14 protein-coding genes and 1 pseudogene (1 of these 15 running past the window's edge) are annotated in these 57,671 nt (G+C 39.1%); 5 read left to right on the forward strand and 10 right to left on the reverse strand.

Annotated elements, in window-relative coordinates; all coding sequences use genetic code 11:
- Positions 1-277: 277 nt before the first annotated feature.
- Positions 278-1,015: a hypothetical protein gene (locus IM479_RS02130; protein ID WP_287686843.1), complete on the forward strand. Its 738-nt coding sequence runs from the start codon at positions 278-280 to the stop codon at positions 1,013-1,015.
- A 3-nt stretch (positions 1,016-1,018) separates the two neighbouring features.
- On the opposite strand, the gene IM479_RS02135 is transcribed toward IM479_RS02130, so the two are convergent.
- The 3 genes from IM479_RS02135 to IM479_RS02145 all read right to left on the reverse strand — a co-directional run bounded on the left by IM479_RS02135 (position 1,019) and on the right by IM479_RS02145 (position 3,757).
- Complete coding sequence (locus IM479_RS02135; protein WP_287686845.1) at positions 1,019-1,954, reverse strand: M4 family metallopeptidase; 936 nt, start codon at positions 1,952-1,954, stop codon at positions 1,019-1,021.
- A gap of 269 nt (positions 1,955-2,223) precedes the next feature.
- Entirely contained in the window at positions 2,224-2,361 is a 138-nt protein-coding gene (locus tag IM479_RS02140) for a hypothetical protein (RefSeq protein WP_287686866.1), read from the reverse strand.
- Between the two features lie 706 nt (positions 2,362-3,067).
- A complete protein-coding gene (locus IM479_RS02145; protein WP_287686847.1) occupies positions 3,068-3,757 on the reverse strand; it encodes a hypothetical protein in 690 nt (229 codons plus the stop codon).
- Between the two features lie 431 nt (positions 3,758-4,188).
- On the opposite strand from IM479_RS02145, the gene IM479_RS02150 reads away from it, so the two are divergent.
- Complete coding sequence (locus IM479_RS02150) at positions 4,189-7,407, forward strand: HypX (modular protein) (protein WP_287686849.1); 3,219 nt, start codon at positions 4,189-4,191, stop codon at positions 7,405-7,407.
- Positions 7,408-7,427: 20 nt separating this feature from the next.
- Positions 7,428-7,568: pseudogene (locus IM479_RS02155) on the forward strand (DNA polymerase III subunit beta); the annotation flags it as partial.
- Positions 7,569-7,759: 191 nt separating this feature from the next.
- Here IM479_RS02155 and IM479_RS02160 read toward each other — a convergent pair.
- The 7 genes from IM479_RS02160 to IM479_RS02190 all read right to left on the reverse strand — a co-directional run bounded on the left by IM479_RS02160 (position 7,760) and on the right by IM479_RS02190 (position 42,796).
- The gene (locus IM479_RS02160; protein ID WP_286824310.1) at positions 7,760-8,695 is read right to left on the reverse strand and encodes a class I SAM-dependent methyltransferase; all 936 of its coding nucleotides are present in this window, start codon (positions 8,693-8,695) and stop codon (positions 7,760-7,762) included.
- Positions 8,696-8,771: 76 nt separating this feature from the next.
- Complete coding sequence (locus IM479_RS02165) at positions 8,772-9,785, reverse strand: hydroxyacid dehydrogenase (RefSeq protein ID WP_287686851.1); 1,014 nt, start codon at positions 9,783-9,785, stop codon at positions 8,772-8,774.
- A gap of 38 nt (positions 9,786-9,823) precedes the next feature.
- A complete protein-coding gene (locus tag IM479_RS02170) occupies positions 9,824-11,581 on the reverse strand; it encodes an ABC transporter ATP-binding protein/permease (RefSeq protein WP_287686853.1) in 1,758 nt (585 codons plus the stop codon).
- Positions 11,582-11,663: 82 nt separating this feature from the next.
- Entirely contained in the window at positions 11,664-19,559 is a 7,896-nt protein-coding gene (locus tag IM479_RS02175) for a type I polyketide synthase (RefSeq protein ID WP_287686855.1), read from the reverse strand.
- Positions 19,560-19,690: 131 nt separating this feature from the next.
- Positions 19,691-20,446, reverse strand: a complete 756-nt coding sequence (locus IM479_RS02180; RefSeq protein WP_286824305.1) for an aspartate/glutamate racemase family protein — start codon at positions 20,444-20,446, stop codon at positions 19,691-19,693.
- 31 nt (positions 20,447-20,477) lie between these two features.
- Positions 20,478-30,935 (reverse strand): non-ribosomal peptide synthetase/type I polyketide synthase, encoded by a 10,458-nt coding sequence (locus IM479_RS02185; protein ID WP_287686857.1) that lies wholly within the window; start codon positions 30,933-30,935, stop codon positions 20,478-20,480.
- A 164-nt stretch (positions 30,936-31,099) separates the two neighbouring features.
- Complete coding sequence (locus tag IM479_RS02190) at positions 31,100-42,796, reverse strand: type I polyketide synthase (RefSeq protein WP_287686859.1); 11,697 nt, start codon at positions 42,794-42,796, stop codon at positions 31,100-31,102.
- A 739-nt stretch (positions 42,797-43,535) separates the two neighbouring features.
- On the opposite strand from IM479_RS02190, the gene IM479_RS02195 reads away from it, so the two are divergent.
- The gene (locus tag IM479_RS02195; RefSeq protein WP_287686861.1) at positions 43,536-51,905 is read left to right on the forward strand and encodes a non-ribosomal peptide synthetase; all 8,370 of its coding nucleotides are present in this window, start codon (positions 43,536-43,538) and stop codon (positions 51,903-51,905) included.
- A 15-nt stretch (positions 51,906-51,920) separates the two neighbouring features.
- On the forward strand, positions 51,921-57,671 hold the 5' portion of the coding sequence (locus tag IM479_RS02200) for a non-ribosomal peptide synthetase (protein ID WP_287686863.1). Its footprint extends 630 nt past the window's final position; the window shows 5,751 of its 6,381 coding nt (coding positions 1-5,751); its start codon is at positions 51,921-51,923; its stop codon lies beyond the right edge, outside the window.

Raw genomic sequence — 57,671 nt, forward strand, 5'->3', positions numbered from 1 at the left:
AATTCTTGGGCTGCCCATTTCTCCATTTTTTTGCTTACCTCCACCTTAATTCCTTCTTTCAAAACTATACCTATCAATCGTTTCCCCTTTTTTTAAGTTTCTTCTCTTTTTGTTAAGAAAGATCTGACTAATGGATAGCTTGATAAGGGGGGTGTCTGACAGTTTTTAACACCTAACTACTTATTGTATCCTATTTTTTCGCCAAAGGATTGGGTTTATTTTCTCTATTTTGGCGATATACTGTTGATAATTGAACAACTTCACGGATTGAATTGATATGTTATTATCTACTCCTGAAACAATTCAGAATATTCTTTGGCAAGGACAACTAGAATTGGATAGCGAAGAAATTGAGGAAGAAAATTTTAGATTTATCTCACCTCCCTCACGGCCTAGCGATGCACCAACTGTTAGCATCGGACAACCAGAAGTTTGGCCATTAGCTGAACTTTATTCTGGTGCAATTCCCTCTTGGTTAGAGGTAAAACAGAATGAGGCACAGTTTTTTTTAGTCCGTTTTGCCTGTTCTCTTCGTAATAGTGGAGAAGATAGATTTCAAATTACTCAAGCTAAATTTTCTGTTGATTTACTGCCAGATAATCAACAAAACCGGGCTATTGCTTTTGATCTATATCCGTTGGAAATCAATCAGGAAATCAAGCGGAACTGTAAAGTTAGTCTGTCCCCCAATATTAAGTTTAAGGAAGCTCAGGCAAGTTTAGGAGGAACAGATTTTGCCCTAGAATACCCCGAATTACAACCAACAATTATAGCGACAGGGGTTGGGGAATATAAGGCTGATTGGGAATATCGAAAAGCACAGGGAAAAGGAGTTCAAGGAAGTAAATTTATGCACATGATTGTCAAAGTCCCTAATAATATGCAATTGGTGAGGACTAAGTTAAATTTGACTGCCCGTTTGGAACAAAATGGTAATCCCTTAGTTAGATGGCTTTTTAAAACTGACATTAAAAAAGTGCCAAGCGATTGCTTAATAGTCAATTTAGTTGGCTAATATTCACTCAATAATTCCTACATCAATAAATGCTTGATCAATAGCATCTAATTGGCGAGGAGAAGCGTTAAGTGATACTTCGGCTTGTGCTTTAAATACTCTACGACTCTCAGAGAAACTATCGAGCGTGGAAATATATTCTAGAACAGCACCGAATAGCTTAAGAGCAAATTCGCCATTAAAAAGAGGCTGTCCATTGATGACAGTGTTATGAATTGTCATCAATCGATAAAAAGCATGACTATGAATCAAGGAAAGTTCGTGATAATTCTTGGCCGTAGTTCGATCATTTATTTGTATTTGTTGATAGACATTCCCTGCATCTGTAAACCTTAAAGAAAGTAATGTATCTAATCGTCTCAGGGATCCAGTTCCTTCTTGAAAGTTTTCTCCCACATCCCACAGCCAATTATGAGGATTATTCCAATAAGAACGATTATCCCTATAATAGTTACGCACTAAAACCGCAAATATATCACAAAAAGATTCTTCAAGGGCATTTTTTTCTGAAAACTCATCATCTATTGGTCTATCATTTGAAATGCTCTGAATTAAACCATGACAAAATTCATGAGCTACTACTGTGATATCGGTTCCATAGGAACGGTTTATACCATTAATTTCTCTTTGTCCAAATAAAGCCCGTCTAGTTGTACGTCCCCATCCAGCAGGGGGATAGTTACCATATTTGTCTTTAACATTAACATTAATGATAGCTTCATATCTATCTAGTGGTTTGTTGAAGTTATCATCGATAAACTGGGCAACGGTTTCAACATTAGAACGAGCTTGTTGGCAAAAATCGCGACAAAGATCATCGACTAATCCGTAATCAGTGAGAATGATATTACGGGAATAATCTTTATATCTCAAATTATAAGTTCGTGAAAGCCCATAGTTACCATTAGATGGTGCGTCATTGCATTCTGTGCAGACCATAAGTTTTTGCCCCCGATAAATTCATAAATTCCAGTCAGTGGTTAAGTAATTAATCTTGTTAGAAAGTCGCCAATCGTCTACAGGGTTGCACTACGAAGGCTAACAAACGATGTGTCAAGATGGCAAAATTTCCAGAATTTAAGCGAACCAAAGCCACAGAAAATTGATAAAATACCCATGTAAGTAGCTGATTATAATTAAATTGAAGATGGATTTTGGTGTCGATCCCCCCTTAATCCCCCCTTGATAAGGGGGGTGTCTGAAAGTTTTTAACACCTAAATTTGACCGATTTGGACATTAGTGACGAGTTTGCAAACAAAAATTTCTTGTGTTCGTCTAAATCAACAATGATCGAGGAGCCGTATAAAGGGATACCTTGGTGTCGGAGGCGATATTTGAATTTGATTGCTTGAGTAAATTTTGATTGATACTTATCTACAAGTTCAAATTCGGCTCTTCTGGTTTCTGTGTGGAAACGAGGTCTATACTGATAGTTTTTTCCACAAAATAGTCCTAAAAGTGTTGCCTAGTAAGCATTTCACGATTCCATAAGCAAAAATTATCACACAAAGTCGAGAAGAGCCCAAATTCAACCAGCAAACCCGTGGACAATCGGACTTGCTGAGTGTCCCCCGGCTCGAGTTTGGGCTCAGGGCTAATGAAATAGCTCCACTCCTCTTCCGCGCCACCGGGTGAACCTGAGCGAGACAACTCAATTGATATATGTTCTAATTCAGTTGTTGTTTTCTTTTCTAACTGTTTTGGCATTGTGTTACAAAAACGATATAAAATAACCTTGTTCATTTATTCTGACGAAAATTGTCAAATATGTACATAATGTACAGAATATTTTTCCAGTATGCACATCACATACAGTGACAGCGTTAAAAATTTTTCATATACATATCATGTATTGAGGATACTAAACCGAATGAGTACAAAATAGCCAAACAATGGGGACAAAATCGCACCTACTTATTTCCTGTTAAAAAGTGAGTTATATTTAAATAATGCAAAAAAAGCTTACCAAAACCAGCCGAATAGTTAGGGATATTTTGGCAAATATCTCCAAACGATAGACAGTTTGGCAGTAGGTTATGGACAGAACCCTTTTAGCAGAAGGTTCTCAAATTTGAGAGTTCGAGTATTATCTGACCTGTGTGGGCATCTATCACATAATCAGTTAATTCCAGTGATGTTCCAACAGATTTTTCGCCACTGGTTGGAGCCATAACTTTAATATTCGTAACATAAACAAGTCTCCATTCACCTAGCTTGTGACTGGAGCCATTAGAAAAGTGTTTGAAATAATAGTAAAGCTCGGGATTAATATCACAATCCTTTAGGGCTTCTGGGGAAATAGACTCACCCTTCTTAAGACAATATTTGCTTATCGAATCTTTTAGATCTTTTTCAGTAACTTTCGGATTTTTGTCAGGAAATCCTTTGTTTACAGCTTCATCTTGAGCAACTTCAGACGAGTTTGCAAACAAAAATTTATTGTCTTTGTCTAAATCAACAATGATCGAGGAGCCGTATAAAGGGATACCTTGGTGTCGGAGGCGATATTTGAATTTGAATGCTTGAGTAAATTTCGATTGATACTTATCTACAAGTTCAAATTCAACCAGCAAACCTGTGGACAATCGGACTCGCTGAGTGTCCCTCGGCTCGAGTTTGGGCTGAGAGCCAGTGAAGCGGCTAAACTCCTCTTCCGCGCCACCGGGTGAACCTGAGCCAGACAACTTAATGGCTATATCTTCTAATTCAGTTGTTTTTTTCTTTTCTAACTGTTTTGGCATTTTACAATCACTGCAAAGGTGTTACAAAGTGTTACAAAAACGAGATAAAATAACCTTGTCCATTTATTCTGACGAAAATTGTCGAATATGTCCATAATGTACAGAATATTTGTCCAGTATGCACATACAGTGACAGCGTTAAAAATTTTTCATGTATTATGGCACAAAACGCACATATAAAAACCGTCCACACCAGTTCAGTGATTGATAAGCTATCGGTCTCTTCCTTCATCATCAACCTCTTTCCTACAATCATCTACAGGGTTTAACTACGAAGGCTAACAAACCAATTACCGATAATTTTAACAAGGTTTACAAAAATTAATGCAGATTTTTTATGCACATCCCCCAGATTAGCCTGTATTATATGAACATAACTATTGATCAAAACGGGCGTCTAGGGCTGAATCATCAGAGTAACATCTAAACCTATGAGCGATCTGGACACAGAAAATCAAAGACAAAGCGATGAAGACCGAAAAAGAGATGCTGCGGTGTATTTGCATCTCCTCAACAATCTGACCGATTTGGACATTAGTGAGGATAATCCCAAACCGAATGAGTACAAAATAGCCAAACAATGGGGACAAAATCGGATTTTTGTCCGGCGAGTGTTGCGTTCAGTAATGGGAGAGCGTTACCAAGAAAAGGAGCGCGAGGAGCGAGTACCCAGTTTAAGCTTGGGGAAATTAGTTACTATTCTTACCTCACTGGAGGCTTATTGGCAAGGAGAGTCAGCCAAAAACAAGGATAGTTTAGCCCAGAAAATGATCAATAAGTTTACCCAACAAGAAAAAGAACGAGTTCTCAAAAAATATGCACAGTTATCTCTGGATGAAAGGAAGAAATTGGGATTACTTGTTCATCCCGAAGCTGGTTTACTTGAGCAGTTAAAAGAGATCATTACCGATGAAATACAGCAGGATTCCCTAGACGTTGTTAGCTTTTATAAACAGGCCATTAATCTATACAGTTCCCAAAAACAACAACACAGTTACCTAAAGTCCCTTGATGCAAATGATCATCTAGATATTGATGAATATTTCAAGCTAGTTAATCAGATTACAGAGTATATTCAACCACGATTAAAAAAATATTATCAGCATTTATCAACAAACTCAGAGCAGGAAATTATCAAGGATTTGGTTGATAAGATTTTAAGAGAAGTGAGCCGGACAGAATTTCAAGCTGGACTCAGACAAGTTAAAACTGTTATTGAGCAATGTCCAGCCTTTGTTAAGGACAATTTTACTAGCGATTCCATATCCAATCTGTTTTTAGAAAGCCTAGTAGATTCAATTATCAAAAATAACTTGTTAGGAGATCAATTTCCTGTTTATATCGACTATTTAGAAATTGAGAAAGTTAAACCTCTGCCCTTAAAATTATACCGAGGGGAAACAGGTTTAATTAATTCTCATTTTCTGGCTGATAATGAAGACGAAAATAGGTATTATGCTCAAGGATTAGAAAAACAGATAGCTTATAGGGTGCGAGTGTATTTTTATGTTTATCCCCCAGAGAACTGGCAACCAACCTTAGAAATCAGCCCATTTTTCAAGCAAGAAGAATCAAACAATCGATTAGAATTTTGTGAAGAAGTGGTAGGTGTGGGCAGTCCTATCGCCCATATTACCACCGCAATTAATCGATTTTTGTTTGAGGGGATAGATATTTTGAAAAAGCAAGGCTATCTGCCTGTCACCCAAAAAATAGTCAGTGAAGATAAAGTGATTGGCAATACAAGAAATAGTGCTGTTTGGTCTTATTCTCTGGTTAAGTTATGTAAACAAAAAGATGTAAAAAACTCTCTAAAAGATGAAATTGATTATAATCAAATTGTCGCCGATCAAGAATTAGCAACAGGAGAATTTTACGGATTCGATCTTCTAGAATCTGCCGCTAAGTCTGCCCTTCACGCTCGACTGAGAGCTATTGAAAAAACGGGAATTGATTCTCAGCAATATCTACAACAACTTTGTGAGAGGATTGAGGAAAAATATATACTAGAAAAAGCAGAAAAATGGATAAAATTTTACCCTTTCTCTCTCAGGGCTATGCAAGATTATTTAGAAAAAAAGCTGTTTAAGGATAAATATCGCAATTGGGATGAGAGAAATTTCAAGGAAGTTAATAATAATCAAGCTTGGAGTATGGTGGCCTATGAAGCACATTTGGCAATTACTCAAGTATATCTTCAAGAAGGTCTCTATCGTATTGCCAAAAAATATCTTGAGGTTATTAAACCCCATATCGAAGATGGACGACTAGACGATAAACTATTAGTTAGTCTCTACCATATCTGTCTATTTGATTATCATTTTTATACAGACCTTGAAGATGAGGAACGTGACCATCAAGAAAGGGGTTCTGCAATTCGTAAAGCTGAAGAATGTTTGAACATTGCTGAAGAATATTTGCAGGAATATTTGAAAGAATACGCAATAATTGGTGAATACTCTCAAACTAATGTTCATCCTTTTTTCTATTATCTATCTCGTATCTATTCGCACCGCGCTAAAATTTATCTCTTTTTTCCTTACATTGCTCAATTACCCAGTCCCAAAACTCATTTATTAATTGAACCTCTTCGTCTCTTAGAAAAAGCTCGTATTTATGCGGCTAGAGACGGTGATGCTAATTACTATGCTTACTGGACAGTGTATCAAATTTGGTCTTATTTAATCACTGCTTATGTCGGAGACACCAAGCTATTAAAGGGACAATTTACCCGCCAAAATTGTCTAGAATGGGCCGAACGTTTAATTAAAAATGCTCTTGATTGTTATGGAGAGCGAGGCAGAAAATCTTATCAACAGATAAAAAATTATAGTGGTAAACAGACAGAGTTTAGTATATCAAATATAGTTTATGAACAATACAATGATATTTATGTGCAAACTATTCCCCCAATTATTGAAATCGGAAAGGGCAGCAGCCACTTAGACGAGTTTTATCAAAAAATATTTCAATCTAGTCAATCTCAACAAAAAATTATACAGCTACCCATGTCAGCATTAACTTACCTTGACTCAAATTCAGATAATAAAATTTATTTATTTGGTATTCACGCTAGTCTTCTTTTATTTGGGTTGGGACTGGTGGAACTTTGTAAAGATAATCAGGAAGAAGGATTAGAAGAACGTATTCTTATGGCTATGAAAAGGTTTACTTTAGGAGCGGCAATTGCATCTGAGGGAACAGTGGATGAAAAAAGAGGAGAAAAAACCTATCTTCAGCGAATATTTACCGAGCAAAAGCAAAATAATAATCAAAAAATGCCCGAAGATTTTCAAATTAGAGGCTTATATCCTCACCGGTTAACTCAGTTTACCGCTAAAGGGAAAATTTTTGCAGCAACCTGTCGAGTAATTCTCCTTTTGTATAACTACGAAAAATATAACAGCTATTGGCCAGAGGTCGCCTATCTTTTGAATGATTTACACGATGCTCAAACTATTATAAGATCGAATAATCCTGATTATTCTTTGGGGCAAAATCGCTATAGTGGCCATCTAGTACAACAATTTAAAGGGGTTAAAAGTTACTTGGAAAGTCAGAAAAATTCTGGCAAATCAGGTTCTTTAGAGGAAATTAGAAACAGAATTGTTACTGATATATTCAAAATACTTCGCGGCGACAAAGTGTAACTATATCTGCTAATTCCTAAATTTTAGACCGCAAACAATTAATCCGTTGTTGGGAATTAGTGGCGGTTTTAGCTGACCAAAAGAATAATTTAGTCAAGTTTAGTCTCGATAGCGAAAATGACCGTTTATCCCTAGCGGTGGAATCTCCTGATTTATCTAGTTTGTGCCGTCCATCTGGGGGGGTGACTAGCGATTTCTAGCTTAACCGGCGTTCGGGATAACGCTATAGAAGGGACTGTTAGAAAACCTTGGCCAATTCTAGATTCTCAACTCCTTGGTTAATAGGCGATCGCTAATAATAAGTCCTCCCTACCGATGGACTGGGTTTTACATCAATCTGCTTAACCCGAACTCAGTTTAATTTAGGCTTTTCTGCCGAAAACAAAAGATAATCATCAAACGCCATAAACCAACCCCGATTTCTTGACCAAGCTTCAAGTCCCGGGTTATCTTTCTGGAGATCGATAACTAAATCATGCTTACTAATCCCTTGGCTAATCTGGGCAAAATAATGAACCATTGCCGGCCAAACATATTCACTAATAGATAAAGCTTGGATATTAACAAATCCATGCTTTTTGAGTTTTTCTACATAAGTATGTCGGTCGTATTGATTAGCAAAGGGAATACACATTTTCTTACTATTAACCCGCAGCCAGAAGTTAATTTCTCGCCCCACTCTAGGCAAACAATCCGCTATAGCCAACCTTCCACCGGGCTGCAAAACTCGAAAAGCTTCCGCAAAAAAATCCTCACGAGTGTCAAAATGAAAAGCACATTCTAAAGCGGTCAACTTATCAAAAGAATTCTCAGGAAAGGGTATTTGAGTAGCCGAGCCGACTTGAAGTTTTATCCTGTCCGATAACCCTGCTTTAGCTACTCTTTCTTGAGCAATTTCTACTTGTAACTCGGTTGTATTTAGACCGATAATTGAGCCAACATTGTTTTCTCTTACCCAGAGTAAATCCTGTTCAGCAAAACCGAAACCCACATCCAAAAGGTGATCTCCGGCTTTAAGTTCGGCCACTTCGGCTAATTTACGCGCTAAAGCGGCACAAGCTCCGTTATAAGTTGTTTCTTCTTTCCAATAACCAAAATTAAGCCATTGGGGAAAATTAGGATCCTGAAGATGAGGATCGCGTTTCGCTATATTAGTATAAAGTTCAGAAACTTGAAACTGATCTTGCAAAAACGCCATTTCTCGAGCTGGATTAAGGACAAATTGTTTGATGATTGCCCAGCGATTACGCCATTCATCTTTGAGGGGAATTTTGCCGATGTTTTCCAAATTATTATCCTCCTAAGGATTTTTCAGAAATATTGCCATTTTTAATTAACCGAATCCCTGAGATTCTCTAGATGCTTTAAAAAAGATTCCACACCTCTGGATTAATCATATAAGGAGGCTTCTCTCCCTGAAGCACTTGTAATATTTGATTCGCCGCCGAAACAGCAGCCGCTAGACTCGCTTCAGGGGTTACTCCGGCTAAATGAGGTGAGAGAATGACATTCTCAAAATTATATAAAGGATTATCTAAAGCCGGCGGTTCTGGTTCAAAGACATCTAGGGCGCATCCAGCTATCAATTTTTGATTAAGGGCGATCCCTAAATCCTTTTCACAAACGACTTTTCCCCGGGAGGTATTAATTAAAAAAGCTGTTGGTTTCATCTTTTTAAAAACTGAGATATTAAACATTTCCCGTGTTTCACTTGTTAGTTCAGGATGCAAAGAAACAAAGTCCGATTCAGCCAGAAGAAGATCTAAATCTTTGACCCAAGTTGCTCCTACTGTCTCCGCTTTGCTGGCTGGAACATAGGGATCATAAGCTAATACTCTCATCCCCAGTGCTAGGTTACATTTGTGAGCCACCAGAGTACCAATTCTTCCTAAACCCACAATACCAAGGGTCTTGTTTTCGAGTTGAATCGGTTGGCTCTGATTGCGAATTAAATAGTTACCCTTTTTCACACAATGATCTAAAAAAGGGAGCTTTTTGGCAAGGGCTAAAATCATAGATAAGGTGTGTTCTGCTACAGCTGTAGTTGACATTCCGGGATTATTAACAACGATAACACCCTGTTCTGTTGCTGCCATAATATCAATAGAATCTGTGCCAAATCCAGAGGTACTAATTACTTTTAAGTGTTTTGCTAATCGGATTGATGAAGCCTCTAACTTATTAGGATAACGCACAAATACGCCAGATACTTCTTGAATGGCCTCATTAATTTTATCCGGTGTAGGGTTGGACAAAATCTCTATATTAGTAGATTCTTCAAGAAGTTTTTCCCCCGCTTCATCATACATTTTTCCGATTAAAAGAACCCTGGGTTTTTGAATATCCATAGTCAGAGTTTTTGGTGAAGTAGTAGTCATCGTAATTTTTCCTAAATTGAGTTTTAGCAATGAAACAGTTACAGAGATTTTGAGGATCGATAATCATCTATGGAAACAAGTCGCCAACTAGAATCCTCTAAAAGTTCTAACACCCATTGATGATACTTAAATAAACTTTCTCTATGTCCTACGCTAATAAAAGTTGTCTGTGCTTTTTGTAACTGCTCATATAAGGTTTGTTCGTTGTTCAAATCTAAAGCACTTGTGGCTTCATCTAAGATTACATAGCGGGGATGGGTTACTAACAATCGGGCAAAAGCAAGGCGTTGTTGTTCTCCTAAAGATAATATATTTTCCCAAGGGACTTCCGCATCAAAGCCATGAACTTTTGTGGCTATATTTTGAAGATTAACTTGTTGTAAAACGGATTCAAGTTCTCCATCGGTCATTTCACGGGTTGTTTTAGGATAAAGCAACTGTTCTCTGAGAGTTCCTAAAATAATATAAGGACGTTGAGGTAAAAAGAGAAATTGTTCTAAGGGAGGTCGTTTTAAACAACCAGTTCCTGCATTCCATAAGCCAGCAATAGCTCTTAATAGAGAACTTTTACCTCGTCCACTCGGTCCGACAATTAATAAACCTTCGCCTGGTTCGATAGATAGGGATAAATGTTGAACAATTACCTTTTCATAATCTGGTGTTTGTAAAGTAACATCCTCAAACTCGATCTGATTTTTTTCAAGGGTTTTAATGGTACTAGCATCCTTGGGTTGTTGTCCCATTTCTTCTAAGACCGAAGAAAATTCAGATAGACGCTCAACATAACTGGAAAATCTGCCCAAAGAACCAAATTCAAGGATTAACTCAGAAAAACCATTAGCAAACATACTGCAAGCAATAATAGCCTGATTAACTTGTCCGAAATCAATTTCCCCGCGAATATAGGCTGGAGCGAAGACGACAAAGGGAAATATTTGAATAACTGAGCGATAACTTCGACTAAAAATGTCTTGATTTTTCTCCCAATCAATCTTACTGAGAGAATTTCTGACGAGATTATTAAATCGACGTTGAATTATTTTAAACTCTTGATTTTCGCCTTGAAAAAAGGCAATGGATTCAGCATGATTCCGAACATGAGTTAAAGTGTAGGTGTAATTAGCTTTGGATTCCAGTTCTTCTTGACTAATCTTATCTAATTCTCGACTTAAAGAAACAGCAATTAGGTTGCCGATAATTGTATAAGCCACTAGAATCACGGCGGCTAGTCGGGAAATTGAGAAAAGAATTACTAAAAAAGTCGTCATTTCTAAGACTTTTTCTAATAAAATAGCCCCAAAATTAACAGCATTTCTAGCAATGGGTTCTATTTCTTGAGAGATCCTTTGATCTGGATTATCCACATCGGATCTAAAATTAATTTTATAATAAGCGCGATGGCTCAAATATTGGGTAACAACCTGCTGATTTAGCCATTCATACCAATCCAGAATGATTCTTTTTTTAACAAATTTAGAAAATGCAGTAAACAGGGTAATTAAAAGTAATCCTAAGCCATAAAGTAATAAACTTGTCATAAACTTAGAGGCATTTTTATCTTGAATAATGACATCAACCAAATAGCGATTAACGAAGCTATTAACTGCATTAGAGGCCACCAGTCCAACAATTACTAAAACAAGGAGAAACAGCATTCCCCATGAACTTATTACCTCTGAAAATGTCCTTCCTTTAGGATCGGTTGGATACCAGTAAGGAGCGGCAATCAATTTCAAATTATCAAAAAATTGATGAGAACTTTTGGCGGTTTCTTGTTGAAAAAATGGAGTTTGCATAGTTTTAATATAGGGTAACTTTTAGGAAATGCCTTGAATTTTTTTTAACTTCAAGCTTTCTAACTTCAAGGCTTAGGATTATTTAATCTCCTAAAAAAGCCTCCAAATCAGTAAGTTCTTGTAAGATTAAATCCTCACTAATCTCCTGCTGAACTTCAGTGAAGTTAATCATCTTCTGGGCTGTTTTTTGAACTTTTTCACCGAAAATACGGTCAAACAGATAATCAACTAAGCGTCTAATATTAGGAAAGTCAAAGACTAAAGAAGTGGGTAAGAGAACTTCTAATCCTTTCTCTAAACGATTTTTCAATTCAATAGAGGATAAGGAATCAATCCCCATTTCTATCAATCCTTGTTCTGAATCTGGCATAGATTTAATCCCTAAAATAATTCTGACTTGTTTGCTAACATATTCTAACAAATATTCCCGACGTTCTCCTAAAGGAATATCCTCTAAAATATCCAGTACAGAGTCTGATTCTTGAACAGACTTAATGGGAATTTCTGAGAGTCCTAAATTTTTTAGGAGTGGTTTCTCGCCTTTAAATTGATAGATATTTTTGAAACGAACCCAATCCACATCAGCGATTAAAACTTGTGTTTGATTAGAAGCCATAATAGCATCCATCACCCTCAAGGCCATATCTGGAGCAATTTCCCTGATCCCAATCTGTTTGAGCCAGTCCTCATAGTCTTGAGAAACTATACCATTACCCGCCAATAATGCCCAATTTAAAGCCGTTGCGGGAAGCCCTTGAAGATGACGGAAATGAGCCAAAGCATCCAGCCAATGACTAACAGTATCATATAAGCCTTGTTCCTTTGCCCCCCAAATAGCACCCGCCGAAGAAAACAGCACAAAATAGTCTAATTGAGTACCCAAAGATAGTTGATGTAAATTCCAAGAACCCTTAACTTTTGCCTGAAAAACTGCTTCGATATCCTGCAAAGTACAGTCTTTTAATTGAGCTTGTCGGCCTGAGATTCCGGCAAGATGGAAAATGCCACGCAAGGGATAAGCGGTTTTTTCAATCTGGGTAAATATGGCCTGCATAGCCTCAAAATTGCCAACGTCTGCCGAAATCACTTCGATTGATGCTCCTTTTTCCTCTAATTTTCTGATTTTTTCTGATATTTGGGCTAATTCGGCTGCTGAATCCCACAGGAAGCGGGCTGGTAATGAGCGGCGTGTCGTTAAAATGAGATGTTTTGCTCCTAAATTGACTAAATGTTCCGCCAATTCTAAGCCTAGATGTCCTATTCCTCCCGTAATTAGGTAGGTAGCCTCAGGTTGAATCTTAACGGTTTTTGTCTCTAGAGACTTCAGAGGAAGCAGACGAGCAACATAGCCTTGACCTTTGCGGAAGACCAAATGATCCTCATCGTGAGCATGAGTTAATCCTAATAGTAATGCGGTAATATTTTGATTAATATCAAGGTCGGGATCAAGATCCAGCATACCTCCCCATAATTGCGGATTTTCTAGGGCAATAACACGCCCCATTGCCCAAAGAGGAGACTGAAACCCTAAAGAAGGCTGTTCTAATTCAAAGGGTTGGGCCCCCTGAGTGACAAGGAATAATTGAGGGGGATTAGGGATTGTTTGAATAGCTTTGAGAAGATTTAAAAGATAGTTACAGCGATTTAATAAAATGGATTCTGGTTGATCTTTTGCATCACTATTCAAAAGATAAATAATTCGATCTGGAGATGGATTTGACGCAAACCATTCCTCTAATTGTTGTAGTTGATTAGCATTCAAACAAGACTCAGAAGATGATATTTGTGTATTTTTCTCCCCTTGATAAATTATCCGACAGGAATCACACTTTTTAAGTAGTTGCTCTTGAATCGCTAAGGGAAAAGTATTTTGTTGGGGGTCAACATCAGTAAAAATTAGCCAGTTTTTAGCGAGGTTAGGGGAGATTTCGGAACTTTGAGCCAGAATAATACTTTGCTGAAATAAAACACTACCTATTTTTTGATCAGGAGAAACAAATTCTACCTGAGAAAACCCCGATTTAAGCAGAATAGATTCCCAAGTCGATGCTGTAATTATAGGATGATTTGGGCGCAAATGATAATCGCTAAAACGCCACCAACCTTGGGTCAGACCAAAGATTAAATCAATCCAGGAAGATTGCTGAGTTAATTCTAACAGTAATAAATGACCGCCTGGACGTAGTAAACTTTGAATATGAGGCAAGGTTTCCTCTTGTAAATTGGCGGTAGAGTGTAAGACATTAGCTGCGATAATCAAGTCATAAGAATGACAGCAAAACCCTTGGGATTTCGGACTTTTTTCAATATCGAGGACTTTGTATTCTAGTCCAGAAAATTCAGCCAAATTATCTCTAGCTTTCTCTAGAAAGAAGGGGGAAACATCAGTGAATGTGTAGGTAATTTGACGAGACTTACAAGCTTTAAGAACCTGTTGGGTTGTAGCTCCAGTTCCCGCGCCAATTTCGAGAATGCGGAGGGAAGCTGAGGGAGCATAACTTGAGAGTAGAAGTTCAACGGTTTTAGAGATACCCAGATTGAGAATTTTTGCCGAAGATGTATTTTTATAAAACTCGCTGGCTCCTCCTTGTCCATCTTGAGAAAATAGGATAGATAAAGGAGATATTTTTCCCGTAATAATGGCTGCTAAATTTGTGGCAACTTGTCGAAATAGATTGAGTTCTATTTGAGCATTAGGATAATGATTGATTAAATCCTCTACCGCTAAATCAGGATTAGAGTGTTCGGGTTCTTTAATAATTTTCCATAGGGTATTTTGCTTTTCTAAAATGCCGACTTTCGCTAATATTTCTAGAACATGATTCCAGAAAGCTCTATATTCTTGTTTGAGTTCAGCTTGAATAAAACTTTGATCGGGATCAAGAAAGGTATTCATTTGAAAGAGTTCTAAATCTTTCAGAGCTTTAACTACAAAGTCAGCTGCCAGTTTTTCCATTTCGGAAAAAGCGAGAGAAACTCCCATCAATTCTGAGGAGTGTAATTGGGGTTCTAAGTAAACCTCTAAATCCGTTTTAAGGGGGGTCAAATTTTGTAGCTTACCGTTGGCTAAATCCCAGGGAAGCCAAGCTACTTGATAAAGTAATTTGGCAAAATTAAAGTCCTCTTTTTCTTGATAATACAGTTTAATCAACTGTTGAACAATGGCGGATATTGTTGGTTTTTCATCTTCAGAATAATGACCTGTTTCTAAGAGGGTTTGCATTAAAGTAGTTTTGTCCTTTTCAGATAACATTTTGACCAGATTAGATTCCCATGGAACAGTTGCAGATGGGGTTTTTAAAGAAATCCAGTGTTGACGTTTTTGAAAGGGATAAGTAGGTAAAGCACATCGTCTAGGATGATAGTCTTGATCAAAACTAAACCAGTCTATCTTTGCACCGCGAACATAAAGTTTGCCCAGACTTTCTAATAAAACTTGCCAATCAGAAAATCCTGAGCGTAAACTGGGTAGAGTTAGAGGTTCAGATGAAGATAGGGATGATTGAACAATTCCTGAGAGAATAGGTTGAGGTCCAATTTCAATAAAGGTATCACATCCGAGAGATTGTAGGAGTAAAGCCCCTTGATGAAATTGTACCGTATTTAGTAAATGTTGAAGCCAATACTCAGGAGTCATAATGCTGTCATCAGCAATTTCTCCTGTTAGGTTAGAGACCAGAGAAATTTGAGGTTGACTGAAAGAAGTCTCTTGAAGAATCGTTTTAAATTCTGCAACCATTGGCTCTACTAAAGGGGAGTGAAAAGCATGGGAAACTTTGAGTTGACGAACTTTCACCCCGGCATTAGTGAAATGGTTACAGAGTTCTTGAATTACGCTTTTTTCTCCAGAAATAACGGTATGTTGTTCCGCATTAATGGCAGCAATAGCGATTTTTATGCCTTGGCTTTGGCACTGCTCAATAACTGAGTTCTTATCGAGAAAAATAGCGGCCATTTCCCCTTGATTTTGGGGTAACTGCCCCATCAAATTGCCTCGATGGGTGACCAGCTTTAAGCCACTTTCAAGATCAAAAACGCCAGCAAAACAAGCAGCAGAATATTCTCCTAAACTATGCCCTAAAATGGCGGCTGGTTGAATTCCCCAAGAATGCCATAATTGAGCGAGAGCAACTTCAATCAGAAATAGTGCCGGTTGGGTATAAGCGGTTTGGTTTAAGGGGTCATCTGTATCAGCAAATACGACGTTTAGCAGGGATTTACCCGTTAGTTTTTGATAGTAGTTTTCCCCTGCGTCTAAAGTTTTTCTAAAGGTGGGTTGAGTCTGATAGAGTTGATGAGCCATCCCTGCATATTGAGAACCTTGTCCTGTAAATAAAAAGGCAATTTTAGGCGGTCTTTTTTCATCAACTATACCATGAATAGTTGACTGATAATCTAGTTGCTTGAACTGACGTAATTGTTCAATAAAATCACTGTTTTTATAGCCAGTTAAGGCTAAACGATTCGAGAAATGAACTCGACCTGTATTGGCCGTAAATACTACATCAGACATATCCTTTTCAGGTTGACTTTCTAAAAAGTCTATGTAGCGACTTACTAAATCTGTTAAAGCCGGTTCGGTTCGAGCGGAAAGGGTGAGCAAATGATAGGGACGTTTGCTCTGATTGTCTTGAGGAATAATGGGAGGAGCTTCTTCTAGAATAACATGAGCATTAACCCCGCCAATACCTAAAGAGTTTACCCCTGCCCGTCGGGGTAATTTTTCGTCCTTGTCTTGCTTAGTAGTCCAAGAAATAGCTTCATTATTAATATAAAAAGGAGTCTGAGAAAAATTAATTTGAGGGTTAGGATTTTGGAAATGTAATGTAGGTGGAATAACTCTATATTTGAGGGCTAAAGTCGCTTTAATTAAACCAGCAATACCGGAAGCAATCTGCATATGTCCGATATTAGTTTTTACTGAACCTAAAGCACATTCTCCCTCATTTGCACCCTGATAAACTTTAGCTAAAGCATCAACTTCAATGGGATCTCCAAGAGGGGTTCCTGTGCCATGAGCTTCCACAAAACTAATTGTATTAGCATCAACACCGGCAAAGGCTAGGGCTTCCGTAGCGGCAGCAATTTGACCCTCTCCACCAGGCGCAGTAAATCCTAATTTTTGGCCACCATCATTATTAATAGCAGAGCCTTTAATAACTGCATAAATATGGTCATGATCGGCTAAAGCATCTGACAATCTTTTGAGCAGAATTACTCCTACTCCACTGCCAAAAATAGTCCCTTTTGCTTCAGCATCAAAGGCGCGACAATGACCATCAGGAGACATGATCAGTCCTTCTTGATATAAGTAACCAATTTTTTGAGGAGAATTAATTGAAGCAGCTCCAGCTAGAGCCATGTCACTTTCTCCACTAATTAGACTCTGACAAGCGAGATGAACTACAACTAATCCAGTAGAGCAAGCAGTTTGAACATTAACGCTTGGGCCCTGTAAGTTTAGTTTATAAGAAATTCGCGTTGTTAAATAGTCTTTGTCATTAGCTACCATTGTTTGAAACCCTCCCGTTGAATCTAGTGTGAAGGGTTGTAACTCGTCATTACTATCTAATTGACCCCGATTAGGATAACAATTATTTATCAAATAGGTGTTCATACTTGCGCCAGCAAATATACCAATTGATCCTTGATAAGTACTAGGATTATAACCAGCGTTTTCTAAACATTCCCAACTACATTCAAGAAGTAAACGTTGCTGAGGGTCTAGTAATTCTGCCTCTCTATCTGTATAGCCAAAAAATTCGCTGTCAAAGTATTCAACTTGATCGAGAATTGGTCTAGCTCTAACATAATTAGGCTGATTAAAGAGTTCCGGAGACACTCCCGACTCTCGTAATTCTTCTTCCGAAAAGAAAGAGATAGTTTCGATTCCATTTTTTAAATTTTCCCAGAAGGTTGTTAAATTTTTAGCCCCAGGGAATTGCCCCGCCATACCAATAATTGCAATGTCATGGGTTTCATTATGGCGACGGATCCGATTTTCGGCACGTTGACGGCTTTTTTGTGCTATAACTTGAGTGGTATTTGATTCTTCGCTTAAGAAACGGGCTAGGGTGGCAACGGTAGGATTTTTAAACATTTCAGCAAGGGATAGCTGACGGTTAAAAAGTTTTTCAAGTTCATTTTGAACTCGGATTAAGTGTATAGAATGTCCCCCTAGTTCAAAGAAGTTATCCTCCAAACCAACTGAGGTTAACTGTAAAACTTCACTCCAAACTGCTGCTATTTGACGTTCATTTTCTGATTGAGGTAAGGTTTGATTTTTCTGGCGCTCTTTTGCTAAATATTGATCTATTCCTTGGATAAGGCTGGTAAATAATCCCTGTTCAAAATCCTTTTTTAATTTAGATTTTTGAACCTTGCCAATAGAGGTTTTAGGAACTAAATTCCTTTCTAAGGGAATGACATAAGCTGGAGCAATCCCGAATTTTTGGGTCAAATGACTGCGAATTTTTCTAACAACTTTTATCCAGTGTTCAAATTGATCAGATTCTGGGCTAAAAGTAATAATTAATAAATCAGTTTCTCGACTTTGATCAAAGACAGCAAAGGCGGCTGTATAAGATACTTTAACCCCTTCTAATTCTTCGATTGTTGTTTCAAGTTCATGGGCAAAGTAATTAACACCATTAATTATAATTTCTTGTTTTTCTCGCCCAGTAATAAAGAGTTCCCCATTAAATAAATACCCCAAATCTCCCGTAGTAAACCACCCTTCTTGAAAAACTTCCAGGTTGAGTTCAGTATTATTGTAATATCCTTTAGTAACAGAATTACCTTGAATTTGAAGCTTTCCAATTTCTCTTTCAGGTAAAGGATTATTTTCCTGATCGACTATCCGGATAGTTGCTCCAGGAATCGGCTTTCCTAGAGAGACAAAACTATTTTCTTCGGTGAGTTCATTTTTACTTAAACCGGCTGACCAAGTAATCCCAGAACAGGATTCAGTCATGCCAAAAGCTGGTTTAATCGCTCTCTCCCGTAGTTGATGTTTTTCAAGAATTTCTAAGAATAGGCGAATCGTTTTTACTGAAACTTGCTCGCCAGCATTCACTAAAAATTTCATTGAGGAGAGGTTATAAGAGGCGTGCTTAAGTTCTTCGGCCTGTTGATTAATTAAGGAAAATGCAAAGTTAGGGGACCAAGAAATGCTTACTTGATGCTTTTGAATGAGGTCTAACCATTGGAGAGGTTGGCGTAGGACTAATTCCATCGGAACATGAATTTGATGACAAGCCAAATCTACCGCCATAATTCCTAAAAATACGATAGCTCCTACATGATCTAAGGGCATCCAATTAAGGGTAACTTCTTGTTGGGTAAAGTGGTTCATTGCCACTGTACCAGCAGTCATGGACAGAATATTATGATGAGTTAATATTACTCCCTTGGGCATACCTGTACTACCCGAAGTAAAGAGTAATAAGGCCGTATCTTGTGGATCAATAATCGGTAATTGATGGACTTTAGAGGGGGCTTTTCTGAGTTCATTAACCGAGATAACTTGCCACCCTTCTAGATGAGAGTAAGTTCCTAATTTTTCAATTTCAGTAATTAGTTCACTGTCGGATAATATCAAAGGATTGTCTAAAATTTTCCAAACATTCTCTAGTTTTTTGACGGCAGAATTTTCCAGATCATAGCTAGGAGCAACGGTCAAAGGAACTGGAATAATTCCCCCTAAAAAACAAGCCCAGAGTGCGGGAATAAAGTCTTGATTTTTGGCAATTTGTAGAATGACTTTATGCCCTAATTTTATTCCTTTTTGTTCCAGTCCATTTAAAATAACCAGAGCATCTTGATATAAGTCTTGATAACTCTGAAAATATTCAGTTGCGTCATTTTTAATATAAGTAATTCCATGATTATTATGTTTAGTGGCACTTTCTAAGACTTCTGACAGAGTCCGCCAATTATCTTCCAATTGTCCTCCAAAACTGATTGAATGCTTAGACATTTTTTTTCCACCTCTTTATCAAAAATAGAACCAATCTCGAAAACCCTATGAATCAGTATATCGCTACGCGCAAGTTAAAAGTCAGAAGTGGCCAATTCAAGTTTGAATTGTACCTCCTAGGGGTGCGATGGTCAAGGGCTTTTTGGGTTTGAAGGTTGATGGCAGTCGGTCACTAGATCTACCTGAGCTTGTTTGATGATTAACTGAGAAAAGTTTTGAGCGATGGTACTTAAAGGATCGATCGCTTTAATGGAGTCAATTCCTTTGAGTTTGAGAGATTTTGTTAAGAGATGAAATTCGGTACACCCAGAAATATAGGAGCGAGTGTTATATTTCTCTAATAATGCTTCTATATCCCTAAGAATACTTAACGGATCGTGTCCTCTTTTTAGCACTTTATAGATCATTTCATGAATCAACTTTTGATCACTTTCTGAGAGAGAAATAATCAGATCTGCGGTGGTGCAGCCTTCATGAAATAATTTTTTCTGGTAAGTCCCTGTACTAGCAAGTAAAAGGGTAGGTTCATTATATTCTTGGAGTTCTTGATCCGCTATTTTAATTAAGGAAATAAGTTTATCCGTCAGATTTTCGGGAATCTGAGGTAGAGCATAATGAGCCGTACAACAGCCAATGACTATGCAATCAGCCAGTTTATTGAGATGTTCCAAATTGACTTGGATAAAATCAATAAATTCTCTTTCTTTTCCACTATCAATAGAACCTGTGCGATCAGGTGCAGAGGGAAGAGAAAAAACGATGACATTAGGGGCTTCTTGTTCCTTATCAATAAAAGGGTTATATTCATAAATCGACTTAAGAAATTCGGCGGTTACCACTGGTCCCATACCCCCTAAAATGCCAAGAATCGGTAGTTTTGTCTTCATTAAAATCTCCTGCTCGTATAATTGCTGTTGACTAAAAATTAAAGTCTTCTGCGAACAGATCCTGCTCCTCTTGAATCAGATTTTCTGAGGAAGCTAAGGATAAGTTTATCAAAGGTTCATGGGCAAATTTTAAAACTTGCTCTAGCCAATTTTTTAACAAATCTATGATCAATAAAATTCGCTCATGGATAAATATATCTGTGTTGTAGATTAGCTTGAGATAAAGTTCTTCTTCCTCAACAAAGATAAATTCTAAATCAAATTTAGCGGTAATCATTTTTGGGTCAATGGAGTTAACTGTAATTCCGTTCAAGGCGAGATCTACATTTTGATTATTTTGCAGGACAATTGCAACATCAAAGAGAGCATTCCGGCTAGGATCTCGTTGTAAATTCAAATCAGATACGATCTGATCAAAGGGATAGTCTTGATTATCATAAGCCTCTAAAGTGGTTGTTTTTACTTTGCTAAGGACATCCGTAAAACTGTCGTGATCTGCTATCTGATCCCGCAGGACTAGAGTGTTAACATAAAATCCGATTTGATCTTCTAAATCAGGATGATTTCTGCCGGCGATAGCAGAGCCTATTGTAATTTCATTTTGCTCAGTATAACGGAATAGAAAACTCTTAACCAAACTAACTAAACCCATAAATAAACTGGCTTCTTGTGCTTTAATTAACTTCTCAAAAGTATCGATCAATTCGGGTTCAGGTTGCCATGTAATTGTATTTCCTTGAAAACTTTTAACAGGTGGGCGCGGATAATCAACAGGTAAGTTAAGACGCACAGGGACAGGAGTTAATTTAGCTAACCAGTAATCCCGTTGACCTTGAAGTTTCGAGGTTTCTAATTGACTTTCTTGCCAAGAAGTATAGTCTTTATAATGAATTCTGAGAGGGGGCATTAATTGGTAATTTTCTTGTCCATAGGCGTGATAATGGGTGAGGAAATCTTTAATTAAAACCCCTGCTGACCAACCATCAGAAATGATATGGTGCATATTAAACAAGACGATGTAATTCTCTTGGCTTAGTTTAAGTAAGTTAACTTTAAGTAACGGTCCGACTTCTAAATCAAAAGTCGTTTTGGCATTATGGGCAATCGCTTCTTCGATCAAGTTTTCTTGTTCTGTCCTAACATAAGCTGTCAGGTCTATTTGTTTAATGACAAAGTTCATTTGATTATGGACAACTTGACGGGGTTGATTATTGATTAAAGTAAAGGTTGTCCGCAAAATTTCATGGCGTTGAATTAACTGTTGAAAGGCATTTTCAAAAGCATCAATATTAAGATTGCCCTTGAATTGATAAGCACTGGGCATTCCGTAAGCATTATGATTGTGATCTAGAAATTCTAAAGCCCAAAGACGACGCTGACCATGAGACATCGGATAGGATTTTTGGGGGGGAATTGCCGCAATGGGTTCTTGATAATTGTATTGAGTCTGGGAGATTAAAGTCGCCAATCCAGCAATGGTTGGAACTTTAAAGAAGTCAGCCAATTTTACGGATACATTTAGTTCTTTATGAACCCGGGTTACAACCCTTGATAAGAGTAGAGAATGACCGCCAATTTCAAAGAAGTTATCAAAAATACCGATAGGATATTTAGAGAGAATTTTTTCCCAGATGCTAACGAGATTGGATTCTAAATAATTCCGGGGTGCAACATAATTAGAATTAACCAGAGATTTATCGGTTTCTCTGAGTTCTCTCAGGGAGTGCAGGTCAAGTTTCCCATGTCGAGTTAAGGGGAATTGCTTTAAAAAAATAAAGTAACTCGGAATCATATAAACTGGTAAAAATTTGGCAAGAAATTCTCGAATCTCAGCAATTTCCAGAATTTTGTCTGTTTGACAGTAAGCAGATAATTGAGTTTGATTATTCACTTGAACGGGTAAAACAATCGCTCTTTCAATGGGAGCATAACGAGTCAATTGATATTCAATTTCTCCGGGATCAATTCGATAACCATTGACCTTAACTTGATTATCTTTTCGTCCTATAAACTCAATGATACCGGGAGCAGTTTGCTTGCCTAAATCGCCGGTTCTAAAGAGAGTTTTTGTCTCATCAAGAAAGCTAGGTTTAAATTTTTCTTGAGTCATTTCGGGTTGGTTATGATAACCCGATGCTAGGGCGGCACCTTCTACACAAATTTCGCCGATTACATGGAGGGGAACGGGATTATTAAATTCATCAAGAACCCCTAAGCGATTGTTATGGAAAACTTGACCGAGGGGGATTTCGCTGTCTAAGTTTTCCGTGATTTCATACTGGGATACTCCTACACAAGTTTCTGTAGATCCGTAGACATTGCTAACAATTTCTGCTGGAAAACGTTTCCGTAAAGCTAAGGCAGTTTCCCGATCTAATTTTTCCCCTCCTACCGAGATATATTTTAAGCTGGAAATAGTTTCTTCTGGTTCAAGTAGCCCGAAGATTTCTCGATAGATAGATGGGGTGGTGTGTAGGGCATTAATTTGATTTTCCTGTAAGAAAGAAACCAAATGTCCTATATATTTTATTTCGTACATATATAGGGATGCACCTATGGTTAAGGGGAGAAAAATATTACGAATAGATGGATCATGAGTAACAGCAGCTGTGAAAATATAGCGCCATTCAGGATGTTTATCTAAATCAAAGGTAAGTCGTAAGCTTTGAATAACATTCAAAATTGAGATGTGACGGCCCATGACTCCTTTAGGATTACCAGTTGAGCCTGAAGTGTAGAAAATATAGGCGGTTTGGCTAGAGTTGCGGAATATTTTAGGCTCATTTTTGTCATATTTTTCAACAATAGGATCGATTTTATCTAAGCAAATTTTCTCTATTTTTTCAGGTAACTTAGAGATAAAATTACTCTCCGTTAGGCAAACATGACAGCCACTATCTTTTAAAATAAACTCAATGCGACTGTTAGGATATTGAGAGTCTATAGGAACGTAAGTCGCTCCAGTTTTAAAGGTAGCCAGAATCCCGATGATTAAGTTGTGATCACGCTGGAGCATCACCCCAATCACTTTTCCTACACCTAGCTGATATTCCTGCTGTAAATAATGAGTAAGACGATTGACTTTTTCATTTAATTCTTGATAGCTAAGGCTAATTTTTCCCGCAATTAAGGCGGGAGCATTAGGGGTTAATTTAACTTGAGCTACAAAGTCATCAATGATGGTGGATTTTTCAGGGAGTTTGCGAGTTTTTCCTGTTAATTGTCTGAGTAACTGCTCTTGTTGGACTGAGGTTAATAAAGGTAACTGATAAAGAAGATTATTAGCATCGTCAATGATTCCCCTCAGCAAAATTTCAAAGCTTTCAATAAATTGTTTAATTGTCTCTTTTTTAAAGAGTTCTGTATTGTAATTGCAGTAAATAATGAGGTTATCATTAAGTTCAATTAAGTTAAATCCTAGATCAAAAGGGGTGTAACCAATCGGTTCCGGTGGCAAGGATACTTTTAAGTCTTTAAACTCAGGCAGAGTTAAACTAGGATCCATGTTAAAAGATACCGAAATGAGAGGGGAACGAGAAAAATCTCTAGGTAATTGTAAAGCTGCTAATAAATCCTCTAAAGTATAACTCTGATGGCGAAAAGCGTCTATCAGGGTTTGTTTAGTATGTTGTAAATGTTCAATAAAAGAGGTGGTAGCATCGACTTGTATCCGCAGGGGTAAAAATTGAGAACAAAAGCCTACTAAGTTGTCACTGCCTTCTATTTGTCGCCCAGAAATAGGAATACCAATGACTAAATCTTTATGGCCAGAAATTCGACGCAAAAAAGCAGTATAAGCGGCGAACATCGTCATAAATAATGTAGCTTTATTTTTGCGTCCTACTTTCTGCAAATTTTGCCCAACTTCAGAAGGAATGACTTGACTTTCTTGTCCACCAGTGTAGGTTTTAACGGCGGGACGGGGAAAGTCGGTGGGAAGCTCAAAGGTTGGCAGATGTTCTTGATAGGTTTTCAACCAAAAATCCCGATGCTCTAACATTTGTGGACTTTGCGTCTCTTGCGCTCGCAAAGTTAAATATTGCCGAAACTGCATCGGTGGTTTGAGAACCTCTTTAGTTGTGTTATTTGAGGATGAATAAAATTGACCAATTTCCTGCAAAATTAATCCTAGTGACCAACCATCTGCCACAATATGATGAGTTTTTAAAGATAGCAGATAATGGTCCGGTTTTAAGCGCATTAAAATCACAGCAAATAAGGGGGCAATCGACAAGTCAAAGGGTTTTTGGGAAAACTGAGATCGTAACGCTAAGGCCGTCGCTTCGGGATTATCTTCATCCTTCAAATCAATTAGTTTTAATTTAATGTTAACTTCATTGACAACTTCCTGTAATTCTCCTTGTTCTATAATTTGGGTTCGCAAAGCTTCATGGCGATTAATAACTTGATTAATCGTTTTTTCTAAAATGTAAACATCTAAAGAACCTCGTAATTCTAGGGATGTTGTGACGTTATAGGATGCTGAAGCATTACGGTCTAATTCAGCTAATAACCAAAGCTGACGTTGAGCTTCACTGGTGGGAAAGGATTGATTTAAAGATGGTAAATGTCCCCTACCATCTTCATCTTCAGAGAGCGGCTTTTTTTCTTCTTTCTTGACTTGGGGGCGTTTAGCATTAGCAAAAAAACCGGCTTGCTGCAATTCCGTAATCGCTTCTTTGACAGCTACTATAACTTTGTCTATATCTTCATTAGTATGGCAGGTGGAGAGAAAACAAACTCGTTTTTCCCATGTGTAGATCCCTTTGAGATTTAATAGATAATAAAAGAGGGGTAATTCGATGGGTTGTAAGAAGATACTATAAGCTCCAAAAGGTTCAAAGCGGAATAAAGAGCCAAAATTAACAACCCGAATCGGAATGCCTATTTCTTGAAAAAACTGATTGACTTCGGTGGCTAATCGATGAGTTAATTGATTCACTTTTTCTTGAATCGTTGTACTGTTTTCCCGAAGATGTAACAGCACAGCACGACAAGCAGCAAGGGCTAAAGGATGACGACAAAAAGTTCCCCCAAAAGCGGTTAACTCGGTTTGGGGATGAGAGTCATCTCCGTATTGCCAGAAACCGCCGTCAACGGTATCTAAGAAATCTGCTTTACCGCAGATCATACTAATTGGTAAACCTCCTCCAATGGCCTTACCATAAATGACTATATCGGCTTCAACATTGAACCATTCTTGCGCTCCTCCCGGAGCAATCCGAAAGCCGGTAATAATTTCATCAAAAATGAGTGTGATTCCTTTTTTGTGGGTTATTTGTCGTAGTTTTTGCAGAAATTCTTGAGGCTGTAAATCGGGTTTGCGACTTTGAACTGGTTCGACTAATACGGCGGCTAAATCATCAGCATGAGTAGCAATAATATCGAGGCTTTCTTCAACTCCATAACTCAAGACTATTACGTCTTCAACCATTCCTAAAGGGGTGCCTAGACTTAAAGGTTGAGCAGTGGTTTTATCTTCTCCTACTCGTGCTAAGATGCCGTCAAAAGTTCCATGATAGGAGCCGGCAAACATAACGATTTTTTGACGTTTTGTACGGGAGCGAGCAATGCGAACAGCCGCCATAATCGCCTCGGTTCCCGTATTACTAAAAGCGACTCTTTCGACTCGGCCCATTTCACTAATTAAAGCGGCGGTTTCGGCGGCCAGATTTGACTGCATTCCTAAACCTATTCCTCGATTTATTTGTTCTTGAACCGCTTCAATGACAAAATCAGGACTATGCCCAAAAAAGTTAACCCCAAACCCCATGGCTAAGTCAATGTAATTATTGCCATCAATGTCCTTAAAATAAGCCCCTTGAGCGGATTCTGAAACAATGGGATATTGAAATTCTTTTAAGGCCATGCGGAAGTCAATGGTCGGTTTAACATCTACCATTGTCTTACGGCTATTTTGTGAATAGGCTTTTGATTTGGCGGTTTTCTGGTTATAAATACCCTGTAAATTTTGAATAAAGGCTTGTTGTTGTTCGGTTAAGGATTTGTTCTCAGTGAGCTTTAAGGCTAAGGGGTTTAAATTGGGAGAACTAGGTTTCTCAGGAGATTTGGGCTTCTCTTGAGAAACCGGCGGGTAAGTTTCTATTTTAGAGCTTTGGGCAGGAATGATTTGAGTCTGATTCGTTAATATTTCGGGGGCTATACTGGGGGAGACGGGGGCAGTTTGAAGAACTTCTAATTGCTTGATAATGGTTTTTTCATGGAGGTCTTTTAGGTCTTTTAAAGATTGTAATTGAGCCATCATTAAGGCTTCTTTACCAGAGCTTTCACCAGAGACAGTGAGCTTAGGCATTGCAGGAATTGAGAGGGGTTCATCTGGCACACAAGCAAGAATTAATTCTTGTCCATTGTTAATGGGAATATTGTTTTGTTTAGAGAAACTATTCGCCGTAGCAAAACCACAACTTTTTAAAACGGAACACCAATTTTCACCCCTTAATAAGGGAGTATCTGAGCGTAATTGTTGATCCTGAAAGCGCCACCATCCGGGGGTTAATCCAAAGGTTAAATTCAGCCATGAGTTATTTTCTACGGTTTCGAGGAGAACTAAGTAACCGCCGGGGCGCAGAAGTTCCCGAATATGGGTTAGAGTTTCTGTAATATTTCGGGTTGCATGAAGGACGTTAGCGGCCACAACAATATGATAAGTATGGGCAGGTATCCCCTGAGAAATGGGGGACTTTTCAATGTCTAGTTGATGAAAGTTTAGGTTATATTTTTTCTGAAATTTTTGCCTAGCTTGATGCAGTAAGAAGGGAGAAACTTCGCTAAAAGAATAAGTGACATGATCGAGGTTTAAGTGGTTAAGAATTGCTTCTGAAGTGGCACCAGTTCCTCCTCCTATTTCGAGAATTCGATAGGGGCGATCACTATTAGAAAAGTTCTTTAAAATCTGGTTAATAGCTTGGGCAACTCGTTGATTCATCAATCGAGATACGGGAGAGTTGCCATAGATACTTTCTGCATGAGCAACGGAACCTTCTGGGAAAATTAATGTCAAGGGATCTGTATTTCCCTTAAGAACTTCTGCTAAATTTTCGCCGCAGCGTTGCAACATTTCTAATTCAGGTTTTGCAGACGGACAAATTTTTTCTAGCTTTTGTAGGGCTTGGGGTAAGGAAAAATACTCAGGCAAGTTTTTGACAGTCCAAACATTCCCTTGATTTTGAAGAATATTAGCTTGCTCTAAATCCTGCAAATAACGATTGAGCAAAATGTGATATTTAGGAGCAATAGGTAAGGTTTGTCTTAGGGTTTCTATTGTCCATTGTTCCCCCTGATTAAGTTTTTTCCCTAAGGACTCTAAAGCCTTGATGATATAGGCTGTAGCGATGGGTTGCAATTGATTAATGACTTGCAGATAATTGCTTAATTCTGTCTCGTCATCGATAACTTTAGTTGTTATTTCTGAAGTATTTTCTAAGGGTTTTTCTTTTACAAATTGGCCGAGGTATTCGGAGATATCAACAAGAGTTTGTAAATCGGTAAAGAGTTGATCTATTTTCACTTTGACTTGAAATTTTTCTTCAATTTTGCGAGAAAAGTCAGTCAAGATAATTGAGTCTGCTCCTAAGTTTAGTAATGTCTCATCCTCCGGCAGATCGTTCTCATCTTCTTTCAGAAGTAAAGCCAGAATTGATTTTAATTGATTACGGATTTCCTGTTGATGCTTTTGCATATTAAAAACTGTGGTTTCGGTAAGGTTAGAAGTTTGTGAGTCTAGGAATATTTTGTCAATGCTCTGATTTTCTGTTCGAGGATTAGGCTGAAATTGGAAAGGTTTTCTTTGAAAGGGATAGTTCGGCAATCTGACTTTTTTATAGCCATAATTCTGATTGAATTGTTCTGGGTTGAAAGGCAGGCCATTGAGGTAGAGTTGTCCCAAGGCTGAAAGAATTGTATGCCAGTTATCTAAGCCACGATTGAGAGAACTTAACCAGATGACCTCATCTTTATAACGACGACCTTGTTCTGCCAGTATTGGTCTTGGTCCCACTTCTAAAAATAGGTTATATCCCTTGTTGAAAGCGGTTATCAAACTCGACAAAAATCTTACTGGTTCTCGGCATTGTTTGCTCCAATAAGTGGCATCTGGTGCATTTTCTAAAACCTCTCCATCAAGTCCTGAAAGTAAGAGAATTTGGGGTCGTTGATAAGAAATTTGACGAGCCTCTTTTTCAAATTCTTTTAAAATTGGCTCCATTAAAGGGGAATGAAAAGCCTGAGTAACGGGGAGATATTGGGCGGGAATTTTTTGCTTTTTGCAGGTGCTAATAACTTCCTCAAGGCAGGCACTTTCTCCAGCAATAACAATCTGTTGAGGGTGATTAATGGCAGCTATTGAAACCGTTTCATTATAATTTTTAATTAGGGAACTTACTGTCTCTTCATCAGCAAAAATTGAAGCCATTTTCCCGGAGGTTGTGGTTTGCATTAATTGCCCCCGTTTGACAATTAAGGCGAGTCCAGCTTCTAAGCTAAATACTCCTGCGATACAAGCTGCTACATATTCTCCCACACTATGGCCAATCAGTAAACTGGGGGTAATTCCCCAAGATTTCCATAGCATTGTTAGGGAATATTCTAGGGCGAATATAGCCGGTTGAGCGTAAGCGGTTTGATTGAGTAAATCGGTCTGTTCACCAAATAATATTTCAGTTAAAGGATGGTCTAAATACTTCGCTAATATTTCGGCACATTGATCAATATATTGACGAAATGTTGGCTGAGTTTGATAGAGTTGATGCCCCATGCCGGGATAACAAGCCCCTTGCCCTGTAAAAAGAAAAACAATTTTAGGGGATTTTTCTGATGTAAAACGTTGATAAAAAGTCAAATCATCAAGTGGGTTTTCTTCAGCAAAAGCGGCTAATCTTTGTTGTAATTCTGGACAAGTATCGCCAACAATGGCTAAACGTTCAGGTAAATCTATCCTTCCGACAGCTGCACTATAACAAATATCTCCAATTTCAGGATGAGATTCTAGGAGGGTATGAAAACGTTTAGCTAATTCTTTTAAAGCGGTTGTGTTGTGGGCTGAAAGAGTTAAGAGATGACTAGGAATTTGTTGTTGAATTTCTGAGATTTTGCTGACGGGTGCTTGTTGAACAATGACATGGGCATTTGTGCCGGAAAACCCGAAAGAACTTACCCCAGCTATGGGTACTTTATTGTTATTCGGCCAAGGTATATTTTGAGTAGGAATTTTAATAGGATGGTCTTCCCAATCAACCAGAGGATTAGGGCTTTGGAAATGAAGATGGGGAGGGATTTTACCCTGTTGAAGAATCAGAATTGTTTTAATTATTCCCGCCATGCCAGCAGCGGCTTCAAGGTGGCCGATATTGGTTTTCACTGAGGCGACATAAAGAGGGTCGGAGCGCTTTCCATAAACTGAGGCAATGGCATTCAATTCGATGGGATCTCCTAAAGAAGTACCTGTGCCATGAGCTTCTATGTAGCTGACATCTTCAGGGACTATTCTGGCATCAGCTAGAGCTTGACGGAGCAATTCTTGCTGGGCGGGTCCACTGGGTACGGTTAAACCTGCAGCAGCGCCATTATGATTCACTGCCGAACCTCGCAACAGGGCAAGAATTTGATCCCCGTTTTTCTGGGCTTCTGATAAAGTTTTTAAAATTAAAACCCCACAGCCTTCCCCTCGCACATATCCATTTGCAGAGGCATCGAAAGTCTTGCAACGCCCATCGGGGGACATCATTCCCGACTGAGAAAGAGTAATCGTAATTGCGGGTTCTAAAATGAGGTTTACCCCACCCACTAAAGCGAGTTCACATTCACGATTTCTCAGGCTACGAATCCCCTGATGGACGGCTACTAATGAGGAGGCACAGGCTGCATCAATCGAGAGACAAGGACCGTGAAGATTGAGAAAATAAGATAGCCTGCCAGCGGCTGCGCTTAGAGCATTGCCGGTGCCAAAAAAAGAGTCAATTTGATCATAGTTTGTGCCGTAAACCTTCAGGGCATGGTCAATGCTAGTAATCCCCACAAATACCCCTACTTTATTATCGGCTAAATTTTTCAGAGGTAAATTGGCATTTTCTAAGGCTTCCCAAGCAACTTCTAAGAGTAACCTTTGTTGAGGATCCATGGAGGCGGCTTCTCTTGCTGAGATCGAAAAGAAACGGGCATCAAATTCTGTGATATTCTCTTGAAGAAATCCCCCATAAGCGGTGTTCATTTTTCCTAAAGTTGGTTCTTGAGAATACAGTTTTGATATATCCCAACGGCTTTTAGGAACTTCTACTATCGCATCAAGTCCAGCTTGACAAAAACTCCAATACTTTTCTGGGGAATTGATACCTCCCGGAAAACGACAGGCCATTCCGACCACCGCAATGGATTCACTTTGTCTCGTCTCTAATTCATTGATACGAGCCTGCATTACCTCCATTTTACTTAAGGTCGTTGCCATTAATTTTTTGTAATCTATACTCTCAACCATGCCCCATTCTCTATAATTTCTAAGTTTATCCGCCGTTAAACATAAATTAAGATGCTGCTATCAGTGAATATAAACAAAAGTTTAACCCCACAGAGTTAAGCTTACTCATGTTCATCTACTTAGCCTACCACATCTCATGCCTTTTGAAACATTATTTTTAAAATTTAACCTCCATATTGATCAAGCTCCGTTAATTTTTGATTAAGTAATCTTGCCAGTTCGTCTTCACTGAGGCTGTCATAGGGACTATGATTGTCAGGAATTGGATTTATTTTAATCTCAAAATCGAGATGATTGGCTAGAATTTGTTCCCGTAAGTAGGTACTTAAGCTGAGAAGATTAGGATAATCGAAAATGATCGAAGATGGCAATTTACACCCTAAATCTGTTTCTAAGCGATTTTTAAATTCTATGACCATTAGAGAGTTTAAACCTAAGTCTAAGAATGATGTTTGTTGAGGAATAACTTTGTTCCCATTTAACCCAGTCACTTCTCTTAATATTTTCTCCAGTCCTTCTAATAAAGCGTTTATTCGTTCGTCTATAGAGACAGATTTTAATCGTTCTAATAGTTTTGCTGGACTTGTTTGTTTTTGATTTTTTAGGGTTAATACCTCGCTAAAGAAGGGTTGATTAATATTGAAAGTTTGGTTAAAAATCGACCAATTAATATCGAGAACTATCCCTTGAGTAATATCATCTAAAATTACCTGATTGAGATATTGAAACGCTTGCTCAGAAGGCATCATCTGCAAACCCCAATTAGCGAAACGTTGTTGATCAATTTGGTTGCCCGTCTCCCAAGCTCCCCAATTAATACTAATACCAGGTAATCCTAAACTTTGCCGTTGCTGCATTAGAGCATCCATGAAAGCATTAGCCGCAGCATAATTACTTTGACCCGGTGAACCAAGGATGACAGCCGCAGAAGAAAAGCTCACAAAAAAGTCTAAAGATAGAGAGCGAGTATAACGATCTAATAATAAAGTTCCTGCTACTTTTGGACTCATTACCTTTTGATATTTTTGCCAACTTTGATTACTGATCAGCCCATCTTCTAAGACTGCTGCTGCGTGAATTATTCCTCGTAAGACGGGCAAGTCTGCCCCAAAACGAGAGAATAAATTTTTCATATCTGTGGGGGAAGTAATATCAGCTTCAATCAAGGTTACTTTTGTTCCTTTCTCCACTAATGGGGCTATCAATTCTGTTGAAAATTTAACATGGCGACTACACAAAACTAAGTGACTTGCTCCCATTTCTGATAACCATTGAGCCACTAATCCGCCCAGTTTTCCTCCCCCTCCCGTGATTAAATAAACCCCTGACTGATTAATAAAATGTCGTTTTTCTGAGCTAGGAAGAGATGCAGAAACTAACCTGGCTGCGTAGCGGTTTCCTTGACGTAAAGCCAAACGGAATTCATGGGGGAAACACTTTAATTCATTGAATAAAAGTTCAGCTTCATTAGCTTCTTTATGGATTGGTAAATCTAAACAAACACAACCCATTTTAGGATACTCTTGATTAATGACTGCTCCTAATCCCCATAAATGGGACTGTTGAGGATATAAAGCCGTATCATTGATAATTTTATTAGCCCCGCGAGTAATCAGCCATAAATGAGGTAATTTCTCCCAGTTATTAGTGAGGGTTTGCACTAAATTTAAGACGGCATGAGAACTCTGATATACTGTATCTAGCACGTCTTCAGCTTCTGAAGATTCCCAAGAAAAAACAACGCCAGTCGGAAATTCTCCCGATGGATAAGCTTCTTGATAGAGACGCTGAAAATCAGATTTCTGAGCCGGATTGATGACAAAAGAATCTTGAGAATTACATTGATAATTCTGTCCCATTTCTACAGTAATTACTTTTTCTCCTGCCCTTTTATATAAATTAATTAGGGAATTTAAGTCTGTTTCTGGACGAACCAAGACTAACCAAGAATTTTGAGGATCAACGGCAACAGTTGGCATTGATGGAAGTTTTTTCCATTCCACTTTATAAAAGCAATCGTTCGACTTTTCTTGCCATAAACTCTGTAAAATAGCCGGATTTATGCGCCGTGCTGTTAAGTCAGTAAAGCGAGCGCAAAGCTGTCCTTGTTCATCATAAATATTAACATTTACTCTCATTTCACCATTAGTATCTGAGATGACCTGAACTTCCGTCCAAACTTGCGAAGTTGGATTTAGGAATATTTCCAAGGAAGAGAATCCATAAGGTAGATGCAATTCTTGACCATGAATTTCGGGGAAAGCTGCCCCAATACTTTGTAAGCAAGCATCCAAAAGAACTGGATGAAAATGATAACGCCGATCCGCTAAACTAGGGTTAATACTAATTTTAGCTTGAGAGCCTTTTTTGAAAGAATATAACTCTTGAATCGCTTGGAACTGCTCCCCATACCTGATCCCCATCTGCTGATAAAGTTCATAGAATTCACGAATAGAAATTGATTCTTTAGGGGTTTCTCTTTCTAATTTAGTTTGGGTTAATTCTGAGGCAGCCAAGCTTTGTATATCCTTAGGTTTGACTTCACCTGTAACATGAAGAACCCATTTTTCTTGTGCAGAATCACTGCTAAATATCTCAAAAGTATAAATCAGTTGAGATGATTTTTTAGGTCTAAAAATTATTTGGACTATTAAGGGAGTTGGAGATAAGAGTAATCCCTGATGAATAGAGACATTTTGAAGGGTGACAAAATGCCCATTAAATATTTTCTGACTTGCGGCTAAAATAGCTTCAATAAAACCAGTAGCTGGAAATACAATGTTATCAAATACCTGATGTTCTTCTAAATAACTAGGGTTAAGATAACTCACCTCGCCTTCAAAGATCATGTCTCCCGTTGCTAACTTTTTAAAATCTTTAATAAAAGGATGTAACTGAGTCTTGATTTGCCCTAGAGAAAATTCCGAATTAGATAGCCAATACCGTTCTCTTTGAAAGGGATAAGTCGGTAAAATAATCCGCTTACCTTGTTTAAATACTGTAGTCCAGTCTACAGAATAACCATTAACAAAAAGTGTTGCTAAACTTCTATACATTTGTGCCTGTTCATCCTGCCCGGGTACAATACTAGGCAACCATAATAGATCCTGGTTGGCAGAAATAAGGCGAGCCATACTCAGTAATACAGGCTTAGAACCGACTTCTAGAAAACAACGATAACCCTGATCAATTAAAGACTGAAATCCTTGACTAAACTGTACAGTACTACGCAGATGATCTACCCAATAATCAGGAGTTGTAATTTCTGAACCTACAGCTTTCCCTGTCAGATTACTAATAATCGTTAAGCTAGGTTCATGAAAAGAAATTGTTTTTAAGACCTGGGAAAAATCATCAAGAATGGGCTGCATTAAAGGAGAATGAAAAGCATGAGATACCGCTAAACGTTTAGTTTTATGCCCTTGATCAATAAAGTTTTTTTCCAGTTGCTCAACAATCTCTTTAAATCCAGAAATGACGGTAATTGAGCCATTGGCTGAAGCAATATTAACTTGATTTTCATAAGAAGTTAGAGCGTTTGCTACCGTCTCATAATCAGCATAAATAGCGGACATACTGCCATTGTGGGGCAATTTTCCCATTAATTTACCCCGTTGAGTCACTAATTTTAAGGCATCTTCTAAAGAAAAGACTCCTGCCCAACAAGCCGCCACATATTCCCCGATACTATGTCCTAAAAGGGCTGAAGGTTGTATTCCCCAAGATTGCCATAATTTGGCAAGTGCATATTCAAGGGAAAAAATCACCGGCTGAGTGATTTGGGTTTCCTCTAATAACTCACTATTTTGCTCCTGAAAGATTAAATCTAAGAGAGATTTTTCTAAAAGGGGTTCTAGAATTTGAGCACAAAGATCTAATGTTTCCTTGAAAACAACTTCTCGGTTATAAAGGGTTTCTCCCATGCCAGAATATTGAGAGCCTTGTCCAGAAAAGAGGAAAGCTATCTTTGGCGGAGTCTCTGATAAAATCGGTCGGATTAATGAGTCAGAATTTTCACCATCTTGGTAATCAATTAATGCTCGTTGTGCCGTGGTTATTGAGTCTGCTAAAATACAGATTCGTTGCGGAAAAATCCCCCGCCCTGTACTGGCGGTAAAACAAACATCAGCTAAATTGATAGACTCAGTCAAAATATCTTGATAATTTCTCGCTAACTCTTGCAGCGATTTTTCAGAGCGAGCCGAAAGGGGTAATAGATAAAAATTATTCTCCGAAGGTTGAGGTAAATCAGCGTCAATTTCCCCAACAATGATATGAGCATTCGTTCCACTAAATCCAAAGGAACTTACTCCAGCAATCCTTGTACGTTCGCTGATATTCCAAGGTTTTCCTTGTACAGGAACTTCAAAAATATGAGAACTCCAATCAAAGCGGTGATTAGGATTTTTAAAGTGAAGATGAGGAGGTATTTTATGGTGTTGTAACGCTAGAACGGTTTTAATTAATCCGGCAATTCCGGCAGCACCTTCTAAATGGCCTAAATTCGTTTTTACTGAACCAATAATTAAAGGCCGATTAGGGGAGCGTTGACCAAAAACGGCGGACATACTTTCTAATTCAATCGGATCACCAAGGGCTGTTCCAGTGCCGTGAGCTTCGATATAATCGATTTGTTCAGGCTTGAGATTAGCACGTTTAAGGGCTTGATATAATAATTTTTCTTGAGCTTGACCATTAGGAACGGTTAGCCCACTACTTGGACCATCATGATTGACGGCTGTGCCATAAATTTTCGCCAAAATTTGGTCTCCATTCTTAACCGCTTGGCTCAATCTTTTCAGAACAACTATTCCACAGCCTTCTCCTCGCACCATGCCATTTGCGCTCTCATCAAAGGTTTTGCAATGTCCATCAGGGGCAAGCATATGGGCGCGACTTTCGATTAAAGAAATAATGGGAGTTAAAATAATATTAACCCCTCCGGCTAAAGCCAGATCGCACTCACCATTAAGTAAGGCATTATAAGCTAAATGAATCGCTACTAATGAGGAGGAACAAGCGGTGTCAATAGTCATTGATGGACCCTGTAAACCAAGGACATAAGAAAGACGACCCGCCGCCATACTAACAGAAGTTCCCGAACCAGTATAAGCATTAATGGCTTGAGGAGAATAACTTAATTGGGCATAATCTTGCGTCATGCAACCGATAAAAACTCCCGTCTGACTGTTGCGTAATTTTTGGGGATTTTGTCCAGCAGATTCTAAAGCTTGCCAAGTAGTTTCCAAGAGTAAACGCTGCTGAGGATCCATAGCGACAGATTCTCTAGGAATAATGCCAAAAAATTCTCCATCAAATTCCTCAATTTGTTCTAGAAATGCACCGTAAGGAGCGTATATTTTGCCAGGGACATCGGGATTAGGATCATACCATGTTTCCTGATCCCAGCGATCTTGAGGAATTTCTGTTATAGCATCTTTTCCCTGTTCTAAAAGTTCCCAGAAAGATTGTAAATTCTTAGCACCGCCGGGGAATCGACAAGCCATGCCGACAATAACAATAGGATCATCATCGAGTTGTGATTTTTCTGACTGTTTTTGAGAAATTTCTGCTTTTATTTGAGGGGTAAATACCGGTTGAGAATTATCTAGAACTTCTCGCTGTAAATAATTAGCTAAGGCTTCAACATTCGGAAAACGAAAAGTAATCGTCGAAGGGAGAGAACAATTAAAGTCAGTTTGTAACAGATTTCGTAACTCTGTAGAAGTGAGAGAGTCCATCCCCAAATCAAAAAAGCCTTGTTGAGGGGAAAAAGTTTCATCATTTGAGTGTCCTAAGACATTAGAAACACGCATAATGATATGATTGGTTAGCCAATTAGGACGCTCTTTTAAGGTTAAATTTTGCCATTGTTTTAAAAACTCAGATGAGGGGGCAGCTTGGGGTTTTCCTTGAGGCAGAAAGTTTTTATAAAAGCTTTGATGAATATAAGGAAATTGTTGCCAGTCAATCTTAATTACACCAGCGCGAATAATCTGATTTAGGAGAATTTTTTCCAGAGCATTAAGGGCTAAATCTGGTTTCATAGCCGCATATCCTTTAGCGGCTAATCTCTCCAAAACATTGCGATCTACTGCTGCACCTATTTCGCTCCAAGGACCCCAATTTATGACCGTTCCGGGTAAATGATGCGCCTGACGATAATAGATAAAAGCGTCTTCAAAGGCATTAGCTGCCGCAGCATTAGCTTGTCCAGCTGAGCCAATTAAAGATACAGCAGAAGTATAACAGACAAAGAATTCTAATGGGTCATTTAGGGTGAGTTGATGAAGCAACCAAGTTCCTTTAACTTTGGGAGCTAAAACATAATTAAAGCGCTCTGGTGTTAGTCTTAATAAGGTTGTATCGTCTAAGGTTCCAGCAATGTGAAAAACGCCCCGCACAGGATATTTAGAACGGCATTCTTCTAAGACAGTGTGCATTTTTTCAGCATCAGTAATATCAAGTTTTTTGATGGTAATTTCTGCCCCACTAGAGGAGAGATTGGCTAATATTTCAGGGCTAATTCCTTCTGCCCCTCGACGACTACACAAAACTAGATTCCGCGCCCCTTTTTCAATCATCCATCGGGTTGTTGCTAATCCTAACCCCCCTGTGCCTCCTGTGATTAAATAATAGCCATCAGGACTAAAATTGATATTTCCATCTTCAAGTTTTCTCTGCACTAAACGGGGATAAAAACGCTGTTCCCCCCGCAAAGCAACCCGGTTTTCTTGGGGATTACTGTAGATTTCTTGCAGCAGTTTGTCGGCTGAGTTTACTTCATCTGGATCTAGGTCAATTGCCTTGAAATTAAGTTCAGGATGTTCTAAGACTAGGCTGAAGGCTATTCCTAATAAGGATGCTTGAGAGGGAGAGGTCAGGGTTTTAATGGCTTTTGCTGGTACTGCTCCTTGAGTCACTAAAATCAGAGCCGGCGGATTTTCTTGCTGCAATAAGGCTTGTAAGAAAAAGAGAAATCGTTGACAATGAATCTCGACTTGTTGATCAATTTCTCCAGGGATTTTTTCTAAGCCCCAGAAGTACAGTATTTGACGAGTTTCTGAAGTTATCGAGTTTCTCAATATTGATAGGTAATCTTCAGCCATCTCCGGGTTAATATCTTTGGAGAAGACGCAAGAACAACTTATTCCTCTCTGTTGGAATAGAGGGATTAAACCGTTAGCAATTCCTTGACTATCTGCCCAGATTATTTGATGATAGTAAGATTTTGCCGGAAGAGAAGGTAATTGCTCACTGCTTCGACTAATGATGACACTTTGTTTTAATAAATTTCGGGTTTTTGCTTGGCTTGGTTCGATAATATTAATGTCTTCAAATTGATTCTCAATCAGTAAATTTTGCCAATCTTTTGTGCTGATTAACGGATAACCATTCCGCCGCAGATCTTGACTACATAACCACCATCCTTCTGTCAAGCCAAAGGTTAAATCTACCCAACGTCTTGCCCCGGTACTTTCTAAGAGGATTAGTCGTCCCTTAGGAGCGATGAGAGAGCGCACATTTTCAAGGGTTTTTTGAAGGTTGGCTGTGGCATGAAGAACATTAGCGGCGATGATTATGTCAAAACTGCCGGGGAGAAAATCTTGAGTAAAGGGATTTTTTTCAATGTCTAAAGTTTGATATTTAATAAAGGGATAGTTTCTAAAATTTTCCTTGGCTCTTGTTAAGAAACTAGAGGAAATATCGGTGAATACATATTCGATATGTTCTGTCGATAAGTGAGGTAAAATGCCAGCAGTAACGGCTCCTGTTCCTCCCCCAATTTCGAGAATTCTTAGGGGATAATAGGGGGGGAAATTCGCAATAGCACGGCTGATTGTGGTGGCGACTAACTGATTCATCAATTTAGCTCCGGCAGCTTCCGAATAAATTGCTGCGATCGCTTCTAAATCCCCTTGAGGAAAGAGTAATTCTAATGGCTCAACTTGACGACTCATGACTGCTGCCAAAGCAGAGCCACAACGCTCCATTAGACTAATTTCTGCTGGATAATCGGCAAATTCTTGGCGGAGAATTTTAATTTGCGATGGCGATGAAGGTGCTTCTAATTCTTTGACGAATAACCAGCCATCTTTTGTCTGATTAACGATTTTTTCTTCAGCTAAAATACTTAAACATCGAGATAATAAAGGTCGGTAAAAATCGACAATTTGACCTTGATTTGCTATCTGTGCTTCGGAATAAGTTTGACCTAATTTTGGCTGTCCATTAAGTTTTGTTAAGGCTTCCCAAATATAGGTTACGCTTAACTTTTCCAAGGCCTCCATTAAGCTCTCATATTGCCCCAATTTTTCCCCTAGTTGTTGTTCTAAATGTGCGGGGTGAATTTGATTTTTAATCACCTGGGGAGCTACTAAAGTGTCTCTACCATTCCCTAATAATTCCTCGCAAGGCATCCATTCTTCTAGATAGATTTGAGGGGGTATTTCTTGGGGGATAATCTCTTGAGATTGAACGGCTTTTAGTTCTAAGTTGATGAGGGATGCCAAGGGTTGACCTTGGGGGGAATAGATATCAATATCAGCGATAATAATGTTAGGGTTAGGGGAGGAGTTTTTCAGTCGAACCGCGCTGATTACCTGCTCATCAGGAGGGTGGAAAAATGCCAATTGCCCAAGGCGAACAGGAACATAAGTTACTGAGGATTCTTCTTTAAATAAAATGGCAGCAATCCCTTGAAAACAAGCGTCTAACATAGCCGGATGAAAATGATATTTTTCCCGCTCTAACCTATCGGTTAATTTGATTTGAGCAAAAGCTGTATTTTCCCCCCGCTTCAGTTGATGAATGAGCCGAAAGTTACTCCCGTAATTTATCCCTGATTTTTTATAAGTTTCATAAAAGGAGTTGATATCGACTTCTTCAGAACAATTTTTGGCGATTTCTTCTAAATGACAATGGGTTAAATTAGTTGATTTCAATTCATCAATTTTTCCAGTAACTAATATTTCCCAATTTGGCTCAAGTGCATGGTAAATTTTAAAGCTTTTTTGCTCAATGATTAACTGTAATGTGTCTTCCGTATCTTTTAAAATTAATGCCTTCTTAAATTCAACATTTTCTAAAATAACTTTTTGATTCTCCCCGGCAGCTAAAGCCATTTCTATCAAGGCAGATGCTGGCAATATGGCCTGATCAAAAACCTGATGTTCTCTTAAAAATGCAGGTTTATGTTGACTAATATTGCCTCGATATTGAAGGAGAGCTAAGGGAGAAGGAAAATGATCGCCTAGTAAGGGATGTCCAGAGTAATAATTAGGGTTTTTATAGCTAGAAGACTCTGATTTATTGCCAGAATTTATCCAGTAGCGTTTGCGGACAAAAGGCGAATTAGGTAAACTAATTTTTTGCCCCAGATGTGAGCGATGAAAGGCTTCCCAGTTAATATTAAATCCTCGTACATAGAGTTGACCTAGCACCCTTTGCTCATGCTGATCACTATGACAATCTTCCCCTAAACTAGATAACCATAGAATTGAATTTACCCCTAACTTTTGACGACCTATATTAATGAGATTGGCACTAATTCCCATTTCTAGGAAGATTTGATATCCCATTTGATGCAAAGTAGAAATTCCCTGGGCGATTTCGTCGGATTTCTGCCTAATCCTTTCCCCTCTATTAACTGAATTTGTGAGAGATTTTTTCACAACTTCACCCTGATAAATTAGGGTAATATCGGGAGAGTTAGAATCGACTTCTGGGGTGCTTTTGAGCAAGGATAAAAGGTCTTCTGAGTTGGGGTTTTGTGGGCTAATTTGAGCGCGTTTCGCCACCAGCTTGACGGTATCTTCAAGGGAAAAAACTCCCGCTTGTTGAGTGGCGAGATATTCCCCTAATCCAGAACCTAAAATCGCAGAAGGAGAAATTCCCCACGATTTCCAGAGTTCACAAAGAGCATATTGATAGGCAAATAATAACGGTTGTACAGACAAAGGAATCTGAGGCTCTAAGGCTTTTTTAGATGACAATAATTCCTGAAGAGAAAATTCTAAATATTTTTTAAACAGATGATCGCACTGCCTAAAAGCATCATGAAATACTGGCTCATTATTGAGCAGGGTTTCAATGATTTCTGGACTAATTTCTTGCTCGTCATTGCAGAGAAAAGCAATTTTAGGATTGCTTTGCGCTTCTCCATAAATAATGTCGAAGCTATTATTTTGAAAGTGCTTTTCATCCCCATCGCTCTTGAGAAAAGCCTGAATTCCTTGGCGCAGATTCTCTTGATTAGAAACTAAAAGAGCAAGGCGGTGTTTATGGGGAAAACGACCGGTATTTAAAGATAGAGCAATGTCCTTGACGTTGAGAGCTTTTTTCTGCTCAAGATAATCCACAAATTGAGTCGTAAAAAGACGTAAACGTTCGGGTTCTTTAGCCGAAAAAGTAACGAGAATGGGGGATATTTTCGGGTTTTGGGGTTGCGGTTGAGGCGGTTCGCTTAAAATAACATGAGCGTTGGTTCCCGATGCTCCAAAAGAACTGACTCCAGCCGCTTTGAGCTTGCCATTGTTAACATTCCAAGGACAATTTTGCGTGACGATACTAATCGGTAAGGCATCCCAATTAATATGAGGATTGGGTTTTTTGAAATTCAGATGAGCCGGAATTTCACGGTAGTGTAGCGATAATGCGGTTTTAATTAATCCTGAAATTCCGGCCGCCGCCGCCAGATGACCTAAATTAGTTTTGAGAGAACCGACTAATAACGGGTTAGATTTCCGACGATTGACGCATAATGCCTCGGCTATGGCTTTAATTTCGATGGGATCTCCCAAAGATGTTCCTGTACCGTGAGCTTCAACATAATCGATAGCCGCGGCATCTAAACGAGCATCAGCTAGAGCTTCTCTGATTAATTCTCTCTGCACAGGCCCATTAGGAACGGTAAAGCCGCCACTGGCCCCATCGTTGTTGACTGCGGTCCCCCGAATCACTGCCCAAATGTGATCGCCATCTTGAAGAGCGTCACTGAGTCTTTTTAAGACGATGACTCCGCAACCTTCGCCTATCCCAAACCCATCGGCACTTTCGTCAAAGGTTTTGCATTGGCCATCGGCGGCTAACATCTGATTGCGGCACAAGGCGATGACGACTTCTGGAGTTAAAACTAAGTTCACTCCTCCGACTAACGCTTGTCTGCATTCTTGGGAACGTAAGGAACGGCAAGCCAGATGAACAGCGACTAAGGAAGAAGAACAAGCGGTATCTACTGCCAAACTCGGACCATTAAGATTTAAAAGGTAAGAAATACGCCCAGCTGCCGCATTAGTATGATTACCCGAAATATGATAGGCTCCGATGGCATTATAGTCCTCATTTGAGGTAAGAATACGGGCATAGTCATTGTTAGTAATCCCGATAAAAACCCCTGTTTTTCCCCTTCTAGCCGTCGTTGTTGCCATTCCTGCATTTTCCAAAGCTTCATAGGCCACCTCTAAAAGCAACCTTTGCTGAGGATCCATAGCGACGGCTTCCTTGGGAGCAATTCCGAAAAAATGGGCATCAAACTGGGAGACATCATCGAGAAACCCCCCCTGAGAAACATAGATTTTACCCACTTTATTCCGATCTGAATCATAAAAATCCTGCTGGTTCCAGCGCTCATTAGGTATTTCTCTGAGGTGATTTTTACCCGCTTTCAGGAAAGACCAGAAGGATTCAGGTGTCGCAATATTATGACCGAAACGACAACCTAAACCCACGATAGCTAAGGGTTCGCTTTGTTGAGACTCGAAAGCTTTTAATTTTTCTTTAGCTTCACTAAGAGCTTTAAAAACTCTAGTTTGGATTGATTGCTCGTTTTCGGATAAGTTCTTTTTATCTTGAAAGTCCATAGTGTTAGACTCGACTTGGAAAAGAATAATTATTGCGACTGACGGGGTGACAAGCAGATGGAAAGTGAAACAGGGTGTAGATTGTCGGGGTTAGGGTGTAGGGAAAAAGCTTGAGACTTTCGCCGAAAGATAACGAGGGAATTTGGTTTTTACTAGGTAAGTCGATTAATTTGATGGCTTACAGTGAGGAAATTTTCCCCCCACCTCACTTAAATTTCCACCTCGTTGTCACTTCTTCAGCTATTACGACCAGACAGCCAATCATACCTGATCGAGGTAGTAATTGTCAACAGACATCTCCAATAACCTGGTGTGGGGTGTGGCATCCTAAGCTCTGCTCTGCTGGCCTCGCGCCACTATATCTTTAAATGTCACACTTTCCGCACTTCTTAATATTCAATTAATAATTTTTACTAATTTATTGCTGACAAGAGTAGTTTCTACAATGAAGATTTTTCGTCAAAACATCTTGGGGAATGTAAAGATATATAAAAGTATATGAAGATGTGCGGAATGTCGGTTTAATATGCTATGATGTCGAAGCTCAGAACAATTTTGAAGAAGCGACAGAAACCTCGACCTTAGCCGTAGTCGGGTTTCCTGTAGTCCATATAGCAATAATTCCACTCGTCAGAGACGGGAATTATCGCTTTAAGGGAACAGGGAACGGGTAAGCATTGTACCCCATGACTCTGAATACCGCCATCAACTACTATTTAGGGACAAAGTTAGAACAGCAATGGAAGCACATCTGGTTTCAATAGATTACCAAATTCGGCAACTTCAAGAAATAGATCCAGTAACTACTCTATTTGGTAATGTAAGTCAGAATAAAACCGGGGAGCAAGATAGCGTTATTGAAGTTATCTCTACAGATTTACAGAAAAAAATCAACAGTTTAACGGCAAATAATTCTGTTAATAATTTAGCATTTCATCTGGCTGTTGTCCAGGTTTTAATGTTTAAATATACTGCTCAAGTCGAGTTTGCTACAGCTACAGGAGCTTTGAATACAGAAAAATTAGATAGCCTGATATTTTGCCGATTCAATCAACATAATTTTAGTTCATTTAAAGATTTACTAAGAATCATTCGTAAAGATTTACAAGAAGGATATCGCCATCAAAACTATGCTCTGGATAGTTTGGTCAAAACCTTGGCAGCAAGAGGAGGAGAACTAGAGAATATTTTTGACGTTGCTGTGATCAAAGAAGGCCTGTGCGCCGACATTTCTTCCTTAAATAAATTTCAATTAGTTTTTGCCATAGCAGCGGATGATAGTGGTGTTTCTGTCACTTTTATTAAAGATAAATTTCCCAGAGATTTTGTCGAGAGAATGCTAGGACATTACCGTAAAATCTTAGAAACAGTGACGAGTAATCCCGATATAGATTTGTCAGAAATTGATATATTAACGGCAAAAGAACGAGAACAATTGCTGATAGATTGGAATGATACGGCCATTCAATATCCTCAAAAGCAATGGATTCATCAGCTATTTGAAGAGCAAGCCAAACTTTACCCTGAGAGAGTGGCGGTCATTTTTGAAAATCAAGAATTAACTTATCAAGAATTAAATGAAAAAGCCAATCAACTTGGTCATTACCTACAAAAATTAGGAGTAAAACCAGAGGAATTAGTCGGAATTTGTCTGGAGCGTTCCTTAGAAATGGTAGTAGGTTTATTGGCTGTTTTGAAGGCTGGAGGAGCTTACGTCCCCTTAGATCCTAATTATCCTCAAGAACGCCTAAGTTATCTATTAGAAGATACTGGGTTAAAAGTGATCATTACTACGGAATTGCTGCGGGGATTGTTGGACGAATACCCTGGGATTGTTGTTGCTTTAGATACAGATTGGCCAGCAATTTCTCAAGAAAGTCAGAACAATTGTGACAGTGGCGTAGCGGGGGAAAATTTAGCCTATGTTATTTATACTTCGGGATCCACAGGTAAGCCTAAAGGTGCGATGAATACTCATCAGGGTATCAGGAATCGTTTGTTGTGGATGCAGGATACTTATCAGTTAACTAACAGCGATCGCATTTTACAAAAAACCCCTTTTAGTTTTGATGTTTCAGTGTGGGAATTCTTCTGGCCATTATTAGCCGGTGCAACCCTAGTGGTAGCTAAACCAGAAGGTCATAAAGATAGTATCTATTTAATACAATTGATCCAAGAGCAGCAAATTACTACCCTTCATTTTGTCCCCTCGATGCTGCGAGTGTTTCTGCAAGAAACAGAGCTAAAAGAATGTAGTTCTCTCAAGCGGGTTTTATGTAGTGGGGAAGCTCTGCCATTAGACCTAACACAACGCTTTTTTGAGCATTTTAACTGTGAACTTCACAACCTCTACGGGCCGACTGAGGCGGCGATTGATGTGACTTACTGGCCCTGTTTACCGGGGAGTGAAAAAGCGATAGTGAGTATTGGTCAACCAATTGCCAATACTCAGATTTATATTCTTAATCCGCACTTACAACCAGTTCCTATAGGGATTGTGGGAGAATTACATATTGGTGGTATAGGTTTAGCTCGTGGATATCTCAATCGTCCCGAATTAACAGACCAGAAATTTATCCCTAATCCTTTTGCTAAGGTCGCAGGAGCAATAGGGGGAGAAATTAGGGCAAAATTATATAAAACGGGGGATTTAGCCCGGTATTTACCGGATGGAAATATTGAGTTTTTGGGGCGTATTGACCATCAAGTTAAGATTCGAGGTTTCCGGATTGAGCTTGGGGAAATTGAAACTATACTCAGTGAACATCCAGCAGTTGAGCAAGCGGTAGTCATTGCATCGGAGACAGAAACCGGCAGTAAAACACTAATTGCTTATGTTGTGGGTCAGTCTCAAGAGGGGGAACTCTTGGCGACTTCAGAAAAAGGGCAATTATTCGATGAGCAAATCGAGCAATGGCAAAGCCTCTATAACCAAATTTACAGCCAAACATCGGCAGATTCTGAGGGTATATTTAATATTGTTGGCTGGAATAGTAGTTACACGGGGGAACCTATCCCGACTGCTCAGATGCGAGAATGGCTAGATGATAAGGTGAAGGTTATTCTCGCTCAACAACCTAAAAAAGTTCTGGAAATAGGTTGTGGAACCGGGTTAATATTATTCCAAGTTGCTCCCCATTGTCAGCATTATTGGGGAACAGATATTTCATCAGTAGCCTTAGACCATATTCAGCGAATTAATCAAGAAGGGCCAAAGCTGGAGCAAATAAGGTTATTTACCCGTACTGCCGATAATTTTGAGGGTTTGGAGTCAGAAGGATTCGATACAATTATCCTTAACTCGGTTGTGCAGTATTTCCCCCATATAGATTACTTATTGCGGGTTTTAGAGGGAGCTATCAAGGTACTAACTCCGGGGGGGTGTATTTTCCTTGGAGATGTGCGAAACTTGCAACTCATGGCAGCTTTTCACGCTGATGTAGAACTTTATAAGGCTAACCCTGAAGATTCGATTAGGGATTTTAAACAGCTTGTACAGAGGAAAATTGAGCAAGAAAATGAGTTATTCATTGACCCTGATTTTTTTAGAGCAATTCAGTCCTATTTTCCTCAGATTACTGAAGTCGAGATTCATCTAGAGAGAGGTCGATACCACAACGAATTGACTCAATTTCGTTACAATGTTGTTCTACGAAGCGCAACAATTGTGGATTTTAGCACCGACCTTCAAGAATTAAACTGGACTGAACAGCAGCTGACTTTATCTGAGGTGAGAAATCAACTGGGGACATCTGAGGGGTTAAGGGTGATAGGTGTCCCTAATTTGCGCTTGTTTGGACCTTTAAAAATTGTGGAATTGTTGAACAATTCTCAAGACTTTGGGACAATCGAGGAATTTAAAGCGATTAAATCGGACATTATACCGGAAAATGCCGTAGAAACTGAAGATTTTTCGGCTTTAGCTGCGGATTTATCCCTTTCGGTTTGGGTAACTAGGTCTGATACTCCGGACTGTTACGATGTGATTTTTGCTCCGCTAGAAAATTCCCGTAGAAATTACATCGCTTTTACCCCCACCCACACCGCAAAACCTGAATGGCAACTATATGCAAATCACCCTTTAAGGTCTAAGTTAAACAGTAAACTGATTCCCCAACTGCGGAGTTATCTGCAAAAGCAACTCCCAGAATACATGATACCCCATGCCTTTGTGCAATTGGATTCTATTCCTCTGACAAATAATGGAAAAATTGACCGTCGCGCCCTACCCTCTCCAAGCTATAACAGTTTAAGGAATTCGGAGAATTTTGTAGCACCTTGTACCCCTCTTGAGGAAATTTTAGCACTGATTTGGGCTGAAGTTTTGGGCATCGAAGAGGTTGGTATTCACGATAATTTTTTTGAACTTGGGGGGGATTCGATTCGGGCAATACAAGTGATCGCTAAGGCGCGACAAATGGGTTTTCATTTTTCCTTACCCCAATTATTGCAACATCAAACCATTCAAGAATTGGCCAATTGCGTTAGCTATGAAATTGATACTTTGGGGACTGAAAAAACGGAAGTTTTTAGTTTAATTCCTCAAGAAGTTCGCTGGGATTTACCGGAGGAAGTGGAGGATGCTTATCCTCTAACTGCTCTACAATTGGGGATGATATTTCATAGTGAATATCAGGGGAATCTGTCGGTGTACCATGATGTGTTTACCTATCATATTCGTGCTACTTTTAATTTTCCCGCTTTACATAGTGCTATTAAGGAGATTGTCCAGCGGCATCCGGTATTACGAACCAGTTTCGCACTCTTTGAATATCAGGAACCCCTACAATTAGTTCATCGACAAATCGATGTTCCTTTAGGATTAGATGACCTAACCCATTTATCTCCTTCTGAACAAGACACGGCTATTGATGATTGGATTGAGCGGGAAAAAATCCGCACTTTTGACTGGAATAGTCCTCCTTTATTTCGCTTTCATCTCCATCGCCGCCATCAGGATAACTTTAACCTAACTTTCAGCTTTCATCACTCTATTTTAGATGGTTGGAGTGTAGCCTCATTGCTCACAGAATTGTTACAACAGTATCTCTATCTTCTCGACAAAAAAGTTTTACCTCTTTCTCCCCCTCCAGATATCAGTTTTAGGGATTTTGTCGCCTTAGAAAAGAAAACTATTCAATCGACAGAATGCCAGAATTATTGGCAAGAAAAACTCAGAGATGTCACGCTGACCAAACTTCCTCAGTGGTCGAAATCTAATCAAGTTAATCAAGATTGGGATTGGTTAGTTCCCATATCTAGTCAGGTATCTCAGGGATTAAAACAACTCGGTAAACAAGTTGGAGTCCCCCTAAAAAGTGTTTTATTGGCGGCTCATTTTCGGGTATTAAGTTTACTGAATAATCAGAGGGATATTGTTACAGGTTTAGTCTCTAATGGACGGTTAGAAGTAGCCGATGGGGAAAAGATATTAGGTTTATTTTTGAATACTTTGCCCCTACGTTTAGAGTTATCTGGAGGTTCTTGGAGCGATTTAGTTAAGCAAGCTTTTGATGTTGAAAGAGAATGCTTATCTTGGCGAAGATATCCCCTGGCTGAGTTACAAAAAACTTTTGCGGGTCAACCTTTGTTTGATACGGCTTTTAATTTTATTCATTTTCATGTTTATCAAGGTATCATCGGGGTGCAAGATTTAGAGGTCTTGGGAGGGAAGTTTTTTAATCAAACTAATTTTACATTGTTAGCTAATTTTAGTCTTCATCCTCTTTCATCTGAAGTAGAACTTACCCTTAAATATGATGGGAATTATCTAGGGGAAAAGCAGATGGAGTTAATCGGAGGATACTACGAGAAAACTCTCATCGCTATGGCAACGGAAGGGTTAGAACGTTATGAGACTTGTTGTTTACTTTCTGAGCAAGAACAACATCAATTATTGAAAGAATGGAATGATACTGAGGTTCACTATCCAGATGACTGTATTCATCAATTGTTTGAGGAGCAAGTTAAGCGCAGTCCTGATGCGATCGCTATTATTGCAGAAAATGAACAATTAACCTACCGTCAATTAAACGAAAAAGCGAATCAATTAGGGCATTATTTAGGCAAAAAAGGGGTGAAACAGGAGTCTTTGGTGGGAATTTGCCTAGAACGGACAACTGAGATGGTTATAGGGTTATTAGCCATTCTCAAAGCAGGGGGAGCTTATGTACCTTTAGATGCAGCTTATCCAACTGAACGCCTCAATGTCATTTTAGGGGATGCCCAAGTTTCCTTGTTGCTAACACAAGAAAAATTAGTCGAGAAATTAGGGAATTATCCAGGGAATCTGGTGATATTAGAGGCAGAACAAAGAAATATAGCCCTAGAAAGTCCCGAAAACCTCTCTTTACCCGTAAGTTCCAGTAATACCGCTTATGTGATTTATACCTCCGGTTCAACGGGGAAACCGAAAGGGGTTGTCATTGAGCATCAAAGCACCACAACCTTACTGAATTGGTCCAAGGAAGTCTTTAGCAGTGAGGAATTAGCGGGGGTTTTGGGTTCTACGTCTATTTGTTTTGATTTGTCAGTATTTGAACTATTTTTGCCCTTGGCTGTGGGGGGTAAGATTATTCTGGCCCAGAATGTTCTAGATTTGCCTAGTTTAAGTGCAGCCAAAGAGGTAACATTAATTAATGCCGTACCTACAGCGATCGCCCAACTCCTGGAAATTGAGGCGATACCTGAGACTGTGCGAACGGTAAACCTCGCCGGAGAAGCTTTGTCTAATCAATTAGTCCAGAAGCTTTACCAGCAGGAAAACATTAAGAAAGTTTATAATCTCTATGGTCCTTCAGAAGATACCACTTATTCCACTTTTAGCTTAGTGCCTAAAGGACACCATGGACAACCGAGTATCGGCCGGCCTATTGCCAATACTGAAGTTTATATTCTGGACTCTTTTAAGCAACCGGTTCCTCTAGGAACTATTGGTGATTTATATATCGGGGGTGAAGGGTTAGCTCGATGTTATCTTAATCAACCTGAATTAACCGCCGAGAAATTTATCTCCAATCCGTTTAGCAATGAACCCAATGCAAAACTCTATAAAACAGGAGATTTAGCCCGATATTTACCCGAGGGAAATATTGATTTTTTGGGGCGGGGTGATAATCAGGTAAAATTGCGGGGTTTCCGCATTGAATTAGGAGAAATTGAGGCAACTCTAGGGACTTATCCCCAAGTTAAGCAAACGGTGGTGAAAGTTTGGGAGGACTCCTATCGGAATAAGAGGTTAGTCGCTTATCTAGTAGGAGAAAATGGCCCGATAAATACTGAGGATTTGCGTCGTTTCTTGGGACAGAAGTTGCCAGAGTATATGATTCCGGCTCTTTTTGTGTCCTTAGAAGCTCTCCCTCTGACTCCTAATGGAAAAATTGACCGTTCAAGATTACCCATCCCTGAGATACCTTGCACATCTGAGCAGGATTTTGTTCCCCCTCATACTCAGAAAGAAAAGATTTTGGCTAGTATTTGGCAAGATGTTCTCAGCATTAAACAAGTGAGTCGTTATGACCGCTTTTTTGAAGTTGGGGGCGATTCTATTCTCAGTATTCAGGTTGTCGCTCGCGCTCGTCAAGCCGGGTTGAAGATTACCCCTAAACAGATATTTGAATATCCTACTCTTGCTGAACTGGCTACAGTTGCCGATTATTCCACAGCAGAATTAGCTAAACAGGGTTTAGTGACGGGTATTGTGCCTCTCACTCCCATTCAACTGTGGTTTTTTGAGCAAAATCGCGCTGAAATGCACCACTTTAATCAGTCTGTCCTCTTAGAAGTTCCCCATCACCTGAAAGCTGATTTGTTAGCTCAATCTCTGAGAAAATTAATTGAACATCATGACGCTTTGCGGTTACAGTTTACTGTGGAGGAAGGACAATGGCAACAAGTCAATGAAGGAATGTCGGATGAAGTACCTTTTGAGGTGATTGATTTGTCTTCTATTCCTCAATCTCAGCAAGGGGAAACTCTCTTAGCAATGGCAACAGTTCAACAAGCAAGTTTAAACCTCTCTAGTGGACTATTAATCAAGGCCGTACTATTTGAATTGGCCCCCTATCAACCTAGTCGGTTACTGATTATTATTCATCACTTGGGAGTTGATGGTGTATCTTGGCGAATTTTGCTAGAAGATTTATTGATGACCTATCAACAGTTGGAAAGGGGGGAGAATGTAGAACTTCCTCCAAAAACCATAGCTTTTCAGGATTGGGCGCTTCTCTTGAGGGATTATGGACAAGGGGAAAAAGCGAAAGCGCTATTAGACTATTGGTTAACTCAACCTTGGTTAGAAGCGAGAAATTTACCTGTAGATAACGAGAGTGGAAAAGAAGACAATACAGTAGCGATGGCAAATGATGTCACGGTGACTCTAGATGAAGAACAAACCCGCACCCTCTTGCAAAAGGTTCCCGCTGCCTATAACACTCAAATTAACGAGGTTCTGTTAACAGCTTTAGCAGAAACTTTGACACAATGGACAGAAAATTTGACCATATCCCTTGATTTAGAAGGACACGGACGAGAAGATTTGTTCAGTGAGGTTGACCTATCGAGGACGGTAGGTTGGTTTACCAGTCTTTTTCCGGTTGTTTTGCGACTCCCCCCCGAAAATCACCCCGGTGAGCGACTCAAATCTATTAAGGAACAGTTACGAGCTATTCCTCACAAGGGAATTGACTATGGAATTTTGCGATATTTGAGTAATGAGGCTGATATTAAGTCTCAATTAGCTGAAATTCCTGCCAGGGAAGTTTTGTTTAATTATTTAGGTCAATTTGAGCAAGGACGATTGCAAAAAGGGGATTGGAAATTAGCGGATGAGTCTAAGGGGCCTAATCACAGTCTTAAGGGACATCGTAGTCATTTATTAGAGATTACGGCCAGAGTTATAGAGGGACAGTTACAAGTAAACTGGACTTATAGCGATCTAATCTATGAACGTTCGACGGTAGAATATTTAGGACGCAGCTATAAAGAAGCTTTGCTGAAATTGATTGAGCATTGTTTATCTCCTGATGCTGGGGGTTACACTCCCTCGGATTTTCCAGTAGCGCAATTGAATCAACAGGAATTAGACGATATTCTGGCAGAAATTGACTAATAAGGAGAATCTTTCATGGCAGACACAAAAAATCAACCCGCCAAAAATGTGGAGTCTATTTATCCTCTTTCCCCCATGCAGGAAGGGATGCTCTTTCATAGTCTTTATACTCCTGATTCAGGGATTTATTGTAGCCAAACTCTAATTACTCTGGAGGGAGAAATTAACCTTACAGTTTTTAGGCAAGCGTGGGAAAAAGTTGTAGAGCGTCACTCGGTATTAAGGACTCTATTTCTCTGGGAAAAACGGGAAAAACCTCTGCAAATTGTGCGAAAAAAGGTTGATTTGCCTTGGAATTATCAGGATTGGCGCAATCTTTCCCCCAGAGAACAACAACAACGTTTAGATTTATTGTTACAAACAGAGCGTCAACAAGGGTTTGAACTCAAAGTTGCTCCTTTAATGCGCTGCTTGATGATTCAACTATCAGACCAAACTTATAAATTCCTCTGCAATCATCATCATATTATTCTGGATGGTTGGAGTATGCCTATTATTTATCAAGAAGTTTTAGGGTTTTATGAGGCAGGTATTCAAGGGAAAAGTTATCATCTTCCTTTGCCGCGTCCTTATCAAGATTATATTGTTTGGTTACAGCAGCAAAACCCATCTGTTGCTGAGAGTTTTTGGCAGCGAACTCTTGAAGGGTTTATGACTCCCACCCCCCTGAGGGTGGACAGACTCCAGTTAATGAAATCTGAAGGTAAGCCGACTTATAAAGAGTATAACTGTCATTTATCGGCTTCTCACTCGAAAGACCTGCAATCTTTGGCACAAAAGCATAATCTGACCTTATCTACTCTAGTACAGGCCGCTTGGGCGATTCTTCTCAGTCGCTATAGTGGGGAGTCAGAAGTTTTATTTGGGGTTACGGTTTCTGGTCGCCCCCATGATTTATCAGGGGTAGAACATAGGGTAGGATTATTTATTAATACATTGCCGCTGCGAGTCTCCATCAGAGAATCAGATTTATTGTTATCTTGGTTACAGGAATTACAGCAAAAGCAAGCAGAAATTCAGGATTATGCTTATGTTTCTCTGGCTGAAATACAGAGATTGAGTGATATTCCACCGGGGGTTCCCCTGTTTGAGAGTTTGGTCGTTTTTGAGAATTATCCCAGAGAAGCGTTATCGAGAGATTCTCGTCAATCCTTAAGGGTTAAGGATGTGGAGAATTTTGAGGAAACTAATTATCCTTTGACGGTGGTTGCTATTCCTAAACAGGAGTTACTGATTCAGTTAATCTATGATACTGGCCGTTTTACTCAGGATACGATTGAACGGATGGCAGGACATTTACAAACTATTTTAACAGGAATTGTTACTGAACCTCTGCAACGAGTAACACAATTACCTATATTGACAACAGAAGAGCAACATCAGTTATTAGTAGAGTGGAACAATACTGAGGCTGATTATCCTTTAGATAAGTCTTTACATCAATTATTTGAGGAACAAGTTGCCCAGAATCCGCAGGGAATAGCGGTTATTTTTGAAGACCAAAAATTAACCTATCAACAGTTAAATAACCGGGGCAATCAGTTAGCTCACTGTTTACGAGATAAGGGTGTAAATCCAGAAAGTTTGGTCGGGATTTTTATGGAGCGCTCCCTAGGGATGGTCATCGGTTTATTAGGGATATTAAAAGCTGGGGGAGCTTATGTACCTTTAGATACGGATTATCCCACCGAACGCTTGGGGGATATCCTCTCAGATTCGGGTGTTTCTTTGGTGTTAACTCAGGAATCTTTAGGGGATTTTCTTCCCCAAACTGGTGCCGAATTACTGTGTTTAGATAGGGATTGGGAAAAGATAGCTACCTATAGCCCAGAAAATCCCTTCAATCTAACGACTCCTGAGAATTTAGCCTATGTTATTTATACATCAGGTTCAACGGGAAAACCCAAAGGAGTATTAATTAGCCATCGGGGGTTAATGAATTTAATTTGTTGGCATCAAGACGCTTTTGAAATTACGCCTTTAGACAAAACTACTCAACTAGCAAGAAGCGCTTTTGATGCTGCGGTTTGGGAGTTATGGCCCTGTTTAACAGCCGGTGCGAGTCTTGTCTTAGTTAAACCTGAAATCATGCAATCTCCCCCGGAGTTGCGAGACTGGTTAATTGCCCAAGAAATCACCGTCAGCTTTTTACCAACTCCCCTAGTTGAGAAGATTTTATCTTTAGAATGGGATGAAAATATAGCCCTCAGAATTATCTTAACGGGTGGGGATAAACTCCATCATTATCCTTCAGTATCAATGCCTTTTAAGCTTATTAATAATTATGGTCCTACAGAGAATACAGTAGTAACCACTTCAGGAATAGTTCCCGATTATGAGGAAGGAAACTCCTCATCCCCGTCTATTGGCAAGCCAATTTCTAACACAAAAATTTATATTTTAGATCAGAATTTACAACCGCTTCCGATTGGGGTTCCTGGAGAGTTACATATTAGCAGTGTGGGGTTAGCGCGGGGTTATCTCAATCGTCTGGAATTAACTAAAGAAAAATTTATTTCTAACCCTTTTAATTCGGGTATATTATATAAAACGGGGGATTTAGTTCGCTATCTTCCAGAGGGCAATATTGAATTTTTAGGGCGCATTGATAATCAGGTTAAGCTGAGGGGATTACGGATTGAATTAGGGGAAATAGAAGCAGTTTTAGAGACCCATTCTCAAGTGGAAAAAGCCGTAGTTATTTTGCGAGAAGATACGTCAGAAAATCAACGCTTAGTCGCTTATATAGTCAGGAAATTCCCCTCATTAGGTATCGGAGAATTGCGCCGTTTCTTGCAGCAGCAACTCCCCGCTTATATGGTTCCTTCTGCCTTTGTCATGTTGTCAGATTTTCCCTTAAATAACAATGGCAAGATAGACAGGAAAAAATTACCTGTCCCCGATGAGACATCAATTATTGAATCTGCTTATATAGCTCCAAGAAATGAAAAAGAAAGCCTCTTAGCTCAGATTTGGCAAGATGTTCTTCAGCTATCACAAATAGGGGTTAATGACAACTTCTTTGAGTTAGGAGGACATAGCTTAAAAGCTATTTCTCTAGTGAGTAAAATTCAAGAAAAGTTAGGGCAATCTTTGCCCATCAAACAAGTATTTGCTCATCCTACCATTGCTGAACAAGCAGAATTATTAAGCACTGTTACCCCTCTGACGGTAGCCACTATTCCCCTTGTATCTGCACAAGAAACCTACGAAACATCCCATGCTCAGAGACGTTTCTATGTCTTGCAACAGATGGATCTCAATAATGTAGCTTATCATATTGTTTCCACTCTCAAAATAGCAGGAGATTTTAGTCCAGATGTCTTTGAAAAAGCCATACAATTATTGATTTCCCGTCATGAATCCCTGCGGACATCTTTCATTTTAATTAACGGTGAACCACAACAAAAAATCCTGCAAAATCGTCCTTTTGATTGGGAATTTAAAGACTGGACAAATAAACCTGATGAAGAAATCTTAGAAACGATTGCAAAAGAGAGAAAAGCGTTTGACTTAGAAAAAAGTCCCCTGGTGCGCTCTAAGGTTTATAAACTGTCTCCGAATGAATATATTTTGGAGTTAGAAATTCATCATATTATCTGTGATGGTTGGTCAATGAGTTTGTTAGCTAAAGAATGCTTAGAATACTACTCTGATTTAGCCAAAGGATTACAGCCTAATATAGAGCCATTGCCGATACAATATAAAGATTATGCAGGGTGGCAAAATAATCTTTTAAGGAGCGAAAATAATTCAAAAAACCTAGATTACTGGCGGCAAAAACTGGACAATGGACAACTGACCAGAGTTCACTTACCGACAGACTTTAAACGTCCCCAAATAAAGACGTTTAAGGGTTCTCATTTAAGCTGGACATTTGACCGAGAAACGATTTCTAAATTAAGAAAAATTTGTCAGGAAAACGAAATAACCCTATTCATGGCATTGGTAGCGGCTGTCAAAATATTGCTGTATCGCTACAGTGGTCAACATGATATTACTATTGGTACAGAAATCGCCACTAGAAACCATCCTCAACTGCAATCTCTAATCGGTTTATTTCTCAATACCTTAGTTATTCGTGACCAAATTGAACCCGAAAAAGGCTACAAAAATCTACTCGCAAAGGTTCGTCAAACCGTTACCGAAGCCTTAGAACATTCCGATTATCCCTTTGATATTTTAGTAGAAAAATTAGCTGTTTCTAGAGAAATTAACCGCACTCCCTTGTTTGATATATTAGTCCTTCTGCAAAATTTTGATCAACCTGTAGGCTTAGAAAATATACAAATAAAATCTCTAGATTCCCTGACCCCGACCAGTAAGTTTGATCTATCTTTTGTGTTTAGTGAAGCTCAGGAAAAACTCAGATTAGAGCTAATTTATAACACCGACTTATTCCAAGAGGAGAGGATGAAAAAATGTCTCATTCACTTCGATAAACTCTTGAATGAAATGCTATCTAACCCTGCCCAACCCGTCAAAGACATTTCTTTGTTATCGGCAGCAGAAACCGCTTTCATCGCCAATTTTATCAATCCTATTCCTCGCTTAGAAACCCGTACCATTATCCATGATTTTATTGACCAAGTTGAAGCCAAACCGGAGAAAACATCGATTATTTATCCAGGGGGTAAATTTAGCTATCAAGAATTACATGAACTAACTAACTTTTGGGCTTATGCCTTAAAAGAATTAGGCGTGGAAAAAGACAAGGTTTGTGGTGTTCTCCTAGAAGGAGATTATCGTCAGTTAATCGCCATGCTGGCAGTATTTAAAGCCGGAGGAATCTATTTACCTCTACGTTTAGATGAACCAGAGGAGCGTCGGCAACGCATGATGATTAAAACTAGCCCCGAAATTATCTTAGTTGCGGCGGAGAATTTAGAGGGGATTAAACCCCAACTATCCGCATTAGAAAAACCGCCTCATATCTTAGTGGTTAAGGCTCATAAAATTCAGCAATATCATCAGTGGAATGGCATGGATTATCAAGAGTTTCCTTGCCAATTAAGCAAACTGCAACCCGTTCTAGCTATGCCAGATGCTGATGATTCTAATTATATTATGTTTACTTCTGGCTCAACCGGTGAACCTAAAGCAATTTTAGGCAGTCACGGCAGCTTACGTCATTTCATTGATTGGGAAAAACGGGAATTTGGCATTAATGAAAGTTGGCGCTGTTTACAAATTGCTCAAATTAATTTTGATGCTTATTTGAGGGAAACCTGTGTGACTTTATGCTCAGGGGGAACTCTGTATATTCCAGAGAGTACAGAGCGAGAAGACTTAGAGCTTTTATTACTGCGAATAGGAGAATGGAAAATTAACTTACTACACACTGTCCCCTCGGTAATGCGTCTATTTTTAAAGATGGGGCGTGGTTTAATTAATGCTCATAATCTCCTGAAAAATTTGCGAATTTTTGTCTTAGGAGGAGAGCCTTTATTTGTGAAAGAACTGGCTGAATGGCATCAAATTTTTGGCTCTCAGACAGAATTTGTCAATATTTATGGAGCGAGTGAAACTACATTTGTTAAGCATTTTTATCGAATTCCTAACCCTAATAATATTCCCTATGAACGGGTTCCGGGTGGTCAAACTTTGCCAGATGCCGCTTATGCAGTGGTTGATGGAAATCGCACCAGGGCAATAGGAGAAGTAGGAGAAGTGTTCGTTAAATCCCCCTATTTAACAAAAGGTTATTATCAAGATGAAAGCTTAACTCATTCAGTTTTTGTGCCTAATCCTTTGAATGGGGGGAGG

The sequence above is a fragment of the Microcystis sp. M165S2 genome (genome assembly GCF_020245885.1).
Lineage (GTDB): Bacteria > Cyanobacteriota > Cyanobacteriia > Cyanobacteriales > Microcystaceae > Microcystis.

Coding starts and splice junctions, on each gene's coding strand:
- IM479_RS02130 (WP_287686843.1), top strand. CDS start 278: ATGTTATTATCTACTCCTGAAACAATTCAGAATATTCTTTGGCAAGGA.
- IM479_RS02135 (WP_287686845.1), bottom strand. CDS start 1,954: ATGGTCTGCACAGAATGCAATGACGCACCATCTAATGGTAACTATGGG.
- IM479_RS02145 (WP_287686847.1), bottom strand. CDS start 3,757: ATGCCAAAACAGTTAGAAAAGAAAAAAACAACTGAATTAGAAGATATA.
- IM479_RS02150 (WP_287686849.1), top strand. CDS start 4,189: ATGAGCGATCTGGACACAGAAAATCAAAGACAAAGCGATGAAGACCGA.
- IM479_RS02165 (WP_287686851.1), bottom strand. CDS start 9,785: ATGACTACTACTTCACCAAAAACTCTGACTATGGATATTCAAAAACCC.
- IM479_RS02170 (WP_287686853.1), bottom strand. CDS start 11,581: ATGCAAACTCCATTTTTTCAACAAGAAACCGCCAAAAGTTCTCATCAA.
- IM479_RS02175 (WP_287686855.1), bottom strand. CDS start 19,559: ATGTCTAAGCATTCAATCAGTTTTGGAGGACAATTGGAAGATAATTGG.
- IM479_RS02180 (WP_286824305.1), bottom strand. CDS start 20,446: ATGAAGACAAAACTACCGATTCTTGGCATTTTAGGGGGTATGGGACCA.
- IM479_RS02185 (WP_287686857.1), bottom strand. CDS start 30,935: ATGGTTGAGAGTATAGATTACAAAAAATTAATGGCAACGACCTTAAGT.
- IM479_RS02190 (WP_287686859.1), bottom strand. CDS start 42,796: ATGGACTTTCAAGATAAAAAGAACTTATCCGAAAACGAGCAATCAATC.
- IM479_RS02195 (WP_287686861.1), top strand. CDS start 43,536: ATGGAAGCACATCTGGTTTCAATAGATTACCAAATTCGGCAACTTCAA.